Genomic DNA, 56,437 nt, shown 5'->3' with positions numbered 1-56,437 from the left:
GAAGTTATAACAACAAGAAAAGGGTAAAAAATGGTGCGTTCAATTGGACTCGAACCAACGACCCCCACCATGTCAAGGTGGTGCTCTAACCAACTGAGCTATGAACGCACTGGAAAGGTTTTTATAAAAATAACGCCTTGATAATTAAGCGATTTACTTATTTATTACCCGCTTAATCTACAGGCTAACGCTGCCGGTGTCAATCAGGGATACGCACAGCGCCCTGGCCCGCAAATAATGCAGGACAGGGGCTGGTGACGCTGGAAGAAAAAAGAGTTAACAGCGCGTGCTGGCTGAGTGTTATTTGCGGCCGAGAAGATAGCCAATAACAATACCGACGGCGCCAGCTATCGCCAGACCGCCGATGGGATTCGATGTAACCTGATCTCTGAGCGTGTCGGTAGCATCCCGGGTGGCGTTGCTCGCCTGCGATGCATATTTTTGCGCCATGCCTTTTACCGTGTCGCCCGGGCTGTTAGTGGTGCGACCGAATACTTCCTGCGCCTTGCCCGCGGCTTCATTGACCTTATCTTCTGCTTTCTCAAACATTTCAAACTCCTTTGACGCGAATGTAATCGTAAGTATAGACAAGATGCGCAGCGTGGTTAAAAACCTGTCACGACCGCTATCAGGTCGCCTTGCCGCCTACTTTGAATCTGGCCCTGCCGATAACCCGTGTAAGGCTTTAACATCAATTTCTGTATCAGCTTTTGCCAGGCGCTGCGTTAATGAAAGCAGTTCGTTGAACTGGGCCAGCAGGAGTTCCGTATCGCTTTTTAAAAGATTATCTGAGGCTTCAAGCGCGGTATTAATGGCTTTTTTAACGCTTTCAACAATCTGTTCCAGGCCGCCTTCTTTCCCCACCGCGAGCAACATGGCGCTCAGCAGCAGCGACTGAGCCTCTACCTGGGCGGTCAGCAATTTTGATTCTGCATCCATCTTCGAAATCTTGGCAATCATACTGATGATGATGTTTTTCATACTTGTCCCTCGCTTTAAATCCAGCCGTTACTGTACCCAAATCAGCCATATTTATTTTCAGGCGAAGTCGCACATTTCAATAATTCATACCCGGTTACAACCAGCCGCCACGAAGAGATAGCGACCGCAGCGAGGCTTTATCCATTTTGAACGGGTCGGAGCCGTAAAAAGCCGCTTGCTACACTGATAAATAAGCACACCCTGAGCGGAGATTTTTATGCCAGATAAGAAGACAGCCACCCTTTATCGTATGGTCATGAAAGAGCATATCTGCCCATATGGCCTGAAAGCCCGTTATTTATTAAAGCGTCAGGGTTTTGCCGTTGACGATCGCTGGCTGACCAGCCGGGAGGAAACCGATCGCTTTCAGGCCGAGCACCAGGTAAAAACGACGCCGCAGATTTTCATCGAAGGTAAACGCATCGGTGGTTACGACGAGCTTCGAAAATATTTTGGCAAGGCAGTGCCGGGGAGCAAACAAACCTCTTATCAGCCAGTGTTAGTGGTCTTTGCTATCGCGGCGCTGATGGCCATTGCAGCGGGCTATATTGCGTTCGGCAATCCCTTAACATTGCGGGTTCTGGCATGGTTTATTGCCTTCAGTATGTGCCTGTTGGCGATGCTGAAGCTCCGCGACGTTGAGCAGTTTTCAACTATGTTCCTGGGCTACGATTTACTGGCGCGACGCTGGGTGCCCTATAGCTACCTTTATCCCTTTGGCGAGGCGCTGGCGGGCATCTTAATGATTGCTTCCGTCTTAACCTTTATCTCGGCGCCGGTTGCGTTATTTATTGGTACGGTCGGTGCGGTCTCGGTGATTAAAGCCGTCTACATTGACAAGCGTGAGCTGAAATGCGCCTGCGTAGGCGGAGACAGCAACGTCCCGCTTGGATTTATATCGCTTACGGAAAATCTGTTAATGGTGGCGATGGGGATTGCCATGGCGGCGAAGGCGCTATTTTAAACTCATGTTCCGCATCCTGTAACGGTGACATCAAGCCCGTTACAGAATGCGGTGAACCAGAGCCTTCAGGCAGGCTATTGCCGGGGCAAAGCGTAGGCGAGCAGGGCATCGCCTGACTTAGTCCCCAGGCCGCCATGCCCGCCTGCGGCAATCAACACAAACTGCCTGCCGTCAGTTCCCATATAGGTTATCGGCGTTGCCTGCCCGCCAGCCGGCAGACGCGCGCGCCAGAGTTCTTTGCCGTTCATTTCATCAAAGGCCCGCAGGTAGTTATCAGCGGTAGCGCCCATAAAAATCAAACCGCTGCGCGTCACGATATTACCCCCGATCATGAAAATACCTGTAGGCAATGGCGCGTTGGTATGCGTCCCGAAGATATTCATATTCCGCGTCGTACCTGCCGGGCGTTCCCAGGCGATTTTGCGCGTTGTCAGGTCTATGGCAACCAGTTTGCCCCACGGCGGCGCGCTGCATGGTGCGCCTAAAGCCGTCAGCCAGGGTTTCACTACCGCAGCCCATGGCGTGCCGTATTGCGGCCCGACAGCAAATTCTTTAGGCTTTGGATAAGCCTCTTTGCTTCCCCATCCCGCCCAGTTTTTCATTAAACCCTGTTTAATCGCTTCACCAGATTTAAGGATCTGCATGGTGAAGGGAATATAGCTGATGTTGGCAATGAGCACGTGGCGGAGCGGATCGACAGAAGCGCCGTACCAGTCCATCACGCCATCAAACGCCGGATAGGCAATCGACGTGCCTTCAGCCGGCGGCGTAAATCGGCCCTGATAGCGGAAACGGTGGAACTGAATCCGGCACCAGAGCTGATCGACGGGAGTGGCGCCCCACATATCCGTCTCTTTAAGATCCGGTGGAGCAAGATTGGGCATACCGACAGAATCCGGCTGGGTGGCAGAAAGATGCTCGCCGGGCAGAGAAGGAGACGTGGGAACGGGTTTTTCTTCAACCTGTGCAAGAGGTTTGCCCGTGCGCCTGTCCAGCATAAAAAGTTGCCCCATTTTGGTCGTCTGAATCAATGCCGGAACGGACTCGCCTTGCCCGTCAGGCAAATCCACAAGCGTCGGGCCAATGGGAAGATCGTAGTCCCAGACATCATGATGCACGGTCTGGAAATGCCAGCGTTCAAGCCCGGTATGGATATCCAGCGCCACCAGCGCGCTGGAGTATTTATCGTCATAGGGACGCCTTTTTGCGCCGTAATAATCCGGTGTGGCATTACCCAGCGGAATATAAACCAGGCCCAGCTCGGGGTCAGCAGTATAGGTTCCCCAGCCGTTAGGCGTTCCACGCGTGTATTCTTCGCCTGGTTTTAGCGGCGCGTTTTGCGGATTTCGTCCCATGTCCCAACTCCATGCGAGCTTGCCCGTGTCGACATCATAGGCCCGCACCACGCCAGAAGGTTCTCCGGTCGCCTGGTTATCGTATATCCAGCCGCCGAGCACAATTTTGTTGTCCATGACCAGAGGCTGCGAGGTGATGAAATGGAAACCTGGCGGAACCTCTCCCATATGATCGGTCAGGCTGACAAAACCCCGATCGCCGAATGAGGCGCAGGGCTTACCCGTTTGCGCATTAAGCGCGACCATTCGCGCATTGCTGGTGGTGGTAATGATTTTTTCCGGACAGCTTTTGTCGTCAATCGCCTTGCTGTATGCCACACCGCGGCAGGCGAGATATTCATTTGCCGCCGTGTCGGGATGAGGATCAAACCGCCAGCGTTGCTTGCCGGTGGTGGCGTCAAGCGCAATCACCTGGCGGTGCGGCGTGCAAATATAAAGCACGTTTCCGACCTTAACAGGCGTCACCTCAAAGTTAAATTCCCGTCCGGCCTTGTCCTCTCCTTTACGCTGGGTATCTCCCGTATGGTATTCCCAGGCAGGCTTTAACTGGCTGACATTGCCGGGGGTTAACTGTTCCAGCGGTGAAAATCGCTGGCCGGCGGCGGTGCGGCCGTAAAAATGCCAGTCGTTAGCGTCTGTTTCCCGGGCAGGCGCAGCGCCAGCTTTGGCCTCCGGGAGCGGCTGGTGTTGTACAAAGCGTGAATCAGTGACCTGCCAGCCCGCATAGAATATGCCCGCAATGGCTGCGAGATAGAGACAGCCCGGCAGTAAACCGCTGAACCAGGGCTTTCTTTGCGGCGTCAGGGGCCGGGTAATCCAGGGCATGCTCACCCAGATGCCGAGTACGGCGAGACCAAATAAACGCGGCATAAGCTGCCAGCCATCAAGTCCCACCTCGCTTACCGCCCATACAGCACAGGCGATAAAAGTAAGCAGGTAAAGTCCGAGCCCCGCGCTCCGGTAACGCGCAAGCCAGATGCCGCTCAATAAAAATCCGACGCCAAAAAGTATATACCAGGGCGTACCGCCCAGCGCAGCCAGCCAGCCTCCTAACGCAAGCCAGGTTACGCCAAGCAGGACAATAAATATCCCTGTCAACGAAACTAAGGAAAACCAGGATTTTTTCATTATGTCACTTCACTGGTGAAGGAAAGAATAATAAAGCATATAAAGGAAATGGGGAGAAAGAGCCGAAAAAGAGAAGCGAGACGTATAGATTTATAAAATTCCTTGTGAATCAAGGCGCAAAATCAGGGAAAAGATTGTCTCTAAATTTTACAAAATATATTTTTTAGTTACTTTTTTAAAGCGCTGGTTTTAAACGGGGTGAGAGTTCGAATAAGCAAAAAATCTATAATGCGGATGTGGGAAAATATTCGGCAGCGGTAAAAATTAGCCCGGCATTATAAGCCGGGCATAGTCTCATTTTTTTTGTTTCGCGTTTTGATTAATTCCTGATTCGGCGAGGGTGGTTAATTTATTGTCGGCTGATTTTTCCTCTTCGAGAGTTTGCCCAAGCAGCGTTTTTGCTTGTGTGTATCCCAGCATTTCCGCCAGAGTACATAGCGTGCCGTAAGAAGCTATCTCATAGTGCTCAACTTTCTGTGCCGCAGCAATTAAACCTGCGTCACGCACCGCACCTTTATCAACGCTATCAATCACTTCCTGGCCTTCTTCAATTAACCCTTCCATCGCAACGCATTTCATACGTTTTAAACGGAACTCAGGAATACTGTCTACCACCTGATCGATGCGCTCCACATGGCCCCGGGTCTCTTCCAGGTGGCTGGTGAAAGCGTCGCTAAGCTTAGGGTTTTCAGAGGCTCGGGCAAGTTTGGGCAGGGCCCGCGTTAATTGCTTTTCAGCACTGTATGTGTCTGATAAAAGGTGAACAAAAAGGTCTTCAATGGTTTTGATCTGCATGATCGCTCCAGAATTCGCTCTTTATTTCATATCAAGGAGCATGAGCAGATTTGTCCATGCAAATCCGCCCACACTGATGAGGTTTCAGTCTGCGCCGGTCAGCTTACGACTCGGATTTACGTCCGCCCCCGTGGCTATTTTCACCACCTTTGCGACCTGCTTCTGAGGCGCGTTGGGGATCGTTTTTAAAATTCCCGCCGCTATGTTGGCCGCCTTTCTTACCGGCTTCAGATGCTTTATCTTTGTCTTCGGCAAAATTACCTGAACCGCCTCGATGTTGAGTCATAAATTACTCCTCACTTAGGGATGAATGGTAATACTTTACGAGACATTATTGTCGCGTAACTAAAAATTGTAGTAGAGGGCTTACCTATTGCAAGTAAAAAACGGCCGTGCTGCGGTATAAAATGCTTCACTAAGAATAATCTTAAAGCGTTAAATTTATTTTGTCATCATCCGGTAACTCATTATATTTACTTTTGGATGTGCCTTAAAAATCAGGAGATAATTATGGTGTGGTATAGACATTCGCAAGGAAATGTTAAAGGTGTATTTATGCCATTTTTATTCAAAAATACCGTTTGTTTATTGTTGAAAAACGGCGGGGCACTTTACCGTCCACGTGACTGGTTAAAAATCGAACATAAGTATTTAAAAGTAGTGCAGAAACCACAGTAAATGTAACCGAGGCCGACAGCGAAACCTTCTTCACTATGCTGTTGATTTACCGGCCTCCCAGGCCAGACCAGAGAGTGACGTCGCTGGTACTTTTAAGCTGGCTAAATGAAGTCCCGACTGGAGAATATTATGCATTTTATTGAAAAAGACGATCCGAGCGAAGCGCCAGAGTCCGGGGATAAACAACCGAAACCCGATCAAAAATAATACTTTAAAGGCCGCAGAAGCGGCCTTTTTGCTTTTTTAACGGTTTCTTAAAGCGATACGTTCTTATCGGCAGTCATATTATATACGGGAGGACATTATGGCTGTAGTTGTCGTTACAGGGGGAACTGCCGGCGTTGGCAGAGCCACTGCGGTGCACTTTGCGAAAGAGGGTTACGACGTTGCGGTGATCGCCCGTGGTGAAGAGGGCCTCAGCGAAACGCTGGCAGAGTTACAGGGAGTGGGCGTTCGTGCGGCCGCTTTCAGTGCCGATGTGGCCGACGCGGTACAAATGACGCGAACCGCGGATAGCATAGAAGCTGAATTTGGCCCGGTTAGCGTCTGGATCAATTCAGCTATGTGTACCATTATGTCGCCCTTCGAAGAAGTCGACGCCAGTGAATATAAACGCGTTACGGATGTGACTTATCTGGGAGCCGTTAACGGTACAAGAGAAGCGCTGCGTATCATGAAGGCTCGTAATGAGGGCACCATCGTGCAGATAGGCTCCGCCCTGGCTTACCGCTCCATTCCTTTACAGTCTGCCTATTGCGGCGCGAAAGCGGCTATCAGAGGCTTTACGGATGCCCTGCGTTGCGAGCTTATCCATCAGCGTAGCGCGATACGTCTGACCATGGTTCATCTCCCGGGGACCAACACCCCGCAATTTAGCTGGGCCCGCAATAAGCTGGGCCATCCTGCACGCCCGGTAGCGCCTGTTTATCAGCCGGAAGCGATAGCAAAAGCCATTTTTAATGCCGCCTGCAAGGCACCCCGGGAGATGTGGGTTGGGAAAGCCACCGTGCAGTCGATTCTGGGGAATTATATTTTTCCACAATGGCTCGACAGCATGCTGGCTAAAAAAGCCTGGTCCGGGCAAATGGAACGCTCGGCATATCTCACTCCCCATTCGGACAATCTTTTTATGCCCGTTGAAGGTCTGCATCAGAGCAGGGGGCGCTTCAGTGAAGAAGCAAAGGAGAGCGTGATGAGCCTTAATTCTGCCACGCCGGTGAGGATCGCTTGCGCCGTGGCGAGTTTAGGCGCGCTAATTTTATTTAAAAAGTATCAACGCCGCCGTAAAAGGAATTAAGTCTCCGCAGACCCGCAAAGCCGCTGCTATTTTAGCCGCGGGCTTTGATAATGGAAAACCAACGATAGCCATACCCGTTCAGCGTGATAGAAAGAGGGGCCATTAATGTTCCGGATGGCTTGTATTCTTTATCAGCCAGGCATTCGGTTAACCCGGCTATATCAGCCTCGGTGATTTCCGCTGTCACTTTCTGGCTGCAAAAGTTAGCCAGCAGCAGCAGGCCTGTGTTGACATAGTTATACCTCAGGGCAAATATTGCCGGATTCCGGGTATCAATAACGTGATAGTCCCCTGAACCAATTTCATTAAGACCCAGCCGTGCCCTGGCTATTTTACTCACGCGATGCAATAAAGAGTTATCGTTTATTAGCGAGGCATTAACATTAACTTTTTGATAGCGATACGGCCCCGTATCAATGACCGGGACAATAAGTTTTTCTGGCTCGGCCTCAGAAAAGCCGGCACAGGCTAAATCTGACCACTGCATCGGTGTCCTGACGGCGTTGCGTTCTTCAAGCTGTAAATCGTCGCCCATGCCTATTTCATCGCCATAACGTAATACCGGTGTGCCGGGTAAAGAAAAAAGAACCGCGTGCGCCATTGCCAGGCGTTTTATATTGCCTTTCAGCATCGGGGCGAGCCTGCGTCTCAGGCCGCGTTGATAAACATGCATATTTTTATCAGGGCCAAAGCTTTTCATAACGTCTCGCTTTTCAGCTTGCGACAGACCGTCCAGATCAAGCTCATCATGGTTGCGCAGCCAGTTAGCAAAGCAGGCTCTGAAAGGCGGGGCAGGTAACTCTTCCAGGGCCTGCAATAAAGCGGTGGCATTCTTTCTGGCCAGGGAGACGTAAAATTTTTTATTCAGATTAAAACTTAGCAACATTGAAAGACGATTGTTATCGCCGAAATAATGGCGGTATTGTTCAGCCGGAACATCCACTTCGCCTAATAGCAAAATTTCAGGTCGGCGGCGAGAAATAAAATCACGCAGATGGGTTAGCAAATCATATCCTTTTTCCTCGCTACCCTTGCCCGCTTGCTTGACCATATGTGAAGCCGCATCAAAACGAAAGCCTGAGATGCCCATTCTTAACCAGAAAACGATCACACGTTCTATTTCTTTAATGACTTGCGGACAGGAAAGATTTAAATCCGGCTCGTGGTGATAAAACATATGGCGGTAATACTGTTGTGCTTCCTCATCCCAGCTCCAGACGCTTTTTTCCACGCCTGGAAACATCGGCGCATCGTCTTTTTCTGGCGGAGTATCGGCCCAGATATAATAGTCGCGATAAGGTGACTTTCTGTCACGCTTCGCCTGCTGAAACCATAAGTGTTCGCTGGAGGTGTGCTGAAGAACCAGTTCGATAATAACGTGCAGGCCAAGCTCCTCCGCCCGTTCGACCAGCATAACCATATCCGCTACGTCGCCGAAGCGAGAGTCGACACGCAGATGATCGCTAATATCGTAACCCCCGTCGCGAAAAGGAGTGAGGTAAAAAGGGGTAAGCCAGACGCATGTGGCGCCGATGCCGCGGATATAATCGAGTCGTTGAGTGATGCCCTGCAAATCGCCCCAGCCATCGCCGTTGGCATCAAAAAAAAGTGCCGTATCAATTTGATAAATTATCGCATTTTTATACCAGTCGCTTTTCATCTAAGTCCCTCATTGAACATCTTATTTTGGTTCTTATTATGACGAGCTAATACTTGTAGCAATGTCGCAAGCCAGCCTGTGCTGATGATTTATAGCCATAATATCTTAGCGGTAAGTTTTTCTTTCTGCTCGCTTAACCCCGTACTTCGGCTACTTTTAATAAAAAACATAAGCGGAAAAACAGCGCGGTTTAGCTTTAAGATGCACTGGCGTCTGCTCTGGATGATATCGCGACGGATAATTGTAATAACCTGATATTACGCATTGAATAGTAAAGGTTATTCGCTATGGGGATTCGTAATGACCGATGCTGAATGGGTCCTGCTTCTTTCTCGCGGGCAATTTTCACTGACGATGGGAATGCACATCACGCTTGCCGCCCTGACGCTCGGGCTGGCTCCCTTTCTGGTCTGGTTTGAGGCTCGCTGGCTGTGGGGGCAGCGGAATGCGGCGCGGGAAGCGCTACATTTTTGGATAAAAATTTTCGCGCTCACCGTGGCGATTGGCGCCGTGACGGGCGTGGTGATGGAGTTTCAGTTCGGTACTAACTGGACGCCATTTTCAAAAAAGGTTGGCGGATTTATCGGACCGCTGCTCTTTTTTGAAGTGCTGGTGGCCTTTTTCCTGGAATCGGCATTAACCGGCGTCATGCTGTTTGGCATGGGTAAGATTCGGCCAGGCCTACATTTTGCCGTGACGTGCCTGGTGGCAATCGGCGCGTTGATCAGCGCTTTCTGGATTCTGGCGGCAAATTCATGGATGCAAACGCCGGTAAATTATAGTCTTGACGACAACGGCATCTTTTCCCCGGTTAACTGGCAGGCGCTCATTTCGGCCCCTTCGTTTCCCTTACGTTTTGCTCATATGGTACTGGCTGCCTATATTGCGGTAGCGGTAATGATTGCGGGCGTCGCCGCCTGGCGTATTCTGCATCGCCCTGGCGAAAGCGCCGCCCGCTGCATGGCCGTTTGTGCAATATGGTTTGCCGTTGTGGCGCTGCCGGTACAATTTGTAGTGGGCGATCGGCACGGCGAAAAAACGCTGCGGTATCAGCCCGCAAAGATCGCGGCCATAGAAGCGACATGGCACCCGCCTGCGCCCGGTGAAGGAGAGCCGCTGCGGCTCTTTGCTATACCCGACCGGCACGCCCAGCGTAATCATTTTGAACTGGCCATTCCCGACATCGGCTCGCTCTATTTGCGGCATAATTTGACGGGACATATAAAAAGCCTGAGTGAATTTCCTGCCGACGAGCGTCCTCCTGTCCTGCCCGTCTTCTTCGCTTTTCGCATCATGGTCGGGTTGGGTCTGCTGATGTTTATTACGCAGCTCGCTGCCGTTATTCAGCATCTTCGCGGCAGGCTTTACACGTCCCGTCGTTTGCTCTGGCTGCTGGTTATTCTTTCGCCGGCAGGATTTATCGCGATGCTTTCAGGTTGGGTGGTCACCGAGATGGGAAGACAGCCCTGGATCGTGCAGGGTCTGTTACGCACGGCTAAAAACGTTTCAGCCTTGCCCCTGAGCTGGCTGATCATCTCCTGTTGCAGCGTGCTGGTGGTGTATGCGTTTGTCTTCAGCTACGGCATGCGTCACTTCCTGCGCTATGTTGCCGCACCGCTACCAGCGGGAGAAGAAGTGGTTAGTACAAAAATTGTCACCAGACCGGGAGGAAAATCGTCATGGAAGGATTAGCGAGTTTATCGGCCGCGACGCTGCTCTTTTCCCTGCTGATGTATCTGATGCTGGATGGCACGGACCTTGGTGTCGGCATGCTTTTCTTATGCATTAAAGGCGAAGAACCCAGGCGACGTATGGCGCACTCTATGTTGCCCATCTGGGATGCGAATGAAACCTGGCTGGTCCTGCTGGCCGGGGGAACGCTGGCGTTATTTCCGGCCGTTTATGCCGGAGCGCTAAGCCTGCTTTATATTCCCGTTTTTCTGCTGCTGTTAAGCCTTATTTTACGGGCGATGGCGCTTGAATATCGCGATAAAGCCAGCAAGCGCGTGCGCGCTTTTCTCGACCTTGTTTTGCCGCTGGCATCTTGCCTGGCGGCGTTCAGTCAGGGCTTCTGTGCGGGCACGCTGGTCAGCCGTTTTCTGTCAAACGACGCCGTGCAGGGGTTCAGTATTTTTCCCGTTCTGTGTGGTCTGGGCTTAACGTCGGGTTATCTGTTACTCGGCTGTGGCTGGATACGCTGGCGCATCGGTCAGCCAGTTGAAAAGCAGGCAGCTCGTCTTAGCGGTTATTTTTTTCTACTTTGCTGTGGGTTATGCATTGCCGTCATGCTTCTTGAACCGCTTCCCTGGCGCCAGGCATGGCAATACGCGGCAGGAAAAACGCTGTCGGTGATAATTTTACTGCTGTTATTTGCGATGATAATCGTGCTTAAACGTGGACAAGGCCTGCTACAACTGATTGTCACGCTGGCCTTAATGACCACAATAGTGCTGTTGCTTGCGGCAGGATTTTATTGGTTGTCGGCTAATAACCTGATAAGCCTCACCGCTGCGGCCTCATCAAAAACGACGCAGCTGGTGATTCTTGTCGGCAGCGCGGTGGTGATTCCTCTCACGCTTGCTTACCACTCGTGGGTCTTCTGGCTTTTTCGCGGAAAGGTGTTGTAAGGCGATAACTAAAGCAGCAGGAAAATATTCTGCGAAGAGGAAATTTAACCTCTCCATTAAACGATGGTATTAATGCCCCGGTTACTTTAACCCGATCGCTGTGCGATCGGGTTATGCAGAACGAACCGGGAAACTAGCCTGTAGCCGAACAACCATAATTCGCTCGGACCGTTTGCTGGACGGTCCGACATTTTCGTTTTGACAGCCGTTCTCTCACAGGCTTATTGCTGCAACACTTCGGCAAATTTCGCCAGCCATTGCGGATGCGCAGGCCAGGCAGGTGCGGTGATCAGATTGCCGTCAACGTGCGCCCGATCGATGCTGATATCGGCATAATGCCCGCCGCTGAGCCGTACTTCCGGTGCACAGGCCGGGTAGGCGCTACAGGTGCGGCCTTTCAGCACTCCGGCGGCGGCCAGCAGTTGCGGGCCGTGGCAAACGGCGGCAATAGGTTTACGTGCGGCGTCAAACGCCTGTACCAGTTTGATCACCTCGTCATTCAATCGCAGATATTCAGGCGCCCGTCCGCCGGGGATCAACAAGGCGTCATAATCCTGTTCTTTCGCCGAGGCGAAATCGGCATTGAGAATAAAACGGTGACCGGGTTTCTCGCTGTAGGTCTGGGCGCCGTCAAAATCATGGATCGCCGTCATGATGTAGTCGCCCTTGACCTTATCGGGACAGACCGCGTCAACCTGATGGCCAATCATCTGCAGCGCCTGAAACGGCACCATGGTTTCGTAATCTTCGGCGTAATCGCCGACCAGCATCAGAATCTTCTTGCCCATTATGATCCCTCCCGTGTGAATGAATATGCCTAAGGTATAGCCCAGCGGTAGGGGGAATGCGAACTGCACAACCCCATCCGGGAGGTCTGTCTGGCATCAAAAAGAAAGGGTGATTCATCGGGGAGGTTTTAGCAGGAGGAACCGCTTTTAAATCAATGACAGGGTTCGTGTCGATACCATCCGTTTTCACCATAGCATCGCGAAAAAATCTGGTAAGCCAGCGTTTTCTGAAGCCGAATTTTTCCCTGTTACAGCGGCATTAACATGGACTTAACTATTGCGGATAACGGTGGGATTCTATGAATCTTAGCGGAAAGAAAACTGTGTAATTTTAATATCTTTCAAGGGCCTACAGGCATTAGCCAATGTCTGTGGATTAAGAAATGGTGCGTCCGAGTGGACTCGAACCACCGACCCCCACCATGTCAAGGTGGTGCTCTAACCAACTGAGCTACGGACGCACTGGGTGAAGCGAAAAATGGTGCGTTCAATTGGACTCGAACCAACGACCCCCACCATGTCAAGGTGGTGCTCTAACCAACTGAGCTATGAACGCATCAGGCTGTCTGGCGACAACGGGGACGAATATTAGCGGCAGCCCGTGAGCCTTGCAAGCGGAAAACCGCAATTTTCTCTAAGATTTCACGCAATTGCTGAGCATCTGCGCAGTACGTTGAAAAAGTAGCCGCCGCGAAGGCGGCTATTGATGGTTTATCGCGCAGCACGTTGCAAAATAGCCATTGAGGGCTGGCGTTGCAGCCAGCGCATACGGAGCATCATCATGATAGCCGCGGAGGTCAGGCCGATGATAAAGCCCATCCAGAACCCGGCAGGCCCCATGCGGTCAACCACCAGATCGGTAAGCGCCAGCACGTAACCGCTCGGCAATCCCAACACCCAATAGGCAATAAAGGTGATAAAGAAAATTGAGCGCGTGTCTTTATAACCGCGCAGCACACCGCTGCCAATAACCTGCACGGAGTCAGAAATCTGGTATACCGCGGCCAGCAACATCAGGTGCGCGGCAAGCGCCACCACCGCCGGGTTATCATTATAGAGCAGGGCAATATGCTCGCGGAGCATGACGGTAAACAGGGCGGTGCACATCGCCATGCAAATACCAACCATGATACCGGTGCGGGCGGCGATCTGCGCATCGAGCGTGGAACCCTGTCCCAGACGGAACCCAACGCGGATGGTAACCGCTGCGGCCACGGACAGTGGGATCACGAACATCAGCGAGCTGAAGTTCAGGGCAATCTGGTGACCGGCCACATCAACGATACCCAGCGGCGAGACGAGCAGGGCGACGACGGCAAACAGCGTCACTTCAAAGAACAGCGCCAGCGCAATCGGCAGGCCGAGCTGAATTAATCGCGTTACCACCTTCCAGTCCGGCGCGTTAAAACCGGCAGGGCTGCGGATATCGCGCATTGAGCGTGCTTTGCGTACGTATGAAATCATGCACAGGAACATCACCCAAAACACCGCCGCGGTTGCCACGCCGCAGCCTACGCCACCCAGCTCCGGCATGCCAAAATGACCGTAGATAAAAATGTAGTTCACCGGAATATTCACCAGCAGGCCGATGAAGCCCATCACCATACCCGGCTTGGTTTTTGCCAGGCCTTCACACTGGTTACGCGCCACCTGGAAGAACAGGTAACCCGGCGCGCCCCACAGCAGCGCGCGCAGGTAGCCCACCGCTTTCTCGGCCAGCAGCGGGTCGATGTTATCCATTGAGCTAATGATATAACCCGCGTTCCACAGGACGACCATGATCAGCACCGACACCGTTCCCGCCAGCCAGAAACCCTGGCGAATTTGATGGGCGATGCGTTCGCGTCGCCCTGAGCCGTTTAGCTGCGCTACCACCGGCGTTAACGCCAGCAGCAGGCCGTGACCAAATAAAATGGCAGGCAGCCAGATGGAGGTGCCGATAGCCACCGCCGCCATATCCGTGGCGCTGTAACCACCGGCCATCACGGTGTCAACAAAACCCATGGCGGTTTGGGCGACCTGGGCCAGAATCACGGGTATCGCCAGCGCCAGCAACTGGCGGGCCTCGATAAAGTACTTCTGCATACGTACACCTGATTATTATGAGTTATAAGCAATACAAAGACGCCGCCGTGTATGGCAGCAAGAAGAAATTACAGGGGAATGAGCCAGACTATTGTAGCGAGAGTTAATTAAATCGCCAGCCAAATAATAGCGGGGCAGTGATGATGACTGGCAAGCTTTTTTTCCAACTGTTAAAGTGCCGCACACAGATGCAGGCATGCCCCAGCGGGGATGCTATTGCCACTTATTAAATCGTCAGGAGTTTTAGGATGTTTACAGGTATTGTGCAGGGCACCGCGACCCTGGTCTCCATTGATGAAAAACCCAATTTCCGCACCCACGTTATCGAGATGCCAGCGGCCATGCTGCCCGGCCTTGAAACGGGCGCGTCCGTGGCGCACAACGGCTGCTGCCTTACGGTCACGGAAATCGATGGCAATCGCGTTAGCTTTGATCTTATGAAAGAGACGCTGCGCATCACCAACCTTGGGACATTAATTGTTGGTGATAGCGTGAACGTGGAACGCGCTGCGAAATTTAATGACGAAATCGGCGGACATTTAATGTCGGGCCATATTATGACTACCGCCGAAGTGGCGAAGATTCTTACTTCGGAAAATAACCGCCAGATCTGGTTTAAAATCCGGGATAAATCCCTGATGAAATATATTCTGCACAAGGGCTATGTCGGCATCGACGGTATTAGTCTGACGGTAGGCGAAGTGACGGCGAGCCGTTTTTGCGTGCATTTAATTCCCGAAACGTTGCAGCGCACTACCCTTGGCAGCAAAAAGCTGGGGAGCCGCATCAATATCGAGATTGACCCGCAAACCCAGGCGATAGTGGATACCGTTGAACGCGTGCTGGCGCAACGCGAAGCGACGCTGGCAGCAGCGTTGCCGAAGGAATAACCTGAAGGGGTGGATATCGCACGCGCTTATCCACCCTGTAAATCAGGCAATCAACAAACTGCCACGCACTACATCGCTGTTATGGCGTTCGCCTAACAATAACTCCACCGCGCGACGGGCAATGTTTTCCAGCGGATATTCAATGGCTGGAATAGTGCTGGCGCCGGGCAGGCGGGTGGAACCATCCAGACTGAACACCATTACTTTTTCCGGCACCGATAGCTGATACTGATTCAGCATCATCACCGCCTCCTGCGCCTGGCTGTCGTTGGTTACCAGCAGGGCCGTGAACTTCACGCCGCTGTTAATCAGCTTTTGCAATGCAATGCGCAGCGATGGCTCGTTTTCAACGACCAGTTGCCGATTAAACGGCACCACGTAGTTGTGCAGCGCCTGGCGATAGCCGTCCATGGTCAGCGTTGCTGCCTCACCGCCCGGGAAATTAACCAGCGCGATGTTCCTGCGCTGCTGCGAGCACAGATAATGCACGGCGGTTTCTGCGGCAAAGATGCGGTCGCACTGTACGCTGTTGCCGCTCGATGGGTTCAGGCAGTCAATCAGCACAATCTCTTCGGGAAGTTCAGGCAACGGGAAGCGTGCGCCGACCACCACAAGCGCGTCGCACATACCGTTAGAGAGCTCCTCAACGGCGTGCATGAGGCTTTTATCATCGTTGGCAAAGCGCAGCAGCAAATGCTTCCGGTGTCGACTGAGCTGTTTTTCCAGCGCCTGCAGGTAACCGGTGGATTGCTGAATGTGTTCCGTGGCGCAGATTACCCCGATACAGTTTGTAGACTGGCTGCTGAGCGACTGGGCGATGGCGTTGGGCTTGTAGTTAAGGATTTCAGCGGCGCGCAGCACGGCCTGGCGGCTTTCCTCCTTTACGCCGCGACTACCGCTCAGCACCCGGGATACGGTGGCTTTCGAGACCTGCGCAAGTCGCGCAACATCATTGATATTCGACATAGTGATTTCCTGCACTACCAAATGCGGGCCGTAATGGCCCGCATGATTCTGTTGACAAAGCTCTCAGGTGTTAAAGTTGCTTTGCCGGGGTTTTCAAACGCAAAGAATTAACTCTTCTGGTCTACCCCAAACACCCGAAAAGCACGCATTTCGGGTGTTTGTCATCAATCTTAAACGGGCCTTAATGGCCCGCATGATTTTTCTAACGCTGGTCATCAAAACCGTTTTTTGCTGCCGTTTCACGGAACCATTCTCCGCTTTTCTTGATGGTACGTTTTTGCGTTGCTAAATCCAGCGAAACGAAACCATAGCGGTTTTTATAGGCGTTGCACCACGACCAGTTATCGATAAATGTCCACATATGGTAGCCGAGGCAGTTGCTGCCTTCGCTGATGCCTTTATGCAGCCATTTCAGATGATCGCTGACGAAATCAATACGATATTCGTCCTGGATCTGTCCGTTTTCATCGAAACGCCGTTCGTTTTCCACGCCCATGCCGTTCTCAGAAATATAACACCGAGGGTTGTTATAGTTCTCCCGCAGGTTGGTGAGGATATCGTAAATACCCTGCTCATAAATTTCCCAGCCGCGGTACGGGTTCATTTTACGACCCGGCATGTCGTAGGCTTCAAAGAACCATTCCGGCATAAACGGGCTGTCCGGGTTTACCTGTGAGTCGCGACATTTGATACGACGCGGTTGATAGTAATTGATGCCGAGCAAGTCCACCACGCCTGAGGCGAGCAGGGCTTTATCTTCTGGCTGGCACGCCGGCAGCTGATCATATTCCCGCAGCAGCGCCACCAGTTCTTTCGGGTATTCGCCGCGCAACGCCGGGTCAAGGAAGCTGCGGTTGAACAGCAGGTCCGCAATATTCGCAGCTTTCACATCGGCCGGGTTTTGCGAGCGAGGGTAAGATGGCGTTAAGTTGAGGATAATCCCGATTTCGCCGCCGTCATGACGCTCATGGTAAGCCTTCACCGCCAGCGAGTGCGCAAGCATAGTGTGATAAGCCACGGTTGCCGCACGCCTGAAGTCCACCACGTTTGGATAGTGGAAGTCATACAGATAGCCGCCTTCTACCGGCACCACCGGCTCGTTGAAGGTAAACCAGTGCTTTACGCGGTCGCCAAACAGCTCGAAACAGGTTTGTGCATATTCCGCATAGGCGGTGACAACGTCACGGCTTTCCCAGCCGCCACGTTCCTGCATCACCATCGGCATATCAAAATGGAAGAGGTTGATAAATGGCGTAATGCCCTGGGCGTGCAGCTCGTCAAACACCTGGTTATAGAACTTCACCGCCTCCTGATTAACTTCGCCGCGGCCCTGCGGAATTAAACGCGCCCAGGAAATGGAGGTGCGGAAGGTATTGTGATTCAGCTCCTTGAGTAGCGCGATATCCTGCTTCCAGTGCTGATAAAAGGTGGAGGTATGCTGCGGGCCGACGCCGTGATGGAAACGCGTTGGCTGCTCTGCAAACCACCTGTCCCAGATGGTAGCTGATTTGCCAAAAGCCAGCGTTTCGCCTTCGGTTTGCGGTGCGGAACTGGCGCTGCCCCACCAAAAATTATCAGGAAATGCGTATTTCATTCTTTTTCCTTGGTTGACGTGCCTGCCATGCAGGCAGGCAATAAATATTCAATTCACGGTAACCGGATTTTCGTTTTCCTGCGCGCTGCGCTCTTCGTCCTGTTTGAGTAACGTCCGCTCGTAAGCCTTCAGGAAGGGATAATACATCACAGCCGACATCGCCATACAAATCACGCACATGATGACGGGACTTACCGCCCAGTTTGCGGCCCAGGAGGCGCCGACAGGCGCAGGCGTGGTCCACGGAGTCAGCGACACGACCTGCGCAACCCAGCCGAGTTTGGTGGCGATATAGGCGAGCGTGGCGTTAATCATTGGCACCAGCGTGAACGGCAGGAAAAACACCGGATTCATGATAATCGGCGTGCCGAACAGAATCGGTTCGTTGATGTTGAAGAAGCTCGGCACCACGCCCATTTTGCCAATGGTGCGTAAATGCACGGCCCGGCTGCGCAGCAACAGGAAGGCCAGTGGCAGGGTGGAACCCACGCCGCCAATCAGCAGATAGTGATCCCAGAAGCCCTGCAAATAAATATGTGGCAGCTCAGCGCCTGCGGCCAGAGCGGTCTGGTTGGCGGAAAGGTTCGCCATCCAGAACGGGTTCATGATGCCGGTCACGATTAGCGCCCCATGAATACCGGCGAACCATAAAATCTGGCAGATAAAGACGGAAATGAGGATGGCCGGCAACGAATCTGAGGCGGAAACCAGCGGCGCCAGTAAATGCATGATTGCTTCAGGCAGAATCATCCCCGTTGTGGACTCAATCAGCAGGTTAAGCGGATGAAGCGTCAAAACAATCACCACTACCGGAATCAGGATCTCAAAAGAACGGGCAACGCCGGTGGGGACTTCTTTGGGCAAGCGAATGGTTATGTTGCGGCGTTGCAGAAACGCGTACATTTCGCTGGCGTAAATAGCCGTGATCAGCGCGGTGAAAATGCCCTGGCCGGAGAAGTACTGCGTTGAGATTTGCCCGTCTTTATAAGGGGCGGCCACCAGCAGAAAGGCCATAAAGGCCAGCAGCCCGGTCATAATTGGGTCGAGCTTGTAATGCTTGCCAAGGCTTGCCCCAATGCCGACCGAGATAAAGAACGTCATCACGCCCATGCTGAGGTTAAACGGCAGCATCAGCTGTTCGCGCCAGGTCTGGGAAAAGCTGAGCCACGCGCGGGCAAAACCCCAGCTGCTGTCCGGTGAAAACGGTGGGAAAATAAAAACCAGCATGAAAGAACCGATAATCATAAACGGCAGGGCGGCGATAAACCCGTCACGGATGGCGATAACATGGCGCTGAGAACCCATCGTGCCCGCTATTGGCGTTACTTTTTGCTCAATCACATTGACCATTTTTTGGTACATGCTCATGGCGATATCCTTGCTGTTGTTCCGAAATGTAAGCTAATTATGAAACAATATGGAAACCGGTTTCCAGAGCAAAAGTAAAAACTGTTAACGAGATCAAAATCGTGACGTGAAGTCAGCCTGAAACGTGAAGGAGATCGCCTTTTTTTCAGCGGGCACGAAAAAAGAGAAGGCGTTGTTATCCCGGCTTAGCCGGGATAACAACATTAGCGAGGAACGCGCAGGCCGTTTTCAACGCCGCGGCTAAAGACAACCTGCCAGAGCTGAATATCGCGAGCGCGAAACGCCCCGGCACAGGCATTGAGATAATAACTGAACATGCGTCTGAAACGCTCGGAGTAGTTGTCGGCAATCTCCGGCCAGCAGGCGAGGAAACGTTCGTGCCAGGCCATCAGCGTTTTGTCGTAATCGGCACCAAAATTGTGCCAGTCCTCCATCACGAAATGGCTCTCACTGGCGTCGGCAATCTGCCGAATGGAAGGCAGGCAACCGTTGGGGAAGATGTACTTATCTATCCACGGGTCCACGTTGTTATCGGTTTTATTCGAGCCGATGGTATGCAGGAGGAAAATACCGTCCGGCTTCAGGTTGCGGTCGGCCACGTCAAAATAGGTGGCGTAGTTTTTCGGGCCGACGTGTTCGAACATGCCAACCGAAACGATGCGGTCAAACTGCATATCTAAATCGCGGTAATCCTGTAGCAGAATGGTGGCATCCAGCCCCGTGCAGCGTTCCTGGGCCATTTTCTGCTGCTCGGCAGATATAGTGACGCCGTGCACGGAGACGCCATAATTACGCGCGGCGTAGGCAGCAAGCCCGCCCCAGCCGCAGCCGATATCAAGCAGGGTCATGCCCGGCTCCATATGCAGCTTATCGCAGATCATCCTGAGCTTTGCTTCCTGCGCTTCGCCGAGCGTGGTCGCGTCTTTCCAGTAACCGCAGGAGTACTGCATATGCTCGTCCAGCATACGGCTGAACAGATCGTTACCGAGGTCGTAATGTTCTTTACCCACAATCCAGGCGCGTTTTTTGCTTTGCAGATTAACGAGCCGGGCGGCCGCGATACGAAGTGTGTCTTTTAAATGATGCGGGAGCTGTTTTTCCAGCCCGGCACGAATAACTTTGTTGAAAAAGATATCCAGACGTTCGCAATCCCACCACCCGTCCATAAAGCTTTCGCCGAGACCCAGCGAGCCTTCCTGCAGAACGCGTTTAAAAAAATCGGGGTGCTTCACCTGAATATCAAAAGGGTGAGGGCCGTTAACGGTAATCCCCGCCCGGGTGAGCATTTCGTTCGCGATACGATACCATTCATTATCTCGTATGCTGACTTCTTCTATACACGATGAACTCATAGCTTCTCCATCACTGAGTGACCAGAACCTTAAAACAGCGTAGACGCTATTTTGCGGTATGTGAGAAATCACACGGAAAAATCCGCATGCCTGATATCCGGCGCAGAACAGAGGAAAGGGCTAACGCCCGCAAAAATGACGATCCAGATAAAAACGGGAGCGCAGAGGCTCCCGGTAACACATTCATTATAGTGATATTAATCGAGCCGCTGACGAGTATATGCCTGTGAATCTGATGATTCAATGCTTTATTGTTAGCAGACTAATTACGTTTTTTTAACATTATCGACAGATTTAGGGTAGTGACGAAGAAGACGTTTCCCCCGTTTGCCCTGCCTGCGTGCCGTTGCGACGCTGAAGCCGATACCCCAGCATTGCCAGTACAACGGTGGCTAACATTACGCTGGTGGTGGTGAGCAGCGGTGTGGCGACAAGCCATGAAACCAGCAGGCTTGCAAAGAAGCACAGACCAAGCTGCAGCGTGTTTTGCAGCGCAGCGGCTTTACCGGTCGCCTGCGGGAAGGGCAGCAGAGCAGCGGCAACCACAATCGGGTAAATTGCGCCGTTCGCCATCGCCATCAGGCAGAAAGGAATAAGCAGCAGCGTCAGGTTTGCATGTCCGCTGATTGCCACAGCCCAGGTACCGAAAATGCTTAGCGTGTAGAGCGCCAGCAGCCAGGGCAGCATCTGTTTACCCTGCCATTTTTGCAGCGCGCTGCGGCAACCATAGCCACCAATCAGGAAGGCGATGGTTTGTGGCATATAGCTCAGGCCAATGGCGGCTGGGCTGTAGCCCATTGCATTGAGGATAAACGGCGAACCGGTAAGCCAGGCGAAGAAGCTTGCCGAGCAGGCGGCATAAATCAGTACGTTGCCGCTATAAACGCGTGAGCGCAGCAGAGACAGGAAGCTGACCCGGTTATCATCAGCTTGTGGGTAATGCTGAGTGCGTGGTTTCAGGCGCAGCGTTGGCACCATCAGAAGCAGGGTAATGAGGAAAAGCGTGACGAAAATAGCCTGCCAGTCGAAATGGCTGAGGATCCAGCTACCCAGCAGGGGAGCCAGCGCCGGGGAAAGCCCCACCAGCGGCATAATCGTCGCAAAGATTCGGTTTGCACGACTTGCCGGATAGTAATCCGTAACCAGAGCCTGCCAGCTTACCGCCGCAGAACAGACGCCCACCGCCTGAATGAAACGCAGCACGAGCAGCGCCGTCGCGCTTTCAACCCATAGCATACCGATGCAGCTTACCGCGAAAATGCTTAATCCAGCCAACAGCACCGGTTTACGTCCAAAACGATCGGACATCGGCCCCCACATCAGCTGTGCAAAGGCGAAACCGGCGAGGAACAGGCTAAGGCTTGCGCTGACGGCGGAGGCCTCGGTGTTTAAATCCTGCTGAATAGCAGCGAAAGCCGGCAAATACATATCGGTGGCGAGGAAACCCAGCACGCTAAGGCCGGCCAGCCAGATAAGGAATCCTTTTGATGGTTGCATAGTTATCTCTTGATTTATTTGCAGGTTTACAGCGGCGAGAGTGTACGGAGTGCAAAATGGCTTGTGAAACGCTAATATTTGTAGATTGCATTCAAAATTTTTGCAGGCAGAAATATGTGGTCCGAATATTCGCTGGAAGTCATAGATGCGGTGGCGCGCAACGGGAGTTTCAGCGGCGCGGCTCAGGAGCTGCACCGGGTTCCTTCCGCCATCAGCTATACGGTGCGGCAGCTTGAAGACTGGCTGGCGGTTCCGCTGTTTGAACGCCGCCACAGAGACGTAGAGTTAACGCCAGCCGGAGCCCTCTTTTTAAAAGAGGGCCGTTCTGTTATCAAAAAAATGATGACGACACGGCAACGGTGCCAGCAGATAGCAAACGGGTGGCGCGGGCATCTGGCGATCGCCGTCGATAACATCGTTAAGCCTGAGCGAACCCGGCAGCTGGTGCTGGACTTCTATCGTCATTTCCCGGATATCGAACTGCACATTTTTCAGGAAGTTTTTAATGGCGTGTGGGATGCGCTGGCGGATGGACGAGTGGAGGTGGCGATTGGGGCCACGCAGGCCATTCCCGTTGGCGGGCGCTATGCGTTTCGCGATATGGGCGTGCTGAGCTGGCGTTGTGTTGTCACCGCCGCGCACCCGCTTGCGCAACGTGCGGAGGCGCTTAGCGATGACGAGTTACGCGCCTGGCCTTCGCTGGTGCTGGAAGATACGTCCCGCTCGCTGCCTAAACGTATTACCTGGCTGCTGGATAATCAGCATCGCGTGGTGGTGCCGGACTGGCGGTCAGCCGCGGATTGCCTGAGTGCGGGATTGTGCATAGGCATGGTGCCTTCGCACATTGCCAGACCCTGGCTTGAGCGCGGCGCATGGCATGAACTGACGCTGGAAAACCCGTTCCCGGACGCGGCCTGCTGCCTGACGTGGCGGCAAAACGATGCTTCACCGGCGTTAAGCTGGCTGCTGGAATATCTGGGGGATAGCGAGACGATGAATCAGGAGTGGTTAAGAGAGCCTGAAAATGAACTTCAGGCTCGGGATAACCATTAGCGGCGGTAGTCGCGGAACGGACCGTCAGCCACTGAACGACGCTCAATCAGGCGCGGATGCACTTCAATGGTCTGCGACTCTTCACGCTTATTGACGATGCGGTCGAGCAGCATGCTAAACGCGGTTTCACCCAGCGAGTCTTTCGGCTGGTGAATGGTGGTCAGCGCAGGCGAGAAGTAGCGGGCGTTGCGCACGTTGTCATAGCCGATAATAGAGATATCCTGCGGCACCCGCAGGCCCATCTCATCCGCTGCGCAAATCGCGCCCATCGCCATGATATCCCCGCCGCAGAAGACCGCGGTTGGGCGGTGCGGCTGGTTCAGAATCTGTTGCATGGCGCGGTAGCCGGATTCCGGCTCGAAATCACCCTGCACAATCCAGTTTTCCGCGATGGTAATCTTCGCTTCTTCCAGCGCCTGCATAAAGCCTGCGTGGCGACCACCACCGGTATTGCGTTCCATTTGCCCGGGAATTGCGCCGATTTCGCGATGCCCGCGTTCAATCAGATAGCGCCCGGCGAGGTATCCGCCGCGAAAAGCGTTATCTATCACTGAATCGGTGAAGTCCGCTCGTGCCTCGCCCCAGTCCATCACCACCATCGGAATATGACGATATTCTTCCAGCATGGCCAGCAGCGTGTCCGGGTATTCGGAACACATAACCAGCAGCCCGTCGACGCGCTTTTGCGCCATCATCGACAAATAGGCCCGCTGCTTCTCAAGGTTGTTATGCGCGTTGGCAAGAATAAGGGTATAGCCCTTTTCAAAGCAGCTGTTTTCTACCGCTTCGATAATTTCGGCGAAATAGGGCGCTTCGCTGGAAGTGGCAAGCAGGCCAATCGTTTTGGTGTGATTAACTTTCAGGCTGCGCGCAACGGCGCTTGGCGAATAGTGTAATTCTTTGATCGCCGCCCAGACCGCGTTACGGGTTTCTTCTGCCACAAAGCGGGTTTTGTTAATAACATGTGACACGGTTGTAGTGGAAACGTTTGCGCGCTTCGCCACGTCCTTGATTGTTGCCATTAGATGTCACTCCAGGCCATATTGTAAGCTCCTGATAATTCGTCTGTTAAACGTTTGCGTTCGCTAACTCCTGGGGCAACTCTTGGGCTGCTGCATGTCGGGAATGCGACATAAAACGGGAGGAGGGCGTTGAATTGATGATACGCAGTAAATTAGCGAGGGATTTTGGCTTATCTTTTCGCAAAGTGGAAGAGGGAAAACCAATATCATCATAAATCCAGGAGGATTTTTGCTTCCGATTGTGGGAAAATCACCCGCACATACTCTTTGTAAGGTAATTTTAAGGAGATTTGCGATGAGTACCGATCTGAAATTTTCCGTTGTTACAACAATCGTTGTTCTGAGCCTGATTGTCGCAGGTGCTTTAACAGCAGTAATGCACTGATTAAAAGGGGCGCAATCGCGGCCCTTTTAGTTTGCTGACACAGAAAGAAAAAGCGTGGTTTAACCTTCTTTGTGTTGATTAGCCGAAAATCAATCTGTTGGTTTTGCTTATTTTTTATCCGGTGGTAGACGTTCAACCCGTGTTGGTTGAGAGTTTGCCATCGGTCTGAAGGGGCCGCAATTGCGGCCCCTTTCTCTTATATTACCGGAACAGACTTAACGAATGGTCTTCGGCGTCATCACGCGTTTAGCACCCACATAATGACGCTGCCAGTAATCTTCGCTCAGCGAGGTAATCTGGATATCGCGACCGCTGCGCGGAGACTGGATGAACTTGCCGTTACCTATGTAAACGCCAACGTGGTCAGCGGCGCCGCGCCCGCGGGTGCGGAAGAAGACCAGATCGCCGTTTTCCAGTTCACCACGACCGACAGAAGCGGCATCACGCAGGTGATACATTTCATTCGCCGTGCGTGGAATACGGAACTTAACCAGGTCCTTATAGGCATAATAAACCAGGCCGCTGCAATCAAAACCGGTGCGCGGCGAAGTACCGCCCCAGCGATACGGTTTGCCAATCTGCCCCATGAGCTTATTCATCGCCGTGGTCTGCGCTTTTTGCACGCGAATTTTGTGCGCCTGGGCAATAGTCAGATTTTTGTCCGCTTTTACCGCAACACATTTCGCTTTACGGCCTTTGCGCGTTTTAGCGCATTGCTGAGGAGAAGCGGCGTTTTGAACTGCAGAAACCTGGCTGGCTTTTAATGAAGAGTTTTTGCTGGTGTTTTTTGCGAGGGTTTTACTTTTAACGGCTGGCGTTGTTTTCTCTTTAACTGGAGCCGTTGTTTTCCCGCTGGAACGCTTTGTAGAGAGGGAGCTGGTCTTTTCTTTACGCTTGCTGGTTTTTACCGTGCTTTTCGTTGGGCTTTTCGCCGCCTGGGCTTTAAGCGTGGCAACAGGATGCGCGTGCCCGGAAGCCTGCGTCAAGGGGGTATAAGGCAAGGTAAAAAGCAGAGCACAGAGCGTGATAGAGATTTTTGTTATCCGCGCCACTCGACAATCCCCTGATAAAATGAAAACACGGAAGTACATCATGCCCGCGTGTGATTTTTCAAAACCAGCCGATTCTAATCTATAAGAAGCAATAAAGTTAATAGCCTTTTTCTTCCGAAGATAAGGTTTCGTTATCGGACGCTAAAAAATTGACCTTTTATCAGCTTATAAGACGATTTATTGATCGAGCCTGGGGTATTTTGCAGATTGGCGATACTCTGAAAAGTGTTATCCTTAAAGCATGTTTAGCGTTCCCCGCGCGGTGCAGGGATAACCCTGCAAAAATTGGTGTTTTCTGCCGGGGGCGCAACTCGCTACAATGGCAGGCTACTGCCGTAAAAAGGTTTGAGGAAGCAAGACAATGAGCACAATCGAAAAAATCCAACGCCAGATCTCAGAGAACCCGATCCTTCTCTATATGAAAGGTTCCCCGAAACTGCCAAGCTGCGGTTTCTCAGCTCAGGCGGTACAGGCGCTGTCCGCATGCGGCGAGCGTTTTGCCTATGTGGACATCCTGCAGAACCCGGATATTCGTGCGGAACTGCCAAAATACGCAAACTGGCCAACCTTCCCGCAGCTGTGGGTTGATGGTGAACTGGTTGGCGGCTGTGACATTATTATTGAAATGTACCAGCGTGGCGAACTGCAGACGCTTATCAAAGAAACCGCCGAGAAATACAAGTCAGAAACGCCTGACGCCGAATAAGTCTCGCGAGTTGATTAAAAACCAGTCCATAACGCGGGCTGGTTTTTTTATGCGCTTTTCCCCTCCTTGCCACTGCTGGCATCAAGTGTTAAAAGATGCCCCCTCGATAGTAAGACACAGGAGAAGGGCGTGACTAACACGTCAACTGCGGCCGGGACACAAAGTCCGGACGCCGCGCCGGAAAGCGAAGAAGCGTTAAAACGGGGTTTACAAAACCGACATATCCAACTCATCGCCCTGGGCGGCGCGATTGGCACCGGGTTATTTCTGGGAATCGGTCCGGCAATTCAGATGGCCGGACCTGCGGTATTATTGGGCTACGGTATTGCCGGAGTCGTCGCCTTTCTGATTATGCGCCAGCTTGGCGAGATGGTAGTGGAGGAGCCGGTATCCGGTTCATTTGCCCACTTTGCCTATAAATACTGGGGACCGTTCGCCGGTTTTCTCTCAGGCTGGAATTACTGGGTGATGTTTGTGCTGGTTGGTATGGCGGAACTCACCGCCGCCGGTATTTATATGCAGTACTGGTTTCCGGATATTCCCGGATGGACATGGGTGGCGCTGTTCTTCGTTATTATTAACGCCGTGAATCTTGTTAATGTGCGCCTGTACGGTGAAATGGAATTCTGGTTTGCGCTCGTTAAGGTGCTGGCGATCGTCGGGATGATTGGCTTTGGCGTGTGGCTGCTGGCTACGGGCAACGGCGGCGAGCGCGCCACTATTAATAATCTCTGGCAGCACGGCGGATTTCTGGCAACCGGCTGGCACGGGCTTATTTTATCGCTGGCGGTGATTATGTTCTCCTTTGGCGGCCTTGAGCTTATTGGCATCACCGCGGCGGAAGCCAGTTCGCCGCAGACAACTATTCCCAAAGCCATCAATCAGGTTGTGTACCGCATCCTGCTGTTCTATATCGGCTCGCTGATTGTGCTGCTGTCACTTTATCCGTGGCTGGAAATCAACGCCAGCAGCAGCCCTTTTGTGATGATTTTCCACGAGCTGGACAGCACCCTGGTCGCCTCGGCGCTTAACGTCGTTATTCTGGTTGCCTCGCTGTCGGTCTATAACAGCGGTGTCTATTCCAACAGCCGCATGTTGTTTGGGCTTTCCCTTCAGCGCAACGCGCCAGCTTTCCTTGCCAGAGTTAACCGCGGCGGAGTGCCGGTTAATTCTCTGATCCTCTCCGGGGCCGTCACTTCCCTGGTGGTGCTGCTCAACTATCTATTGCCGCACGAAGCTTTCGGCCTGCTGATGGCGCTGGTGGTGGCGACCCTGCTGCTGAACTGGATCATGATTTCACTGGCGCATCTGAAGTTTCGCGCGGCGATGCGACGAGACGGGCGCGTTACCCGGTTTAAAGCGCTGCTGTATCCGTTTGCCAACTATCTGTGCATCGCCTTTATGCTGATGATTCTGGGGCTAATGGGCAGCATTGACGATATGCGGCTTTCGGCGATGTTATTACCCGTATGGATTGTCTTTCTTTTCTGCGCATTCAAGTGGCTGCGACGCAAAGCGGTATAAGGTTTTTGCCGTCAGGCCTTCATTTCCAAGCGTACCGTACTGGCCGGTACGCTGTTTATTCTAGCTTCAGATCCTGATTTCGCTGGATTGCATGGGAAACTTCACGCCAGCTAGTTTTTGCACACAAGAAAGGCCGCTTAAAGCGGCCTTTCTTTTGAAACTTTTCGTTATATATCAGAAGCGGGGACTTCCGGCATCGGCAATGGCCAGCCGCCAAATCGCTTCCAGCGGTTGACGATTTCACAGAACAAAAGCGCGGTTTGCTCGGTGTCGTACAATGCCGAGTGCGCCTGGCTGCTGTCAAAAGATAAACCCGCTGCGATACAGGCCTTCGCCAGCACGGTTTGGCCTAACGCCAGGCCGCTAAGCGCCGCGGTATCAAAGGTTACAAACGGGTGGAACGGGTTGCGTTTTAACGATGCGCGCTCGGCTGCGGCCATCATAAAGCTGTGATCGAACGTGGCATTGTGCGCCACCATTATCGCCCGGTTACATCCGCTGTCTTTAATGCCTTTGCGCACCATTTTAAAAATGGCGTGCAGGGCGTCATACTCACTGACGGCGCCACGCAATGGATTGTGCGGGTCGATACCATTGAAGGCCAACGCTTCCGGTTCGAGGACTGCGCCCTCAAAAGGTTCGACATGGAAATGCAGGGTTTCATCAGGCGTCAACCAGCCGTCTGCATCCATCTTCAGCGTAATGGCGGCAACTTCCAGTAAAGCGTCAGTTTTGGCGTTAAAACCTGCGGTTTCAACGTCGATGACTACCGGATAAAAACCGCGAAAACGGTCGCACAGGCCGGGCAATTGCGTGTTGTCAGACATCAGGATCTCTTAATACGGGGAAAATGCAGCGCGCATTATGGCAAATTTCGCCGGGTGTTGCAGTAACGGGCGTTAACGACGCCCGTTAAAAGAAAATCAGTTGCCCAGACCCTTACCCGCGTCTTTGCTTTCGATCAGCTCGATTTTATAACCGTCCGGATCTTCAACAAAAGCGATAACGGTGCTGCCGCCTTTTACCGGACCGGCCTCACGCGTTACGTTGCCGCCGTTATTGCGGATGCGTTCGCAGGCTTCAGCTGCGTTATCCACGCTCAGAGCGATATGGCCATAGGCACTGCCTAAGTCGTAGCTGTCCACGCCCCAGTTCCAGGTCAGTTCGATAACCGCTTCTTCGGTTTCCGGGCCGTAGCCAACGAAGGCCAGGGAGTATTTGTATTCGGGGTTTTCGCTGGTGCGCAGCAGGGTCATGCCCAGCACTTTCGTATAAAATTCGATGGAGCGTTGCAGATCGCCAACACGCAACATGGTGTGAAGTAAGCGCATAAAATCTTCCTGGAATTAAAGGGTTAACGGCAAAAACGTCTTTAAAAGATGAGGTAAGTATAGCGGCGATTACGCGCCGCTATCAATGGAAGGGGTTATAAAGTTGGATAATCGGTATAACCTTCCGCGCCGCCGCCGTAGAAAGAGTCAGGACGCTGTGGATTAAGCTCTGCGTTGCGATGCAGGCGTTCCACCAGATCCGGATTCGCGATGTAATCGCGGCCAAACGCGACCGCGTCGATTAGCTCTTTATTGATCAAATCTTCCGCTTTCTCAGGCGTATAAGCGCCCGCCCCGATAATAACGCCGCTGAAGCGCTCGCGCACTTTCTGGCGGAATTCTTCGCTATAAGGCTTGCCGCCGGCCCAGTCAGGTTCGGACATGTGCAGATAAGCGATGCCGCGCTTGCTTAACTCCTCAATGAGGTAAAGCGCATCGGCTTCTTCATCCGGGCCGTTGTCGACGTTCTGGAAAGTCCCGACTGGCGACACGCGAATACCAATGCGATCGGCGCTCCATTCTTTGCTTACAGCATCAATGACCTCCAGCACCAGACGAGCGCGGTTTTCGCGGCTGCCGCCATATTGATCGTTACGGTGGTTAGAAGACGGAGAAAGGAACTGGTGCAGCAGGTAGCCGTGCGCGGAGTGTAATTCGACCAGATCAAAACCCGCGTCGCGAGCATTGCCTACGGCCTGACGGAAATCGTTCACGATGCCCGGGATTTCTTCCAGCTCCAGCGCGCGCGGCATGGAAGTATCGACACGGATCGCGTTACCATTTTCGTCACGCAGCGAGGTGCGGGTGCCCGCGGAAATGGCGGAAGGCGCTACAGGTGGCTGGCCATCAGGCTGAATGCTGGCGTGAGAAATACGCCCGGTGTGCCAAAGCTGCACGGCGATGCGGCCATTCTCAGCGTGTACGCCCGCGGTGATTTTCTTCCACGCGTCGATTTGTTCAGCGCTGTGCAGGCCCGGCGCGCCTTCGTAGCCTTTAGCCTGGGCAGAAATCTGGGTCGCTTCGCTGATGATAAGCCCGGAGCTTGCGCGTTGGCGGTAGTACTCGGCCATCAGCGCGGTCGGGATGTCGCCTGGTACGATGCTGCGCAGGCGCGTCAGCGGAGCCATGAAAACACGGTTTGGCGTGGTTATCGCCCCCACTTTCAGGGGAGTAAATAATTTATCTGCTGGCATGGCGTATCCTTGAGTAGACCGGTCGTCTAGTAATAAGTTAAATAAAAAGCCAGGCTGCTGATAAAGCCCGGCGGTGTTAAATTCAGATGCTGCGCGCCTTTCAGAAGGCAGGCTGCACGATTAAACGATTCACATAGATAAGCGCGCTTTCCAGCGGCACCGCACTACGGGAAATCTTCGCCTGCAGGCTGGCACCCAGCCACAGAGCATAAATAGTTTGTGCAAGGCTCAGCGCATCGCCTTCAATCACCAGGCTTTTTTCCGCCTGGCCTTTTTCCAGCGCGTTTGCCAGTTGACTGATTATCTGCGCCGCGCCTTTGTCCAGCGCGCCACGCATATCTTCGGAAAGGTCGCAGACCTCCGCCGACAGCTTTACCGTCAGACAGCTAATCAAACGGCTGTGCTGGCAGAAGTACGTAAGCGCTTCCTGATACCAGTTCAACAGCTTTTCACGATAGTTGCCGCTGCCCTGACAGAAATGCTGTTGCAGCCGCTGATTATAGGCTTCGTAATAGCGCTCCAGCATCACCACGCCAAAGGCCTCTTTCGAGCGGAAGTAGTGATAAAAAGAGCCTTTCGGCACTTCGGCGGTGCGCAACAGTTCGCTTAATCCCATGCCGATAAAGCCGCGCTGCAGGCAAAGCTGCTCGCCGGTGGCAAGGAGATGTTCACGCGTATCATGGGCAGGGTTTCTGTTCATGGCGACAACTGTAATAGACCAGTCAGTCTAGCGCAAGCAACCGGCGAACGATTTTCACCGGGAGCCTGCTAATCATGCGTTGCGGCACCCGGCGAGAATATCCATATGCGGTTGATAGACAGAGCTTTTAATATCCATCATCCCAAGCAGGGTGGAAAAAATATTATCCTGGGATACCGCGCTGCTGGCTGCTTTCTGCTTCAGGCAGCCGGAATCGATCGCGTAATTTTGCTGATAATCCTTCGACAGCCAGAACAGGAAAGGGATATGCGTCTGCTGGGAAGGCGCCAGCATATACGGCGTGCCGTGCAGATAAATGCCGCTTTCGCCGAGTGATTCCCCGTGATCCGAAAGATAAACCAGAGCGGTATTAAATTTATCCGCATGCGTTTTAAGCATATCGATGGTGCGGCTAACCACATCGTCGGTATACAGGATCGTGTTGTCGTAGGTATTTATCAGCGACTGGCGATCGCAATCCTGAATCTGATTGCTGTCACAGGTGGGCGTGAAATGGCGGAATTTGTCCGGATAACGCTGATAATAGGCGGGGCCGTGGCTGCCCATCAGGTGCAGCACAATCACCGAATCCCGTTGTACTCCGTTCAGCACGTTATCCAGACGGTACAGCACCGCATCATCAATGCAGGATTTATTGCACAGGCTGCTCAGCTTCCACTGGGTCATATCGGTGTGCGGAATGCGGCTGCATGCGCCTTTACAGCCGCCGTCGTTATCGCGCCACAGCAGGTTTATCCCGGCATGCGCCATCACATCCAGCAGGCCTTCCTGATGGCGAGCGAGATCGGCATCGTATTGTTTTCTGGGCATTCCTGAGAACATGCAGGGCACGGACACGGCGGTTTCCGTGCCGCAGGAAGAGGCGTGGGGGAAGTAAATCACGCTGTGTTTCTTCATTTCCGGATTCGTTTCGCGCGTATAGCCGCCAAGGGAATAGTTTTCCGCGCGGGAGGCTTCTCCAACGATCAGCACCACGAGCGTTTTCTTTTTCTGCTGGCTGATGACCGGGCCTTTTCTGGCATCTTCGCCAATGCGAATCAGCGTTCGATCGCCCGCAAACCAGTGGTCTTTGCTGTAACGGCTGATGGCGCTGATGTAATTGGCTGGCGTCACCATTTTTACCACGCCTTTGTTGTTGCGAAACAGCGAGGCGTAATCCTGATAAAAGACAGCGGCGAGCAAAAAAATTACCAGCAGCCCGACCAGAATGCCTGCCAGCCGGTTCAGAAACAGGCGCCACCAGCGCGCAGGCTTAATTTTTATCGTCGCGAGAATAAGCGCGGGAATTAAACCGGCCAGGGACAACCACATCAACATCTGCGGCGTGATGAGCGCTGCGGCCTCCTGCGAATTCGTTTCAAATACGTTGACCATCATGTTCTGGTCGATAACGGCACCGTAGGTATACATAAAATAATTGCTTGCCGCGCAGCCGAGGAGAAGCAGCGACAGCATCGGTTTGCGCAGCCAAGGAATATTGATTGCGCTGAAAATAGTCAGCCAGGCGCAGAAAAGCACGACGGGCACGGATGCCGCAAACAACCAGGCGTGCAGTGAATGGGGAGTGATGATTTGCCAGCTGCGATGAATAAACAGCGCGTTGATAACCGTGAAGAAAAGTGCGCAGCAAAGATTGAAGCCCGTATCGTTACACTGTAACTTTTGAATGTGTGCCATAGTCGTTATTAATCGTTCTGGAGATTGCGCATAGCTTAATGAGCAAAGATTAGGGGAACCTTAATCTGAACGGGCGGCGCGAATGTTTCTGCGCGGCGCACGGAGCTGCAATTATCCTGCTTGCCCGCTTGCAACCCTGCGATTGTCGGGCTTCAATTGTAGGAAGGTTGATAACGGGGGACGTGAGTGCCAGAGCAGCTTGAGTTTTTTCCTATCCAGAGTCCTTGTCGTGGCATCTGCCAGTCGGACGAGCGCGGCTTTTGTCGCGGCTGTATGCGCAGCCGGGACGAGAGATTTAACTGGCAAAAAATGAGCGATGCCCAGAAACAGGACGTGTTACGTCTTTGTCGCCAGCGCTTTTTGCGCAAGTTACGCGCAAATAACCACGCCGAACCCGATGAACCGCAGCAACCCTCACTTTTTTAACCGCTTAATCCCGCTATACTCCGTCGCAGAATTTATCCATCATTGAGGTCATGCTTTTATGGTACAGCGCATTACGATTTCCCCGCAGGGTCCAACTTTTTCACGTCTGGTGATGGGGTACTGGCGTTTGATGGAGTGGAATATGTCGCCACGCCAGCTCGCCAGCTTTATTGAAGAGCATGTTGGCCTTGGGATCACCACCGCCGATCATGCAGATATTTATGGCGGCTATCAGTGTGAAGCGGCCTTTGGCGACGCGATGCGCCTGGTGCCTCATTTGCGTGAGAAAATGGAGATCGTGACGAAATGCGGTATTGCGACCACGGCCAATCCGGATCATGCCCTGGGTCACTACATTACTGACCGCAGCCATATCATCAGCAGCGCCGAATCCTCGCTGCAAAAGCTGGCGACGGATTATCTGGATCTGCTGTTAATCCATCGTCCGGACCCGCTAATGGACGCTGACGAAGTGGCCGAGGCTTTCACCGCGCTGCACCAGAGCGGAAAAGTGCGTCACTTTGGCGTGTCCAACTTTACGCCCGCTCAGTTCGCGCTGTTGCAGTCACGCCTGCCGTTTACGCTGGCAACAAACCAGGTCGAGATTTCGCCGGTACATCAGCCAGCGATTCTGGACGGCACTCTGGATCAGTGCCAGCAGCTGCGCATCCGTCCGATGGCCTGGTCTTGCCTGGGCGGCGGTAGCCTGTTTAGCGATGAAGCTTTCCAGCCGCTGCGTGACGAACTGCAGGCCGTGGCGGATGAAATCGGCGCGCAAACTATCGAGCAGGTGGTGTATGCGTGGGTGATGCGTCTGCCATCGCAGCCGCTGCCGATTATCGGCTCCGGCAAAATTGAACGCGTGCGTTCGGCTATTCACGCGCTTTCGCTGGATATGAGCCGTCAGCAGTGGTTCCGCATTCGTAAAGCGGCGCTGGGTTACGACGTACCTTAATCCTGAGAAACCCTCGCCTCCCGGTGGAAACTGCGCTTGTGGCCTATGCTTAACAGGAGAAAAGATAACCCGGGAGGTAACATGAAGCGTTTTAGTCTGGCTCTGTTAGCATTTCTCACCTGCGCTGCGGCGCAGGCGGCAAGCGAAAAAGTAGAAATGAACCTCGTCACTCCGCAGGGTGTTGGCGACTCCGTTGGCGAGGTTACCATCAACGAAACTGACAAAGGCCTGGAATTTGTTCCTGACCTGCGTACTCTCCCGCCTGGGGAACATGGATTTCATGTTCACGCCAACGGCACCTGTGAACCTGCATTAAAAGAGGGCAAACCTTCTGCCGCAGAAGCGGCTGGCGGGCACCTCGATCCTGAACATACCGGTAAACATCTGGGGCCAGAAGGCATGGGGCATCTTGGGGATTTACCTGTGCTGCAGGTCAACAACGACGGCAAAGCAACGTTGCCGGTCACCGCGCCGCGTCTGAAAAAACTTGATGAAGTGAAGGGCAAGGCGCTTATGGTGCATGTCGGCGGCGATAACATGTCCGATCGGCCAAAACCGCTGGGTGGCGGGGGCGAGCGCTATGCATGCGGGGTGATCAAATAAATCAGTGGCCGCCTGTCAGCGTACCGGCAGGCGGCGCCTGTTCCAGCTGCGATAGCGAGCAGTAAAGTCGCCAGATGATACCGGCCAGATCGCGTGCCGCCGGATGGTGATGATGGGACAGGCTGTCGCTTATTCTTTGTAATTCACGCAGCGCCTCTCCAAGCGGACGTTGCTGCACGCCTCGTTCGCTCATCACATCACACAAGGTATGTATGCAAACATCCCGCACGTTCGCAAGCGGGTCCGAACGTGATTGCCAGCCGCGTAGCTGCCACACCACGTGTGAGCAGTTCAACAGCACCACGCCCCAGCGTAACAGCCAGCGCCGCGCCGTCTCATCCTTGCTGTTACTCAGTTGACTAATGTGATGGTAAACCAGCGATTCAAACTGATTTTCGTTGCGCTGAGGACTGCCGCTTAGCTGGTCGACAAAACCGCGTCGCAAAGCGCGAATATGACGGCGGCTTTTGCGCTTGTCGGAGCTTGGGCGCAGAACGGAAAAGGCGACCCACGATAAACCCACGCCGATGACCTTCGCCAGGTTATCGTTCAGGAATTCTGCAAAGTCATAAACCGGCGGATTGGTTACGGCAATAAACGAGCCCATAAACACAATCAGCTGTCCCCACAGCCCGGCAAGCTTCGGCTGCTGAAGTTTCATAAGCTGCAAGGTGGCGAGTAAAGGGAATAAGAAGAGCAGAAATTGCCATAGCTCCGTTATCTGCACCATCAGGCCGAATTTGACCAGCAAGCTGAACAGCGACAGCCAAAGCAGAGTGCGCATCAGCAGGGTCAAAGAGCCAAGCGGCGAAGCCACAGAAGAGTAAAGCACGCAGCTAATAGCCGCCAGTGAAAGGGCGCCGCCTGCCGATTCCCACTGGGTGCTGACTCCCCAGGCCCCGGTTACCGTAATCACGCAGAAGGTGCGCAATGCGCTCCACGTTGCTTCGGCGTTATCGGTATGGCGCGCCAGCGAAGGCGTTTTAGGCGGCGTTAAAACGGAAACCGGCGTGGCGTTCTCCAGCTCCCGCAGCCAGCGGCTGCTATTGAGGTACAGCCAGCAGAAGTAGCGCAAACGGTGCCAGAAAGCCTGATGGCGGTAATCGTTTCGATCGACGGGCGCAAGCTGCTGCAAAAGGCGTGCAATATCGTATTTGTGCGTATCAGGGCGTGCCAGCTCTTTTAGCAGCGTTTCAAGCAGCGGCCAGAGGTGTCCCGGCGGATCGGGCCAGTTTAACAACATGCGGCGCAGACCAGAAATAACGCTGGTCAGGCGCAGCTGCTGGTGGAGGAGATAATTGAGTAAATTATTCTGGCGGCGAAAGCGGTAGTGGCTCCAGAACGCCTGAATACGCAGCAGGTTCATCGTCAGAATCTGACTGATTACGCCTTCATGGGCGGTGCGAATCGCCTCCGTAGTTTCCGGCTTCCATAGCAGGCTGGCGTGCTCCAGCAGCCGGGCGTGCATGTTTTTAAGGGCCGTCAGCAGCGCGGTACCATCGGAGGTGCTGGGCAACACCATCATCATAAACCCGCCGCACAGTATTCCGACCACCACTTCGCAAACGCGCGCCTGGGCTATATCCCACAGCTCGCTGGATTCAACGGTATTGATCATCGGGAAGGCAATGATTGCGGCAGTATAGCCCGCCAGCATAAAGGCGTAGGCGGCGTTATTCTGGAAATGGCTGGAAACCCAGGTACACAGCGCAAGCCAGGCCGCCATTGCAAAGATGAAAAGCCAGGGATCGTTTAACGTATTGCCGGCAATAATTAGCGCTGCCGTTGCGCCAATAAAGCTGCCGGCAATGCGTCCCAGGCTTTTGCTGACCACGCCGCCGACGGTCGGAAAACTGACCACGGCGGCGGAGGTCATGGCCCAGTAAGGCTCATCCAGGTTCAGGCCGTAGGCGATAGTTAACGCCAGGCACATCGCAATAGTGTTACGTAGCGCATAGCGCCACTGCCCGCCGGTTGCCTTTCCCCACGGCGTGGTGTGCCATTCAGGCCAGCTGAGTTTCATTGCCCGCTCAGTACGAAATGGTCACGGTGCAGGTGGTGCCGGAAACCAGCGTCACACCCTGTGGAATATCATCGAGCTTGATACGTACCGGCACGCGCTGGGCCAGACGTACCCAGGGCACGTTAGGCTTTATATCCGGCACGAGATCGCTTTCACTCTCAATGCTCTGGTCGTATATAGCGCGGCCGATGCTTGCCACCTTTCCGGACAGCGGCTGATGCCCGCTATAAAGGATAATATTTGCCGCCTTGCCGGGCTGAATATGCCGCAGCTTGGTTTCTTCGAAATACCCCACCACGTAAAACGAGTGGCTGTCCACGAGAGCGAAAACTGGCTGCCCGGTAGTAGCGTAGTTGCCGGTGCGGGTTGAGAGATTGGTGACCCAGCCATCCACCGGCGCCCTGACCGTGGTCTGGCTGATTTGCCACTGCGCCTGTTCAAGCGTGGCCTGAGCGGCTTTTACCGCTGCCTGCGCAGCTTTGACGTTGATATTCGCGGTATCCATATCTTCCGCAGAGATGTAATTACGCGGCAGATTATGACGACGGCGAGCTTCATTACTGTTTTTTGCCAGTTCTGACTGCGCCTGCGCGAGCTGGGCCTGGGCGTTCAGTTCGGCAATATGATACGGAGTGGCATCAATAGTGAACAAAACGGTGCCCGCTTTGACGAACTGATTATCAGCCACGTTGAGCTTAGTGATGGTCCCGGAGACCTGCGGCGTGATGCTGACCTGCTCGGCGCGAACCTTGCCGTCTCGCGTCCAGGGAGATTGCATGTAATAATTCCACAGTAGCCAGCCAACAATCAGCGCTACGGCGAAAACCAGCAGGGTGGAAAAATACTTTAAGCTTTTAAAGTTCATCTTGTTACCATGCAATCAGAATGACAAGAGCGGCGCTCACCGACAGGGCAAAAAGCGAAAGATCCATCAGCGTGGGATGCCATATCTCCCCCGAATACATCCAGTCACGTAACAGTCGGTGTAAAAAGAGCCAGATGAAAAAGCCCAGCATCACCGCTTTAAACAGAGGGGGAAAGTAAATGGATGCGCCTACTATTAAATCCTGCACGCCCTGGCCTGATGCGGTAAATGTAAAGCTCACGTCGAATAATCCTTTAAATAGCGGGGAGGGCTGTCGTTTCCCCTGACTGCAATATATACAAGTGTAGCTGGCAGCATAACTTCAGCAAAAGTAAGGGATTTGTTTTTAGATATTAATGCCTGCACAATAGTCTAAAATCAGTATAATAAGTTAGCAAGCTAATTATAAGGAGATGAAATTGGAAACGCCATTAGGATCGGATCTGGCCCGCCTGGTACGTATCTGGCGTGCGCTGATTGACCATCGCCTGAAACCTCTGGAATTGACGCAGACGCACTGGGTAACGCTGCATAATATTCATCAGCTGCCGCCCGAACAGTCACAGATTCAGTTGGCCAAAGCGATTGGCATCGAGCAGCCCTCGCTGGTCAGAACGCTCGATCAGCTTGAAGCGAAAGGGTTAATATCACGGCAAACCTGCGCAAACGACCGCCGGGCAAAACGGATCAGGCTTACCGAACGCGCCACGCCGATCATTAGCGAGATGGAACATGTTATCGATGAAACGCGTGGGGAAATTTTAGCCGGCATCAGCGCGGATGAGCTAAGCCTGTTGGTTAATCTTATTAGTCGCCTTGAGCAGAATATTATCGATCTTCAGACGCGCGATTAAGCGCATCAAAAAAGGCCTGCTTATTTATTTAGCAGGCCTTTCAGACTGACGATAAACTCTTAACCAGCACAGGTTGAACCTATACAGCCGAATAAAAAACAAGGAAAATCAACGGATTGATTTTCGGCTGATAACCACAAAGAAGGAAAAACCACGCTTTCTCCTTCTTTGTCAGCAATTTAAAAGGCCTGCTTATTTAGCAGGCCTTTTTATAAAACGTTCTTAACGTGGGGAAACGGTTAATTGGTTACCGCTACCGGCAATCGCTACGCGCTGGCCCGCGGAGAATCGGCTGCTGCCCTGTTTTTGCACCACCATGATGCTGTTACCGTCATCCTTACGGATTTCAAGCTCAACGCCCTGGCTTTTGTTTACCGCACCCTGGACGCCCTGACCTGCAACGCCACCCGCAACGGCACCCGCCGCTGTTGCCAGTGAACGACCGGTGCCGCCACCTACGGTATTGCCCAGGAAGCCGCCCAACACCGCACCACCAATGGCGCCAATCACGTTGGAGTCATCGCCCCCCTGAATCTGCACCGGACGAACGTTGACCACGGTGCCGTAGGTAACGCTCTGCACCTGTTTTGCATCAGAAGCTTTATAGACATCACCAGAAAGTGAGTTGTCATTGACACAACCAGCTAACGATAAGCCAACTAACGAAACAATCAATACACGTGAAATCATTTATGAATCTCCTGTTCATCTGGAAACGCCCAAGCGAGCATCCTTCATGGGTAAATTATATGGTATTTAGGTGCGAAGTTTCAGTTTAGTTCAGCACGAGACCGCTAAAAAGGTAAATGCGCGCTTCTCAACCGCAGGTAAACGGCGCTCTCATCGGGCTTTAGCAGAAAATAAATATACATAATGTCGCGCAAAGATTAAAAATTTTAATAAATCATCGTATTGAGTGCTACTTTATGGTGGAGTATTTCCCCTAATCGGCGCGCTTTACAGGAGTAACAGATGAAATCTGGTCGTTATATCGGCGTGATGTCGGGCACCAGTCTCGATGGCATAGATGTGGTTTTAGCGGCCATTGATGAACATCTGGTAGTGCAGCTTGCCAGTTACAGCCATCCCATTCCGCTGGATATAAAAAACGCCGTTCTGGCCATCTGCCAGGGACAGCAGCTTACGCTTTCACAGCTCGGCCAGCTGGATAATCGCCTTGGTAAACTCTTTGCGCAGGCCGTACAAATCCTTATGGATCGGCAAAGCCTCACCCGTGAGGATGTGACCGCTATTGGCTGCCATGGGCAGACGGTCTGGCACGAACCGCACGGAGAGGCGGCGCACACGCTGCAAATTGGCGACAACAATCAGATAGTCGCGCTAACGGGTGTGACCGTAGTGGGCGATTTCCGTCGCCGGGATATGGCCCTTGGCGGGCAAGGCGCGCCGCTGGTTCCCGCTTTCCACCACGCGCTGCTCGCACATCCAACAGAACGCCGCATGGTGCTGAATATTGGCGGTATAGCGAACCTTTCTCTCTTGATTCCTGGCCATGCGGTGAAGGGCTACGATACCGGTCCTGGCAATATGCTGATGGACGCCTGGATTTGGCGCCAGAAAGGCAAGCCGTACGATAAAGATGCCCGGTGGGCTGCCAGCGGTAAAATTATTCTGCCGCTGCTCCAGCAAATGCTGAGCGATCCTTATTTTGCCGCCCCGGCGCCAAAAAGCACCGGACGTGAGTATTTCAACTTTGGCTGGCTTGAGCGTCAGCTTACCGCCTTCCCGGGGCTTGCCGGTGAAGATGTCCAGGCGACGCTTGCCGAACTTACCGCCGTCACGATATCCGAACAGGTATTGTTGAGCGGCGGATGTGAACGTCTGATGGTGTGTGGCGGCGGAAGCCGTAACCCGCTTTTGATGGCGCGTCTGGCAGCTTTATTACCGGGTACAGAAGTCGGCACCACCGACGATGCGGGCATCAGCGGCGACGATATGGAAGCGCTGGCGTTTGCGTGGCTTGCCTGCCGTACCATGTCCGGTTTGCCGGGTAATTTACCGTCCGTAACAGGCGCATCTGAGGCGAGCGTGTTGGGCGCGATTTTTCCCGCCAATCCCCTGCATAATCAGAGTTAACTGAAATTATCTTCATCTCATACTCTCTACACTGAAGTCGAAAAGGGAGGGCCTGGCCCTTCCAGGGATAAGAAGATCTTCAGGATACGCAGATGAAAAAATTACTTGTTGCCACGATTCCGATGCTGCTTGCCGGCTGTAGCTACTACAACTCCTTCGTTGAACGGATGCAAACCGACACGCTGCAATACCAGTGCGACGAAAAGCCTCTCACCGTAAAGCTTAATAACCAAAAGCAGACGGTTAACTTTGTCTACGACCACGACTACCTGTCTCTGACGCAAGGACTGTCAGCCTCGGGCACGCGTTATACCGATGGCGTTTATGTCTTCTGGTCCAAAGGCGACAGCGCTACCGTTTATCGCAAAGACAGCGTTGTGCTTAATAATTGCCAGTTACAAAATTCCCAGCGTTGAGATTTATCAAGGTGAAGCGCACAATAGTTCCACCCAATCCTGGTCTGACGTAACGCCATGTCTGATAACGACTCTTTGCAACAGATTGCGCATCTGCGCCGCGAATATACCAAAGGTGGCCTGCGCCGCCACGATCTTACCGATAAGCCTCTCGATCTCTTTGAACGCTGGCTCGGCCAGGCCTGTGAAGCAAAGCTTGCCGATCCTACAGCGATGGTAGTGGCGACGGTCGATGAGCATGGACAGCCGTATCAGCGTATTGTGCTGCTCAAACATTTCGACGAACGCGGCCTGGTGTTTTACACCAACCTTGGCTCGCGCAAAGCACAGCATCTGGAAAACAATCCGCGCATCAGCCTGCATTTCCCCTGGCATATGCTGGACCGCCAGGTGATGGTGCAGGGTACGGCAGAGCGGTTATCAACGATTGATGTGATGAAATACTTCCACAGCCGCCCGCGCGACAGCCAGATTGGCGCATGGGTCTCCAGGCAATCCAGCCGTATTTCCGCGCGCGGAATACTCGAAAGCAAGTTCCTCGAACTGAAGCAAAAATTCCAGCAGGGCGATATTCCGCTGCCGAGTTTCTGGGGCGGCTATCGGGTTTCCATTGCGCAGATGGAATTCTGGCAGGGCGGCGAACATCGCCTGCACGATCGCTTTTTATACCAGCGTGAAGGGGATGCCTGGAAAATTGACCGTCTCGCCCCATAACGCCCCGGATTTATTGCGTTAAGCGCTGGCACTCCGTGGGCTGGCGCTTTATTCTATGTCCCCTCAAGAATAACTTCTTTCGCCACAAGGCGAAAAGCCGTGTACCGGCAAAGGTGCAGTCGTAAATACATGGAGAATTTGATGGCAAGCATCAATCTGATAAAACAATTGCAGGAGCGGGGCCTGGTGGCTCAGGTAACGGACGAGGACGCGTTAGCGCAGCGCCTGGCGCAAGGGCCAATCGCGCTCTATTGCGGCTTCGATCCTACCGCTGACAGCTTGCACTTGGGCCATCTGGTTCCACTGCTGTGTCTGAAACGTTTCCAGGAAGCCGGCCACAAGCCTGTGGCTCTGGTGGGTGGCGCAACGGGTCTGATCGGCGATCCAAGTTTTAAAGCCGTTGAGCGCAAACTCAATACGGAAGACACGGTTCACGAATGGGTAGAAAAAATTCGCCGCCAGGTCGCACCTTTCCTCGATTTTGACTGCGGTGAAAACTCGGCCATAGCGGCCAACAACTACGACTGGTTTGGCGGCATGAACGTGCTGACTTTCCTGCGTGATATCGGCAAACACTTCTCTGTTAACCAGATGATTAACAAAGAAGCGGTCAAACAGCGTCTGAACCGCGACGACGTGGGCATCTCTTTTACCGAGTTCTCCTACAATCTGCTGCAGGGCTACGACTTTGCGTGCCTGAACAAACTGCACGGCGTGGTGCTGCAAATCGGCGGCTCTGACCAGTGGGGCAACATCACCTCCGGTATCGACCTGACTCGCCGTCTGCACCAGCAGCAGGCGTTTGGCCTGACCGTTCCGCTGATCACCAAATCTGACGGCACCAAATTCGGCAAAACCGAAGGCGGCGCGGTGTGGCTCGATCCGAAGAAAACCAGCCCGTACAAGTTCTACCAGTTCTGGATTAACACCGCCGATGCGGACGTGTACCGCTTCCTGAAGTTCTTCACCTTTATGAGCCTTGAGGAAATCAACGCGCTGGAAGAAGAAGACAAAAACAGCGGCTCCGCCCCTCGCGCCCAGTACGTGCTGGCTGAGCAGGTGACTCGTCTGGTACACGGCGAAGAAGGCCTCGTTGCCGCTAAACGTATTACCAGCAGCCTGTTTAACGGCAACCTGAGCGACCTGACAGAGGCCGACTTTGCGCAACTGGCGCAGGATGGCGTGCCGATGGTTGAACTGGAGCGCGGTGCAGATCTGCAACAGGCGCTGGTCGATTCCGAACTGCAGCCGTCACGCGGGCAGGCGCGTAAAACCATCGCGCAGAATGCTATTACCATCAACGGTGAAAAGCAGGCCGACCCGGAATACACCTTTGCCGACAGCGATATGCTGTTCGGCCGCTACACCCTGCTGCGTCGGGGTAAGAAAAATTACTGCCTCGTTTGCTGGAAGTAATTAAGAAAGACCAGAAGGGCGTCGGATTACCATCCACGCCCTTTATTTTTGCCAAAACACAACAGCTGCCGATCCGGATTAGAAATGAAAAATATCCTTGCTATCCAGTCACATGTGGTCTTCGGCCACGCGGGCAACGGTGCCGCCGAATTCCCGATGCGCCGGCTGGGCGCCAACGTCTGGCCGTTGAATACGGTTCAGTTTTCCAACCATACCCAATACGGGAAATGGACCGGCAGCGTTATGCCTGCCAGCCACCTCAGCGATATCGTGCAGGGCATTGCGGATATCGGCCAGCTTCAGCGCTGTGACGCGGTGCTGAGCGGCTATCTGGGCTCAGCCGAGCAGGGAGAGCATATTCTTTCTATTGTTCGTCAGGTGAAAGCGGCAAATCCGCATGCGAAGTACTTCTGCGATCCCGTAATGGGGCACCCGGAAAAAGGCTGTATCGTGGCGCCGGGCGTGGCAGAGTTCCATACGCGCTGCGCATTGCCTGCAAGCGACATTATCGCGCCTAACCTGCTGGAGCTTGAGATTCTGAGCGGCCATGCCGTGAACTCGGTTGAAGAAGCGGTGAGCACCGCGCGCGAACTCATCGCCCAGGGGCCGCAAATTGTGCTGGTGAAACATCTGGCGCGGGCGGGCTATCAGCAGGACCGTTTTGAAATGCTGCTGGTGACGGCGGAAGAGGCCTGGCATATTCATCGTCCGCTGGTGGATTTTGGCGAGCGTCAGCCGGTCGGCGTGGGCGATGTCACCAGCGGCCTGCTGCTGGTTAAGCTGCTACAAGGCGCCACGCTGCGTGAAGCGCTGGAGCACGTCACCGCCGCGGTTTACGACGTAATGGTCGTAACTAAAAAAATGGCAGAGTACGAACTGCAACTGGTCGCCGCCCAGGACGGTATTGCTAAGCCTGAGCACTATTTTACCGCCGTTCAGCTATAAAAATGACGCCCTCACAACGAGGGCGTTTTCAGTTTAAATTCCTTCAGCAGCAAGCGCTGCCGCCACGGCAGGACGCGCCTTCATGCGCTCCATAAACGCTTCAATATTGCTCAGGTCACTCATTTCAAGCTTCACGGCATACGCCCAGCGCAGAACGGTAAACAGATAGGCATCCGCCACGCTAAAACGCAGCCCCATCAGCCACTGTTTATCATTCAGCTCTTCGTTTACGTACCGCAGTTTTTTCTCCAGCACTTTGCGGGTAAGCGTCTTGAATTCATCCGGCGTCGCCGGGTTGAACAGTGGACTAAAGCCCTTATGCAGCTCAGTGGCGATGTAATTCAGCCATTCCAGCGTGTGGTAGCGCGTCATGCTGCCGGCGGGTGCAAGGAGCTGGCGATCGGGAACTTTGTCTGCCAGGAATTGTACGATGGCGACGCCTTCCGTCAGCAGCGAACCATCATCAAGCACCAGTGCCGGGACCTGGCCCTTGGCATTCACCTCAAGGTAATCATCCCCCGCTTCAGTTTTTTTGCTCGCTAAATCGACTTTGACCAGCGAGAAGTCAATGCCGGTTTCGCGCAGAATAATATGAGGGGAGAGAGAGCAGGCACCAGCTTTATAATACAGTTTCATTACTAAACTCCTGTGGGCGCTAAGGTATCTTATGTTAGTCCGCATGCAGGCAAAAAAAAAGCCGTTGAGCATAAAGCTAACGGCTGAAAATTAAATGTTTCCCGCTACATCATGCGGTGGCGGTTTCCGTGACGGTTTCGGTTTCGTCACTGAGCGTCATACGGTTCAGTTTTGGTGCGACGGCAAACATCAGCACGGCGATAACTGCGGTAGCGATACCAATCTGCATGAAGACGTGTCCGTAGACCACCAGAGACTGCAGCGGATCGGTGACATCCTCTGGCACGGCCATCAGGTTCGCCACTTTACCGGCGATGATAGCGGCTCCAGCGGTAGTCAGGAACCAGCTGCCCATGATAAAGCCCATCAGACGCTGTGGCACCAGCTGAGCAACCATTGCCAGACCCAGACCGGAAATCATCAGCTCGCCGATACTCTGTAACGCGTAGCTCAGGATCAACCAGCTTACGGAGACGATACCCGCATCAGAGGCAAATTTCGCGCCCACAGGCAGCACGAGGAACGCAAAAGAGCACAGCGCCATGCCGATAGCGAACTTGTGCGGCATCGGCAGGCGGTCGCCCATCTTGTTATAGATAGCAGCCAGAATCGGGCTACCAATCATTATCCAGAACGGGTTCAGCGCCTGGAACTGCTCCGGCTGGAACGTGATGCCCAGGATCGCATGCTCAACGTTACGGATAGCGAAGAAGTTCAGGGAAGTCGGCATCTGGCTGTAGAGCACGAAGAACACGATAGCCTGCACCATCAGAACGAAAGCCACGATCATCTTACGACGCGCCGCTCCTTTCATCGCCACGGCTTCTTTAGCGAAGATAATCACGATACCCAACGCAACCAGACCCAGGACCATGCGTGCAATGCCCTGGTTATGCAGCAGCCAGGTGGCGATAACGGCCAGCACCACAATGCCCGCGATAGTCGCAATCAGCTTGCCAAAGTGAACCGGTTCGAAGTCAGGTTTGGAACCGTAATCCTTAACCCACTTTTTGCAGAACATGAAGTTCACCAGCGTAATCAGCATGCCCACAAAGCTCAGGGAGAAAGCCACGCTCCAGCCAAACTTCGCGGCAAGCCACGGCGTGGCCAGCATGGAGAAGAAAGAGCCGATGTTGATGGACATGTAGTACATAGTAAATGCGCCATCAAGACGCGGGTCATTTTTCTCATAGCAGGTAGAAAGCAGGGCAGACGGGTTAGCCTTAAACAGGCCGTTACCGACGGCGATAGTCGCCATGCCCATATAAACAAGAGCAGCATCGTGTCCGGAGTACGCGACAAGCGCATAGCCGATAGCCAGTACGATAGTCCCGAGCATAATGACACGTTTGGTGCCGAGCACTTTATCACCCAGCCAGCCGCCGATAGCGACAAGGCCATATACCAGGGCGCTGAATGATGAGAACAGCGTGATGGAATCCGCTTCGGACATGCCAAGCATTTTGACCAGGTAGACGGCCATAATGCCTTGCAGGCCGTAGTAACCAAAACGCTCCCACAGTTCGATAGAGAAGATCAGATAGAACGATTTCGGTTGTTTGAAAGCGTTCAGGCTGACGCTTTCTGCTGGTTTATTGTTTGCAGTCGACACATATACCTCTTTTTTTACATCCCACTTTAACAGGAGTTTTATAAGCGTGATGCCCGATGACATTCACTTTATTTTTATTAACGGAGGGGGAAACGGCGGGTAATGTTCACTATCTGGCAGCATGAGGCAAGGGGTTTGCAATAATCTGTTACATATATCCTCAGCGGAATAATGCGCCTGAGAATGAATTGTTATTCAGCGTTAAATTTCAATAATCCATCCTTTACCGAGCAAATGTTTTTTACAGCAGGCAAAATCATCCTCTTCAGAGATATGTCCTGCTGTTAAGGTGATATTGCAGTGATATGGACCAGTCGTTGATAAACATCCAGTCTAATGTATTGGTGCAGATCTCGTATAAATAACAATCGCCATGCATTATCGCCGCTAAAAAGACCAAAATTTAACAGCGTGTTATCAGAGTGATCAAGATCACAAATTTATAGAAAATTCTTATCGTAAAAAAATGATTAACCTGGTGAGACGGTTAATCACCACAGGATGCAGCGGTTGCTGGCGTGTTTAGCGGAACAATCCTTTGTTATCAGGCCTGTTTGCGGCGGTGCAGTAAACATAAGGCTATAAGCCGTCAATTTCCTGACGCAGAGGCAGGGATCAAAATTCGGTCTTATCTTTGTATTCGCACAGATCTTCAATGATACATGAGCCACAGCGCGGCTTGCGGGCTACACAAGTATAACGGCCATGCAAAATCAACCAGTGGTGGCAGTCAACTTTAAATGCTGCGGGAACGACGCTGAGCAGTTTTTCTTCCACCAGCTCAACGTTTTTGCCTGGGGCAAAGTTCGTGCGGTTACAGACGCGGAAAATATGGGTATCCACGGCGATAGTCGGCCAACCGAAAGCGGTATTTAGCACCACGTTGGCGGTTTTGCGGCCTACGCCCGGAAGGGCTTCCAGCGCCGCACGATCTTCCGGCACTTCACCATGGTGAAGCTCCAGCAGCATGCGGCAGGTTTTAATCACGTTTTCCGCTTTGCTGTTAAACAGGCCGATGGTTTTGATGTGAGCCTTCACGCCTTCCACCCCTAAATCGAGCATCGCCTGCGGCGTGTTAGCCAGCGGATAAAGCTTTGCAGTAGCCTTATTAACGCTGACATCCGTTGCCTGCGCGGAAAGCAGTACGGCAATCAACAGCTCGAAAGGAGAGCTGAACTGTAATTCAGTGGTGGGATGAGGATTGGCATCACGCAGACGCGTGAGGATTTCCAGCCGCTTAGCTTTATTCATTGTGCTTCCTTATGCTTGCTCTGCATTTCCTTTCACCGCCACGTTCTTAGCGGCGCGACGAGCCTTCATCTTTTCATCAATGAGGTATTTTACCGCCAGCATTAGACCGAGGCCAATAAAGGCGCCCGGCGGCAACATAGCCAGCAGGAAAGGAGTGTCCGTGTGAAAAACCTCGATGCGCAGCACTTTTGCCCAGCTGCCGAGCAGACTATCCGCGCCATCAAACAGCGTGCCGTTACCGATAATTTCACGCAACGAGCCCAGCACGAACATCGCACTGGTAGCGCCCAGGCCAATGGCAAAGCCGTCCAGGGCGGCCAGCGGCACGCTACTTTTTGCGGCAAAAGCTTCCGCGCGCCCGATCACGATGCAGTTGGTGACAATCAGCGGGATAAAGATGCCAAGCGACTGATACAGCCCAAACGCGTACGCGTTAATAAGCATCTGTACGGTGCTGACCACCGAGGCGATAATCATCACGTAAACAGGGATACGGATCTCAGAGGGCACCCAACGGCGCAGGGCGGAAACGGCGGCGTTAGTTAAGGTGAGCACCAGCGTTGTTGCCAGCCCCAGACCCAGCGCATTGGTCGCCGTAGAGGTAACGGCAAGCAGTGGGCAAAGCCCCAGCAGCTGAACGAGGGCCGAGTTATTCTTCCACAGGCCCTGCACCAGAATATCTTTTACATCACTCATGGCTGCGCTCCACAGGAGGATAGTTGTGCCAGACGCGGCGGTAGCGTTTGGGCGAAAAGCCCCGCGCGTTTGACCGCGTTGACTACCGCACGCGGCGTAATGGTTGCGCCGGTAAACTGATCGAACTGCCCGCCGTCTTTCTTCACCGCCCAGGTTGCGTCATCTTTACCCTGAATGGTTTTACCAGAGAAGTGGGTTATCCAGTCGCTCAGGCGGAGCTCAATTTTATCGCCAAGGCCCGGCGTCTCATGATGTTCAGTAACGCGGGTGCCCAGCACTTTTCCTTTGAAATCTGCGCCGACCAGCAGCTGGATAGCCCCGGAATAGCCGTCGGGAGCGGTTGCTTCCATCACCACGGCCACCGGTTCATCGCCCTTGCGTGCAACGTACACACGGCGGTCGCCCGCGCCGAGCTGCGGATCGCTGACAAGAACACAGCTCTGCTGGATGTCGTTGTCATACATGTCGGCAGGCAAAACCTGATCGAACAATAATTTTTGCTGCAGCGCAGCCTGGCGAGCGATAGTCGGTTTCGTCAGCTCGTTGACTACCGCCGTCAGTCCGGTGGCCAGAGCGGCGAAAATAGCCAGCGTAACGCCATGTTTTTGCATTGTTTTTAGCATGACGATTCCTTAACGATGGCCGTAGACGCGTGGGCGGGTGTAATAATCAATCAGTGGCACGGTGATATTCGCCAGCAGCACCGCGAAAGCTACCCCATCGGGATAACCGCCCCAGGTCCGAATCAGCCACACCAGCAGGCCTGCCAGCGCGCCAAAGAGCAAACGTCCACGGTTGGTTGTCGAGGCGGTAACCGGATCGGTAAGAATAAAGAAGGCGCCAAACATCGTCGCGCCCGAGAAAAGGTGAATAACAGGCGAAACGCATTTCTCCGGTGAGAATACCCAGCCGAGAGTCGCACAGACAGTCAGCGTCAGCAGGAAACTGACCGGAATATGCCAGCGAATAGTGCCGCGCCACAGCAGGAACAAGCCGCCCGCCATAAACGCCACGTTAATCCACTGCCAGCCAGGCCCGGCCAGTACGCCGCTATAAATGGGGCTATTGAGCAAATCCGCAGCCGAACGACCCGCGCGAATACCCGTTTTGAAGGTATCGAGCGGCGTAGCCTGGCTTATACCGTCCACCCCGATGCGCAGTTGCGTCATGGTATCGCCTGCCGCCGTGCTGCCGGTGAAGATAACATGCAGGACATCAGCGAGGCCCGGGATCGTCGCGGCAATAGACTGCGGCGGCAGCCACGAGGTCATTTGCACCGGAAAGGCAATCAGCAGAACAACATAGCCAATCATCGCCGGGTTAAACGGGTTATGCCCCAGTCCGCCATAAAGTTGTTTTGCGATAATCACCGCAAAAACTGTCCCGAGAATCACCATCCACCACGGGGCGAGAGGGGGAATACTGATCCCCAACAACAGGCCGGTCAGCGCGGCTGAATTATCACCAAGCGTCAGACGCAGCGACTGTTTGCGCAGCGTTACCACCAGCGCTTCGGCAGCAACCGCGCTAAGAATGCCAAGCATAATCTGAATCAGGCTGCCCCAGCCAAACCAGAAGCACAGCGCCGCGATACCCGGCAAGGCGGCACAGCATACCAGCAGCATGATCCTTGCGGTGCTGCGCTGGTTATGGGTATAGGGAGAGCTTGCGATTTTAAAAACCATTTAATCCTCTGGCACCATTTGCTGAGCGGCTTTACGTGCCTGTACGCGGGCGATGGCCGCAGCGACAGCCGCTTTTCTTGGGTCTTGTTCTTCTGTGGAATCTGCCTCGCTGGCTTTTTCCTGTTGAGCAGCCTTACGCGCCTTAGCGCGGGCGATAGCGGCTTCGACGGCGGCTTTACGCGGGTCAACCGGCTCGGCGGGCACAGCTTCTTTCGCTGGCGTACCGTTTGCCTGAGCAGCCTTACGCGCCTTAGCGCGGGCGATAGCGGCCTCGACGGCGGCCTTGCGCGGGTCAACCGGCTCGGCGGGCACAGCTTCTTCGGCTGGCGCACCGTTTGCCTGAGCAGCCTTACGTGCCTTAGCACGGGCGATAGCGGCTTCGACGGCGGCCTTGCGCGGGTCAACCGGCTCGGCGGGCACAGCTTCTTCGGCTGGCGCATCGTTTGCCTGAGCAGCCTTACGCGCCTTAGCGCGGGCGATAGCGGCCTCGACGGCGGCTTTGCGCGGATCGGCAGTTACCGTTTCAGCGGCTTGCGCCTGCTGCGCTTTTTCAGCCTGTTTCGCGCGCGCCTGGGCTTTACGGGCTTCGCGTGCGGCGATCGTCTCGCTGTTATCCGGCTTGCTTCCGGCTTGTACAATAATCGGTTCGCTGCTGTCGGCTTTCTTGCTTTTCACGCGGGCAAGCGCGGCCTGAATCGCATCGTTATCTTTGGCCGTGGGCTGAACCGCCGCCTGCTTATGGCGCTCAAGGCGCGCAGCTTTTTCACGTTCAAGACGGGCCTGGCGCGCTTCGAAGCGTACTTTGGCTTCTGCTGTACGTTTCGCTTCCAGCGTAATCTCGCGGATCTCCGCTTTTTCCTGACGGAAATATTGCACCAGCGGAATGTTACTTGGACACACGTAAGCGCAGGCCCCGCACTCTATACAGTCTTTAAGATTGTGCGCGGTGGCCTTGTCGTGCTGCTGACCTTTACTGAACCAGTACAGCTGCTGCGGAAGCAGATCCGCCGGGCAGGCGTCCGCACAGGCGCTACAGCGAATGCAGCTCTGTTCTTCCTGTGCTTCGCCCATTTCGTTTGCCGAAGGGGCCAGCAGGCAGTTGGTGATTTTCACCACCGGCACGTCAAGCCAGGGCAGGCTAAAGCCCATCAGCGGGCCGCCCATAATCACCTGCTGGTCGTGGGCTGGTCGAAAACCGGCGAAATCTAACAGATGGCGAACCGGCGTACCCAGACGCGCCCAGACGTTACCCGGCTGAGCAACGGCTTCACCCGTTAAGGTCACCACGCGCTCGGTCAGCGGCTCGCCGTCAATAATCGCGCGTTTTACCGCATAAGCCGTACCGACGTTCTGCATCAGCACGCCGATATCTGAAGAGCGCCCGCCGTGTGGAACCTGTTTCCCCGTGAGGATTTGCGTAAGCTGCTTCGCGCCGCCTGACGGATATTTGGTTGGCACCACGCGTAGCTGAATATCGTGGGTATCGGCCAGCACCGCGCGCAGCATAGAAATTGCCTGCGGCTTATTATCTTCAATACCGATTAACACACGCTGCGGTTGCAGAATGTGGGCAAGAATGCGAATGCCTTCGACAACCTGCGCGGCGCAGTCCTGCATCAGACGATCGTCCGCTGTGATGTATGGCTCGCACTCGGCGGCGTTAATAATCAGCGTATCGATTTTATCGCCGCCGCCCAGCAGCTTATTGCCGGTCGGGAAACCTGCGCCGCCCAGACCCGCAACGCCGAACTGATGAATACGTTCGATTAAGTCTCCACGGCTGCGGCAGCGGTAGTCAGCCCAGCCGTCCCGGTCAATCCAGGCGTCTTCACCGTCGGCGTCGATAATGACGCTCAGCTCAGCAAGCGCAGAAGGGTGCGCCGTACTGTGCGGGGCTATCGCCGTAACGGTACCTGAGGTTGGCGCATGAACCGGCAGCATTCTGCCACGTCCTTTGGTCAGCGGCTGGCCACGCAATACAACGTCGCCCGCTTTCACGCACAGCTCACCCTCAGCGCCGATATGCTGTTTGAGAGGAAGCACAAGCTGTTTAGGTAAGGGAACCTGGCGCAACGGTGTGCCGTTGGACTGGCTTTTCATCTCCGGTGGATGAATGCCGCCGCCGAAGTCCCAGATTCTGTTTTTATTAAACCGTTTTAAGAAATTAAGCATGTTGCTCCACCGGAATATTACGTACCGGAATGGTCTGGAGATCCCATTTCCAGCTTTCAGTGGTGGTGGCGACCGGGACAAGATCGATACAGCTTGTCGGGCAAGGGTCCACACACAGATTGCAGCCGGTGCAAAGGTCGCTCATTACGGTATGCATGGCACGCGTTGCGCCCACGATGGCATCGACCGGGCAGGCCTGGATGCATTTCGTGCAGCCGATGCAGTTGGCTTCGTCAATCACCGCCAGCATGCGCACGGGAGCGAGCGCCGCCTCATCGCCTTCGATAGGCTGTGGATCGACGTTCAGCAGGGTAGCTATTTTTTGCATCACCGCCTCGCCGCCGGGGGCGCAGAGATTTATATTTGCGCCGTTATTTCCCACCGCCTCGGCATACGGACGGCAGCCGGGATAACCACATTGCCCGCACTGGCTCTGCGGCAGCAATTCTTCGATTTTCTCGACAATGGGGTCTTCTTCAACGGCGAACCGGCGCGAGGCATACCCCAGGATCAGACCAAAGGCCAGGCCCATCAGGGTAATCGCAATAACAGCAATCAATACGGTACTCATCAGAACTTCACCAGCCCGCTAAAGCCCATAAAGGCCAGAGACATTAAACCGGCGGTAATCAGGGCAATAGCATTACCTTTAAACGGGGCCGGCACGTCGGAGACGGCGAGACGTTCACGAATTGCCGCGAACAGCACCATCACCAGCGAAAACCCAATCGCTGCGGAGAAACCATACAACGCAGACTGTAGAAAATTATGGCCGAGATTGACGTTTAACAGCGCCACGCCCAGCACCGCGCAGTTGGTGGTGATAAGCGGTAAAAATATCCCTAGTAAGCGATAGAGCGCCGGGCTGGTTTTTCTGACCACCATTTCGGTGAACTGCACCACGACGGCGATAACCAGAATAAAAGCAAGGGTGCGCAGATAGACCAAATCCAGCGGGATCAGGATCAGGTCATTAATAATCCAGGCGCAAATGGAGGCCAGCGTTAATACGAAGGTGGTCGCAAGCCCCATGCCGATAGCCGTCTCCAGTTTTTTGGAAACGCCCATAAACGGACACAGCCCCAGAAACTTCACCAATACGAAGTTATTGACCAGCACCGTACCAACAAAGAGCAGCAAATAATCTGTCATTTTCTAACCTGAAACAAAAAAGCCGTCCATTATCGGCGAAAAAATAAGCGACGACAACAGGATATTTAAGAATGATTACGGATTAACAAAAGTTTGCTTCACGCGCTGCGAACGCCTGAGGTAAGGCACCAGTAAGGAAGCTGCAAGCAGTGGGAACAAAAGCTGGCGCAGGGCAAGCTCGTCGCTGACCGGGGAGAAAGCAAAGGCTTTAAGGGCCAGCAGCACCGAAATCAGGAGCCAGAGAATATAATGACGCACGGCTTTTTTGCGGCGTTTGAAAAAAGCCAGGGTCAGCCAGACGGTATAGCCCCACATGGCAATGGCGCAGGCTATCGAGAAGTACCAGAACAGCACCATATTGTGCCCCTGCGCATGCATTAAGCGCTGGCTTTCAGGAGAGATAAGCATCATCAAATAGATGACCAGCGCGATGGAACTGCTGAACAAGGTCAACAGAAGCCAGGCGAGAGGAGCGATAAGCCAGCCTGCAATACGCGGTGCTTGCGTGATAGTCATACAGCCTCCCGGATGCAAAATAACGAAGTGCGTTTCTTATGTGTGACATAAGGCGGGAGGATTATAAGACTTTTTACGCGTAATGCTACCCGTAAGCGGTTACACAACGTAACGCCATATGGACTTCGGCACGCAGCCGAGGTCAAAGAGACGGCCACCTGACACCAGTTCGGCGCGGCGATGATCGGCTGCGCGATACATATTTATGATGTCGTGGTTATCGGTGAGGCTGTAATTGAGGTGATCGAACAGTTTTTCCAGACTTTCCAGAGTGGCAATTTTTCTGAACTTAATTAAATAGTCTTGCGCTGTCATTGGGGTAAGTGTCCCTGCTTAAAAGAGTTTCTGGTTTACAAACTATGCCGTTTGCTTTGACCAAATAATAAACGCAGGGCGGGCATTTTCTTTAGCGTATTTAACGCTCGTGCGCTTATTTAGGACTTTTCGTCGCGCGGAACGGAAAAATAAATCAGGCGATGTTAAACCGCCTGACTTAACCGGTTAGTTATTATCTCTTTTCACCGCGGCTGGCTATCAGCGCCTGATACCAGAAGAAACTTTTCTTACGTTTGCGCGCAAGGCCGTTTTGATGGTCAACGTAAACAAAGCCGTACTGCTTCTGGTAACCGTTGAGCCAGCTTAGCAAATCGATAAACGACCAGGGATAGTAGCCCCGCACGTCGGCGCCTTGCTGCATGGCGGCTTCAATAGCGTCGATGTGTATTTTTAAATAGTCGATGCGCGGGTCGTCAACAACTTCGCCGTCGATAACGGGGTCTTTAGCGCCAAGACCATTTTCGGTGATATACAGCGGAATATCGCCATAGCGCGCTTTGATCTGCAAAATACCTTCGGTTAATCCCTGCGGGTAAATTTCCCAGTCCCAGTCGGTATATACGCCGGTGGGATTACGGACAAATTTAAATAAATCCTTAAAGCCAAATTCATGGCCGCTATTACGCTCGCCGCTGTGATTGGCCTGCAAATGCGTTTGCCGATCGTTGGCAGCCACGGTTTCGCGTTTGTAATAGTTAAGCCCGATAAAGTCGCAGATATTTTCTTTAAGCAGCGCCTCATCGCCTGTGGCAAATTGCGGCACGTTCCAGAGCGCCTGCGTTTTAGCTAACAGCTCAGCAGGGTATTCGCCTTTTAATACCGGATCGTACAGCCAGTGGGTCCAGATCCCGTCGGCCAGCGCTGCGGCCTGCTTATCTGCCGGGGAATGGGTTAACGGCGTATGGGTTTGTAAGACATTCACAAAGCCAATTGTCCCGGCAACCTGACTTGCGCGAAACGCTTTAACCGCCGCGGCATGGGCAACAAACACATGGTGACAGGCCTGAATAGCGCGGGCGGGATCGCGCACCGAAGGCGGGTGGCTGCCGGTGATATAGCCGTGTCCAATGAATACCACGGTTTCGTTAAACGTTGACCAGAGCTTCACGCGGTCGCCAAAACGGGCATAGCACAGGCGGGCATAGTCAACGAAGGCCTCTGCGGTGGCTCTGTTTTCCCAGCCGCCTTCATCCTGTAAAGCCTGCGGCAGATCCCAGTGATAAAGGGTGATCATCGGTTCAATATTGTTTTCGACCAGGCAATCTATTAAATCGCTGTAGAACTTCACTCCGGCTTCGTTGATTTCACCGCGCCCCTGTGGGAACAGGCGTGGCCAGGAAAGAGAAAATCGGTAGCTCTGTAATCCCTGTTCGGCCATTAAAGCTACGTCTTCACGGAAGCGGTGATAGTGATCGACGGCGACATCGCCGTTGGTGCCCTGGTAAGTGGTGCCGGGCTGATGGGCAAAGACATCCCAGATTGACGGGCCTTTGCCATCGACATCGTGACCGCCCTCAACCTGATACGCCGCGGTTGCGGCACCCCAAAGAAAGTGTTGCGGAAAAGCTGACATGACTACGCTCCTTGAGTTGACTCGACCCTGGCAGTGTAGGCAAGCCCGGCGAAAGGCTGCAACCGGTTTCCGAAACCGGTTTCATATTTGCGAAGCGAATCACTTTTGCTTTCTCGTCCGCAGCGCCTGGCAAGTATCCCACCAGCAGGCAACAATTAAACAACCTGTTGTTACACGCAAATGGATGGTATCAAATGGGAGCGCCCATAAAAGTGAGGAATATAAATGAGTGATAATATTCGTGTCGGACTAATCGGCTACGGTTATGCCAGTAAGACTTTCCATGCGCCACTCATCGTTGGCACGCCGGGGATGGAGCTTGCGGCGGTATCCAGCAGCGACGAATCTAAAGTCCATGCGGACTGGCCGGCCATGCCTGTTGTTTCCGACCCGCATCATCTGTTTAACGATCCTGATATCGATCTCATTGTGGTTCCTACCCCCAACGATACCCACTTCCCGCTGGCGAAGGCGGCGCTGCTGGCGGGCAAGCATGTGGTGGTCGATAAGCCGTTCACCGTGACGTTGTCACAGGCGCGCGAACTGGATGCGCTGGCGAAAAGCCGCGGCCTGCTGCTGTCCGTCTTCCATAACCGCCGCTGGGACAGCGATTTTCTGACGCTGAAGGCCCTGCTTGCTGACGGCACGCTGGGCGAAGTCGCCTTGTTCGAATCGCATTACGACCGCTTCCGTCCGCAGGTGCGTAACCGCTGGCGCGAGCAGGCGGGCGTCGGCAGCGGTATCTGGTACGATCTGGGGCCGCATCTTATCGACCAGGCCCTTAATCTCTTCGGCCTGCCGGTGA

The 56,437-nt window shown here is 53.5% G+C and carries 56 protein-coding genes and 3 tRNA genes (1 of these 59 running past the window's edge); 20 read left to right on the top strand and 39 right to left on the bottom strand.

Annotation, left to right across the window (positions count from 1 at the left end):
* Window positions 1–31: 31 nt before the first annotated feature.
* The 3 genes from E2L00_RS03890 to iraP form a co-directional block, all read right to left on the bottom strand.
* Window positions 32–108, bottom strand: a tRNA-Val gene (locus E2L00_RS03890).
* Window positions 109–300: 192 nt separating this feature from the next.
* Entirely contained in the window at window positions 301–549 is a 249-nt protein-coding gene (locus E2L00_RS03885; protein ID WP_167607235.1) for an ElaB/YgaM/YqjD family protein, read from the bottom strand.
* 96 nt (window positions 550–645) lie between these two features.
* Window positions 646–981 carry an anti-adapter protein IraP gene (iraP, locus tag E2L00_RS03880; protein ID WP_167607232.1) on the bottom strand — a complete coding sequence of 112 codons (336 nt, stop codon included), beginning with the start codon at window positions 979–981 and terminating at the stop codon, window positions 646–648.
* Window positions 982–1,198: 217 nt separating this feature from the next.
* On the opposite strand from iraP, the gene E2L00_RS03875 reads away from it, so the two are divergent.
* On the top strand, window positions 1,199–1,945 hold the full coding sequence (locus tag E2L00_RS03875) for a glutaredoxin family protein (protein WP_167607229.1): 747 nt from the start codon (window positions 1,199–1,201) through the stop codon (window positions 1,943–1,945).
* A 74-nt stretch (window positions 1,946–2,019) separates the two neighbouring features.
* Here the strand turns inward: E2L00_RS03875 and E2L00_RS03870 are convergent, their stop codons facing one another.
* The 3 genes from E2L00_RS03870 to E2L00_RS03860 form a co-directional block, all read right to left on the bottom strand.
* Window positions 2,020–4,428 carry a membrane-bound PQQ-dependent dehydrogenase, glucose/quinate/shikimate family gene (locus E2L00_RS03870; RefSeq protein ID WP_167607226.1) on the bottom strand — a complete coding sequence of 803 codons (2,409 nt, stop codon included), beginning with the start codon at window positions 4,426–4,428 and terminating at the stop codon, window positions 2,020–2,022.
* A gap of 294 nt (window positions 4,429–4,722) precedes the next feature.
* A complete protein-coding gene (locus E2L00_RS03865; RefSeq protein ID WP_167607223.1) occupies window positions 4,723–5,223 on the bottom strand; it encodes a YciE/YciF ferroxidase family protein in 501 nt (166 codons plus the stop codon).
* Window positions 5,224–5,326: 103 nt separating this feature from the next.
* Window positions 5,327–5,509, bottom strand: a complete 183-nt coding sequence (locus E2L00_RS03860) for a con-10 family general stress protein (protein WP_167607221.1) — start codon at window positions 5,507–5,509, stop codon at window positions 5,327–5,329.
* A 224-nt stretch (window positions 5,510–5,733) separates the two neighbouring features.
* Between E2L00_RS03860 and E2L00_RS03855 the strand changes: the two genes are divergently transcribed.
* Complete coding sequence (locus E2L00_RS03855) at window positions 5,734–5,901, top strand: hypothetical protein (protein WP_167607219.1); 168 nt, start codon at window positions 5,734–5,736, stop codon at window positions 5,899–5,901.
* A gap of 304 nt (window positions 5,902–6,205) precedes the next feature.
* On the top strand, window positions 6,206–7,198 hold the full coding sequence (locus tag E2L00_RS03850; protein ID WP_167607216.1) for an SDR family oxidoreductase: 993 nt from the start codon (window positions 6,206–6,208) through the stop codon (window positions 7,196–7,198).
* Window positions 7,199–7,229: 31 nt separating this feature from the next.
* Here E2L00_RS03850 and E2L00_RS03845 read toward each other — a convergent pair whose 3' ends face one another.
* Window positions 7,230–8,858, bottom strand: coding sequence for an alpha-amylase family protein (locus tag E2L00_RS03845; RefSeq protein WP_167607214.1), 1,629 nt, complete (start codon window positions 8,856–8,858; stop codon window positions 7,230–7,232).
* 300 nt (window positions 8,859–9,158) lie between these two features.
* Between E2L00_RS03845 and E2L00_RS03840 the strand changes: the two genes are divergently transcribed.
* Window positions 9,159–10,550, top strand: a complete 1,392-nt coding sequence (locus tag E2L00_RS03840) for a cytochrome ubiquinol oxidase subunit I (protein ID WP_167607211.1) — start codon at window positions 9,159–9,161, stop codon at window positions 10,548–10,550.
* Entirely contained in the window at window positions 10,538–11,485 is a 948-nt protein-coding gene (locus tag E2L00_RS03835) for a cytochrome d ubiquinol oxidase subunit II (RefSeq protein ID WP_167607208.1), read from the top strand. Before E2L00_RS03840 ends, E2L00_RS03835 begins: the two co-directional genes overlap by 13 nt.
* A 221-nt stretch (window positions 11,486–11,706) precedes the next feature.
* Here the strand turns inward: E2L00_RS03835 and E2L00_RS03830 are convergent, their stop codons facing one another.
* From E2L00_RS03830 to mdtK, 4 genes are all read right to left on the bottom strand, one after another.
* On the bottom strand, window positions 11,707–12,273 hold the full coding sequence (locus E2L00_RS03830) for a DJ-1/PfpI family protein (RefSeq protein ID WP_167607204.1): 567 nt from the start codon (window positions 12,271–12,273) through the stop codon (window positions 11,707–11,709).
* 384 nt (window positions 12,274–12,657) lie between these two features.
* Window positions 12,658–12,734 (bottom strand) — tRNA-Val (locus E2L00_RS03825).
* An 18-nt stretch (window positions 12,735–12,752) separates the two neighbouring features.
* A tRNA-Val gene (locus E2L00_RS03820) sits at window positions 12,753–12,829 on the bottom strand.
* A gap of 155 nt (window positions 12,830–12,984) precedes the next feature.
* On the bottom strand, window positions 12,985–14,358 hold the full coding sequence (gene mdtK, locus E2L00_RS03815; protein ID WP_167607201.1) for an MdtK family multidrug efflux MATE transporter: 1,374 nt from the start codon (window positions 14,356–14,358) through the stop codon (window positions 12,985–12,987).
* Between the two features lie 248 nt (window positions 14,359–14,606).
* Here mdtK and E2L00_RS03810 point away from each other — a divergent pair, with 248 nt between their 5' ends.
* Window positions 14,607–15,248 (top strand): riboflavin synthase subunit alpha, encoded by a 642-nt coding sequence (locus E2L00_RS03810; RefSeq protein ID WP_167607198.1) that lies wholly within the window; start codon window positions 14,607–14,609, stop codon window positions 15,246–15,248.
* A gap of 42 nt (window positions 15,249–15,290) precedes the next feature.
* On the opposite strand, the gene E2L00_RS03805 is transcribed toward E2L00_RS03810, so the two are convergent.
* The 5 genes from E2L00_RS03805 to punC form a co-directional block, all read right to left on the bottom strand.
* Window positions 15,291–16,214 carry a LacI family DNA-binding transcriptional regulator gene (locus E2L00_RS03805; protein WP_167607195.1) on the bottom strand — a complete coding sequence of 308 codons (924 nt, stop codon included), beginning with the start codon at window positions 16,212–16,214 and terminating at the stop codon, window positions 15,291–15,293.
* Window positions 16,215–16,416: 202 nt separating this feature from the next.
* A complete protein-coding gene (locus E2L00_RS03800) occupies window positions 16,417–17,808 on the bottom strand; it encodes a glycoside hydrolase family 1 protein (protein WP_167607192.1) in 1,392 nt (463 codons plus the stop codon).
* Window positions 17,809–17,856: 48 nt separating this feature from the next.
* Window positions 17,857–19,176, bottom strand: a complete 1,320-nt coding sequence (locus E2L00_RS03795; RefSeq protein ID WP_167607189.1) for a PTS sugar transporter subunit IIC — start codon at window positions 19,174–19,176, stop codon at window positions 17,857–17,859.
* 203 nt (window positions 19,177–19,379) lie between these two features.
* On the bottom strand, window positions 19,380–20,528 hold the full coding sequence (cfa, locus tag E2L00_RS03790; RefSeq protein WP_167607187.1) for a cyclopropane fatty acyl phospholipid synthase: 1,149 nt from the start codon (window positions 20,526–20,528) through the stop codon (window positions 19,380–19,382).
* Window positions 20,529–20,822: 294 nt separating this feature from the next.
* Window positions 20,823–22,025 (bottom strand): purine nucleoside transporter PunC, encoded by a 1,203-nt coding sequence (punC, locus tag E2L00_RS03785; protein ID WP_167607185.1) that lies wholly within the window; start codon window positions 22,023–22,025, stop codon window positions 20,823–20,825.
* Window positions 22,026–22,139: 114 nt separating this feature from the next.
* On the opposite strand from punC, the gene punR reads away from it, so the two are divergent.
* The gene (gene punR, locus E2L00_RS03780; protein WP_167607183.1) at window positions 22,140–23,078 is read left to right on the top strand and encodes a DNA-binding transcriptional activator PunR; all 939 of its coding nucleotides are present in this window, start codon (window positions 22,140–22,142) and stop codon (window positions 23,076–23,078) included.
* Here the strand turns inward: punR and purR are convergent.
* Complete coding sequence (purR, locus tag E2L00_RS03775) at window positions 23,075–24,100, bottom strand: HTH-type transcriptional repressor PurR (RefSeq protein WP_167607180.1); 1,026 nt, start codon at window positions 24,098–24,100, stop codon at window positions 23,075–23,077. The two genes, punR and purR, sit on opposite strands and share 4 nt — an antisense overlap.
* A gap of 295 nt (window positions 24,101–24,395) precedes the next feature.
* Between purR and cydH the strand changes: the two genes are divergently transcribed.
* Window positions 24,396–24,485, top strand: a complete 90-nt coding sequence (gene cydH / locus E2L00_RS03770) for a cytochrome bd-I oxidase subunit CydH (RefSeq protein WP_167607177.1) — start codon at window positions 24,396–24,398, stop codon at window positions 24,483–24,485.
* A gap of 215 nt (window positions 24,486–24,700) precedes the next feature.
* Here cydH and E2L00_RS03765 read toward each other — a convergent pair whose 3' ends face one another.
* Window positions 24,701–25,537, bottom strand: a complete 837-nt coding sequence (locus E2L00_RS03765; protein ID WP_167607175.1) for an NlpC/P60 family protein — start codon at window positions 25,535–25,537, stop codon at window positions 24,701–24,703.
* Between the two features lie 361 nt (window positions 25,538–25,898).
* On the opposite strand from E2L00_RS03765, the gene E2L00_RS03760 reads away from it, so the two are divergent.
* Together E2L00_RS03760 and pheP are read left to right on the top strand one after the other, a co-directional pair.
* Window positions 25,899–26,243 carry a Grx4 family monothiol glutaredoxin gene (locus E2L00_RS03760; RefSeq protein ID WP_121268754.1) on the top strand — a complete coding sequence of 115 codons (345 nt, stop codon included), beginning with the start codon at window positions 25,899–25,901 and terminating at the stop codon, window positions 26,241–26,243.
* Between the two features lie 129 nt (window positions 26,244–26,372).
* Entirely contained in the window at window positions 26,373–27,767 is a 1,395-nt protein-coding gene (pheP, locus tag E2L00_RS03755; protein ID WP_167607172.1) for a phenylalanine transporter, read from the top strand.
* Window positions 27,768–27,934: 167 nt separating this feature from the next.
* Here the strand turns inward: pheP and rnt are convergent, their stop codons facing one another.
* The 5 genes from rnt to eptA all read right to left on the bottom strand — a co-directional run bounded on the left by rnt (window position 27,935) and on the right by eptA (window position 32,689).
* Complete coding sequence (rnt, locus tag E2L00_RS03750; RefSeq protein ID WP_167607170.1) at window positions 27,935–28,594, bottom strand: ribonuclease T; 660 nt, start codon at window positions 28,592–28,594, stop codon at window positions 27,935–27,937.
* A 96-nt stretch (window positions 28,595–28,690) separates the two neighbouring features.
* Window positions 28,691–29,098, bottom strand: a complete 408-nt coding sequence (gloA, locus tag E2L00_RS03745; protein ID WP_167607167.1) for a lactoylglutathione lyase — start codon at window positions 29,096–29,098, stop codon at window positions 28,691–28,693.
* Window positions 29,099–29,193: 95 nt separating this feature from the next.
* Window positions 29,194–30,291, bottom strand: coding sequence for an alkene reductase (nemA, locus tag E2L00_RS03740; protein ID WP_167607165.1), 1,098 nt, complete (start codon window positions 30,289–30,291; stop codon window positions 29,194–29,196).
* Window positions 30,292–30,391: 100 nt separating this feature from the next.
* Complete coding sequence (locus E2L00_RS03735) at window positions 30,392–30,991, bottom strand: TetR/AcrR family transcriptional regulator (RefSeq protein WP_167607163.1); 600 nt, start codon at window positions 30,989–30,991, stop codon at window positions 30,392–30,394.
* 72 nt (window positions 30,992–31,063) lie between these two features.
* Window positions 31,064–32,689, bottom strand: coding sequence for a phosphoethanolamine transferase EptA (eptA, locus tag E2L00_RS03730; protein WP_167607161.1), 1,626 nt, complete (start codon window positions 32,687–32,689; stop codon window positions 31,064–31,066).
* Window positions 32,690–32,875: 186 nt separating this feature from the next.
* On the opposite strand from eptA, the gene E2L00_RS03725 reads away from it, so the two are divergent.
* The 3 genes from E2L00_RS03725 to sodC all read left to right on the top strand — a co-directional run bounded on the left by E2L00_RS03725 (window position 32,876) and on the right by sodC (window position 34,673).
* Window positions 32,876–33,115, top strand: a complete 240-nt coding sequence (locus tag E2L00_RS03725) for a DUF1289 domain-containing protein (RefSeq protein WP_167607159.1) — start codon at window positions 32,876–32,878, stop codon at window positions 33,113–33,115.
* 58 nt (window positions 33,116–33,173) lie between these two features.
* Window positions 33,174–34,070 (top strand): aldo/keto reductase, encoded by an 897-nt coding sequence (locus E2L00_RS03720; RefSeq protein WP_167607157.1) that lies wholly within the window; start codon window positions 33,174–33,176, stop codon window positions 34,068–34,070.
* 81 nt (window positions 34,071–34,151) lie between these two features.
* Complete coding sequence (sodC, locus tag E2L00_RS03715) at window positions 34,152–34,673, top strand: superoxide dismutase [Cu-Zn] SodC (protein WP_167607155.1); 522 nt, start codon at window positions 34,152–34,154, stop codon at window positions 34,671–34,673.
* Window position 34,674: 1 nt separating this feature from the next.
* On the opposite strand, the gene E2L00_RS03710 is transcribed toward sodC, so the two are convergent.
* Genes E2L00_RS03710 through E2L00_RS21395 form a run of 3 tightly spaced genes read right to left on the bottom strand, consistent with a single transcriptional unit; the run spans window position 34,675 to window position 37,802 of the window.
* Window positions 34,675–36,696 carry an FUSC family protein gene (locus E2L00_RS03710; protein WP_167607153.1) on the bottom strand — a complete coding sequence of 674 codons (2,022 nt, stop codon included), beginning with the start codon at window positions 36,694–36,696 and terminating at the stop codon, window positions 34,675–34,677.
* Between the two features lie 7 nt (window positions 36,697–36,703).
* A complete protein-coding gene (locus tag E2L00_RS03705; RefSeq protein WP_167607150.1) occupies window positions 36,704–37,561 on the bottom strand; it encodes an efflux RND transporter periplasmic adaptor subunit in 858 nt (285 codons plus the stop codon).
* Between the two features lie 4 nt (window positions 37,562–37,565).
* Window positions 37,566–37,802, bottom strand: a complete 237-nt coding sequence (locus E2L00_RS21395; protein ID WP_167607148.1) for a DUF1656 domain-containing protein — start codon at window positions 37,800–37,802, stop codon at window positions 37,566–37,568.
* Window positions 37,803–37,974: 172 nt separating this feature from the next.
* Here E2L00_RS21395 and slyA point away from each other — a divergent pair, with 172 nt between their 5' ends.
* On the top strand, window positions 37,975–38,415 hold the full coding sequence (slyA, locus tag E2L00_RS03695) for a transcriptional regulator SlyA (RefSeq protein WP_167607145.1): 441 nt from the start codon (window positions 37,975–37,977) through the stop codon (window positions 38,413–38,415).
* Between the two features lie 222 nt (window positions 38,416–38,637).
* Here slyA and slyB read toward each other — a convergent pair whose 3' ends face one another.
* Window positions 38,638–39,105, bottom strand: coding sequence for an outer membrane lipoprotein SlyB (gene slyB / locus E2L00_RS03690; RefSeq protein ID WP_167607142.1), 468 nt, complete (start codon window positions 39,103–39,105; stop codon window positions 38,638–38,640).
* Window positions 39,106–39,387: 282 nt separating this feature from the next.
* On the opposite strand from slyB, the gene anmK reads away from it, so the two are divergent.
* The 5 genes from anmK (at window position 39,388) to pdxY (ending at window position 44,003) form a co-directional block, all read left to right on the top strand.
* On the top strand, window positions 39,388–40,512 hold the full coding sequence (gene anmK / locus E2L00_RS03685) for an anhydro-N-acetylmuramic acid kinase (RefSeq protein WP_167607140.1): 1,125 nt from the start codon (window positions 39,388–39,390) through the stop codon (window positions 40,510–40,512).
* Between the two features lie 92 nt (window positions 40,513–40,604).
* Window positions 40,605–40,928, top strand: a complete 324-nt coding sequence (gene mliC, locus E2L00_RS03680; protein WP_167607138.1) for a C-type lysozyme inhibitor — start codon at window positions 40,605–40,607, stop codon at window positions 40,926–40,928.
* Window positions 40,929–40,985: 57 nt separating this feature from the next.
* Window positions 40,986–41,642, top strand: a complete 657-nt coding sequence (pdxH, locus tag E2L00_RS03675) for a pyridoxamine 5'-phosphate oxidase (protein ID WP_167607137.1) — start codon at window positions 40,986–40,988, stop codon at window positions 41,640–41,642.
* 141 nt (window positions 41,643–41,783) lie between these two features.
* Window positions 41,784–43,058 (top strand): tyrosine--tRNA ligase, encoded by a 1,275-nt coding sequence (gene tyrS, locus E2L00_RS03670; RefSeq protein WP_167607134.1) that lies wholly within the window; start codon window positions 41,784–41,786, stop codon window positions 43,056–43,058.
* Between the two features lie 84 nt (window positions 43,059–43,142).
* A complete protein-coding gene (pdxY, locus tag E2L00_RS03665; RefSeq protein ID WP_167607132.1) occupies window positions 43,143–44,003 on the top strand; it encodes a pyridoxal kinase PdxY in 861 nt (286 codons plus the stop codon).
* A gap of 33 nt (window positions 44,004–44,036) precedes the next feature.
* Here pdxY and gstA read toward each other — a convergent pair whose 3' ends face one another.
* From gstA to E2L00_RS03605, 12 genes are all read right to left on the bottom strand, one after another.
* A complete protein-coding gene (gene gstA, locus E2L00_RS03660; protein WP_167607129.1) occupies window positions 44,037–44,639 on the bottom strand; it encodes a glutathione transferase GstA in 603 nt (200 codons plus the stop codon).
* 109 nt (window positions 44,640–44,748) lie between these two features.
* Window positions 44,749–46,251 carry a dipeptide/tripeptide permease DtpA gene (dtpA, locus tag E2L00_RS03655; protein ID WP_167607126.1) on the bottom strand — a complete coding sequence of 501 codons (1,503 nt, stop codon included), beginning with the start codon at window positions 46,249–46,251 and terminating at the stop codon, window positions 44,749–44,751.
* A gap of 615 nt (window positions 46,252–46,866) precedes the next feature.
* Window positions 46,867–47,502 carry an endonuclease III gene (gene nth / locus E2L00_RS03650; protein ID WP_167607124.1) on the bottom strand — a complete coding sequence of 212 codons (636 nt, stop codon included), beginning with the start codon at window positions 47,500–47,502 and terminating at the stop codon, window positions 46,867–46,869.
* A 9-nt stretch (window positions 47,503–47,511) separates the two neighbouring features.
* Complete coding sequence (locus E2L00_RS03645) at window positions 47,512–48,198, bottom strand: electron transport complex subunit E (protein WP_167607121.1); 687 nt, start codon at window positions 48,196–48,198, stop codon at window positions 47,512–47,514.
* On the bottom strand, window positions 48,195–48,821 hold the full coding sequence (gene rsxG / locus E2L00_RS03640) for an electron transport complex subunit RsxG (protein ID WP_167607117.1): 627 nt from the start codon (window positions 48,819–48,821) through the stop codon (window positions 48,195–48,197). The genes E2L00_RS03645 and rsxG overlap by 4 nt, the downstream gene beginning before the upstream one ends.
* 9 nt (window positions 48,822–48,830) lie before the next feature.
* Window positions 48,831–49,883, bottom strand: a complete 1,053-nt coding sequence (rsxD, locus tag E2L00_RS03635) for an electron transport complex subunit RsxD (RefSeq protein WP_167607114.1) — start codon at window positions 49,881–49,883, stop codon at window positions 48,831–48,833.
* Window positions 49,884–52,055, bottom strand: a complete 2,172-nt coding sequence (gene rsxC / locus E2L00_RS03630; protein ID WP_167607112.1) for an electron transport complex subunit RsxC — start codon at window positions 52,053–52,055, stop codon at window positions 49,884–49,886.
* Window positions 52,048–52,626 carry an electron transport complex subunit RsxB gene (gene rsxB / locus E2L00_RS03625; RefSeq protein ID WP_167607110.1) on the bottom strand — a complete coding sequence of 193 codons (579 nt, stop codon included), beginning with the start codon at window positions 52,624–52,626 and terminating at the stop codon, window positions 52,048–52,050. Before rsxB ends, rsxC begins: the two co-directional genes overlap by 8 nt.
* Window positions 52,626–53,207 (bottom strand): electron transport complex subunit RsxA, encoded by a 582-nt coding sequence (rsxA, locus tag E2L00_RS03620; protein ID WP_167607107.1) that lies wholly within the window; start codon window positions 53,205–53,207, stop codon window positions 52,626–52,628. The genes rsxB and rsxA overlap by 1 nt, the downstream gene beginning before the upstream one ends.
* A gap of 75 nt (window positions 53,208–53,282) precedes the next feature.
* Window positions 53,283–53,723, bottom strand: coding sequence for a DUF2569 domain-containing protein (locus E2L00_RS03615; RefSeq protein ID WP_167607104.1), 441 nt, complete (start codon window positions 53,721–53,723; stop codon window positions 53,283–53,285).
* 99 nt (window positions 53,724–53,822) lie between these two features.
* Window positions 53,823–54,038, bottom strand: coding sequence for a transcription modulator YdgT (gene ydgT, locus E2L00_RS03610; protein WP_167607101.1), 216 nt, complete (start codon window positions 54,036–54,038; stop codon window positions 53,823–53,825).
* A 193-nt stretch (window positions 54,039–54,231) separates the two neighbouring features.
* Complete coding sequence (locus tag E2L00_RS03605; RefSeq protein WP_167607098.1) at window positions 54,232–55,632, bottom strand: GH1 family beta-glucosidase; 1,401 nt, start codon at window positions 55,630–55,632, stop codon at window positions 54,232–54,234.
* Window positions 55,633–55,857: 225 nt separating this feature from the next.
* On the opposite strand from E2L00_RS03605, the gene E2L00_RS03600 reads away from it, so the two are divergent.
* Window positions 55,858–56,437: the 5' portion of an oxidoreductase gene (locus E2L00_RS03600; RefSeq protein ID WP_167607095.1), read on the top strand. 461 nt of this gene lie beyond the right edge of the window; 580 of the gene's 1,041 nt are visible here — the first part of the coding sequence; it begins with the start codon at window positions 55,858–55,860; the stop codon falls past the right edge of the window.

The organism is Cedecea colo (genome assembly GCF_011808225.1).
GTDB lineage: Bacteria > Pseudomonadota > Gammaproteobacteria > Enterobacterales > Enterobacteriaceae > Dryocola > Dryocola colo.
The sequence above is the reverse complement of the archived record's forward strand: the minus strand, read 5'-3'. Positions and strand labels throughout refer to the sequence as shown.

Excerpts from the sequence above, each read along its gene's own strand:
- E2L00_RS03885 (WP_167607235.1), bottom strand. The coding sequence starts at position 549 with ATGTTTGAGAAAGCAGAAGATAAGGTCAATGAAGCCGCGGGCAAGGCG.
- iraP (WP_167607232.1), bottom strand. The coding sequence starts at position 981 with ATGAAAAACATCATCATCAGTATGATTGCCAAGATTTCGAAGATGGAT.
- E2L00_RS03875 (WP_167607229.1), top strand. The coding sequence starts at position 1,199 with ATGCCAGATAAGAAGACAGCCACCCTTTATCGTATGGTCATGAAAGAG.
- E2L00_RS03870 (WP_167607226.1), bottom strand. The coding sequence starts at position 4,428 with ATGAAAAAATCCTGGTTTTCCTTAGTTTCGTTGACAGGGATATTTATT.
- E2L00_RS03865 (WP_167607223.1), bottom strand. The coding sequence starts at position 5,223 with ATGCAGATCAAAACCATTGAAGACCTTTTTGTTCACCTTTTATCAGAC.
- E2L00_RS03860 (WP_167607221.1), bottom strand. The coding sequence starts at position 5,509 with ATGACTCAACATCGAGGCGGTTCAGGTAATTTTGCCGAAGACAAAGAT.
- E2L00_RS03855 (WP_167607219.1), top strand. The coding sequence starts at position 5,734 with ATGGTGTGGTATAGACATTCGCAAGGAAATGTTAAAGGTGTATTTATG.
- E2L00_RS03850 (WP_167607216.1), top strand. The coding sequence starts at position 6,206 with ATGGCTGTAGTTGTCGTTACAGGGGGAACTGCCGGCGTTGGCAGAGCC.
- E2L00_RS03845 (WP_167607214.1), bottom strand. The coding sequence starts at position 8,858 with ATGAAAAGCGACTGGTATAAAAATGCGATAATTTATCAAATTGATACG.
- E2L00_RS03840 (WP_167607211.1), top strand. The coding sequence starts at position 9,159 with ATGACCGATGCTGAATGGGTCCTGCTTCTTTCTCGCGGGCAATTTTCA.
- E2L00_RS03835 (WP_167607208.1), top strand. The coding sequence starts at position 10,538 with ATGGAAGGATTAGCGAGTTTATCGGCCGCGACGCTGCTCTTTTCCCTG.
- E2L00_RS03830 (WP_167607204.1), bottom strand. The coding sequence starts at position 12,273 with ATGGGCAAGAAGATTCTGATGCTGGTCGGCGATTACGCCGAAGATTAC.
- mdtK (WP_167607201.1), bottom strand. The coding sequence starts at position 14,358 with ATGCAGAAGTACTTTATCGAGGCCCGCCAGTTGCTGGCGCTGGCGATA.
- E2L00_RS03810 (WP_167607198.1), top strand. The coding sequence starts at position 14,607 with ATGTTTACAGGTATTGTGCAGGGCACCGCGACCCTGGTCTCCATTGAT.
- E2L00_RS03805 (WP_167607195.1), bottom strand. The coding sequence starts at position 16,214 with ATGTCGAATATCAATGATGTTGCGCGACTTGCGCAGGTCTCGAAAGCC.
- E2L00_RS03800 (WP_167607192.1), bottom strand. The coding sequence starts at position 17,808 with ATGAAATACGCATTTCCTGATAATTTTTGGTGGGGCAGCGCCAGTTCC.
- E2L00_RS03795 (WP_167607189.1), bottom strand. The coding sequence starts at position 19,176 with ATGAGCATGTACCAAAAAATGGTCAATGTGATTGAGCAAAAAGTAACG.
- cfa (WP_167607187.1), bottom strand. The coding sequence starts at position 20,528 with ATGAGTTCATCGTGTATAGAAGAAGTCAGCATACGAGATAATGAATGG.
- punC (WP_167607185.1), bottom strand. The coding sequence starts at position 22,025 with ATGCAACCATCAAAAGGATTCCTTATCTGGCTGGCCGGCCTTAGCGTG.
- punR (WP_167607183.1), top strand. The coding sequence starts at position 22,140 with ATGTGGTCCGAATATTCGCTGGAAGTCATAGATGCGGTGGCGCGCAAC.
- purR (WP_167607180.1), bottom strand. The coding sequence starts at position 24,100 with ATGGCAACAATCAAGGACGTGGCGAAGCGCGCAAACGTTTCCACTACA.
- cydH (WP_167607177.1), top strand. The coding sequence starts at position 24,396 with ATGAGTACCGATCTGAAATTTTCCGTTGTTACAACAATCGTTGTTCTG.
- E2L00_RS03760 (WP_121268754.1), top strand. The coding sequence starts at position 25,899 with ATGAGCACAATCGAAAAAATCCAACGCCAGATCTCAGAGAACCCGATC.
- rnt (WP_167607170.1), bottom strand. The coding sequence starts at position 28,594 with ATGTCTGACAACACGCAATTGCCCGGCCTGTGCGACCGTTTTCGCGGT.
- gloA (WP_167607167.1), bottom strand. The coding sequence starts at position 29,098 with ATGCGCTTACTTCACACCATGTTGCGTGTTGGCGATCTGCAACGCTCC.
- nemA (WP_167607165.1), bottom strand. The coding sequence starts at position 30,291 with ATGCCAGCAGATAAATTATTTACTCCCCTGAAAGTGGGGGCGATAACC.
- E2L00_RS03735 (WP_167607163.1), bottom strand. The coding sequence starts at position 30,991 with ATGAACAGAAACCCTGCCCATGATACGCGTGAACATCTCCTTGCCACC.
- eptA (WP_167607161.1), bottom strand. The coding sequence starts at position 32,689 with ATGGCACACATTCAAAAGTTACAGTGTAACGATACGGGCTTCAATCTT.
- E2L00_RS03720 (WP_167607157.1), top strand. The coding sequence starts at position 33,174 with ATGGTACAGCGCATTACGATTTCCCCGCAGGGTCCAACTTTTTCACGT.
- sodC (WP_167607155.1), top strand. The coding sequence starts at position 34,152 with ATGAAGCGTTTTAGTCTGGCTCTGTTAGCATTTCTCACCTGCGCTGCG.
- E2L00_RS03710 (WP_167607153.1), bottom strand. The coding sequence starts at position 36,696 with ATGAAACTCAGCTGGCCTGAATGGCACACCACGCCGTGGGGAAAGGCA.
- E2L00_RS03705 (WP_167607150.1), bottom strand. The coding sequence starts at position 37,561 with ATGAACTTTAAAAGCTTAAAGTATTTTTCCACCCTGCTGGTTTTCGCC.
- slyA (WP_167607145.1), top strand. The coding sequence starts at position 37,975 with ATGAAATTGGAAACGCCATTAGGATCGGATCTGGCCCGCCTGGTACGT.
- slyB (WP_167607142.1), bottom strand. The coding sequence starts at position 39,105 with ATGATTTCACGTGTATTGATTGTTTCGTTAGTTGGCTTATCGTTAGCT.
- anmK (WP_167607140.1), top strand. The coding sequence starts at position 39,388 with ATGAAATCTGGTCGTTATATCGGCGTGATGTCGGGCACCAGTCTCGAT.
- mliC (WP_167607138.1), top strand. The coding sequence starts at position 40,605 with ATGAAAAAATTACTTGTTGCCACGATTCCGATGCTGCTTGCCGGCTGT.
- pdxH (WP_167607137.1), top strand. The coding sequence starts at position 40,986 with ATGTCTGATAACGACTCTTTGCAACAGATTGCGCATCTGCGCCGCGAA.
- tyrS (WP_167607134.1), top strand. The coding sequence starts at position 41,784 with ATGGCAAGCATCAATCTGATAAAACAATTGCAGGAGCGGGGCCTGGTG.
- pdxY (WP_167607132.1), top strand. The coding sequence starts at position 43,143 with ATGAAAAATATCCTTGCTATCCAGTCACATGTGGTCTTCGGCCACGCG.
- gstA (WP_167607129.1), bottom strand. The coding sequence starts at position 44,639 with ATGAAACTGTATTATAAAGCTGGTGCCTGCTCTCTCTCCCCTCATATT.
- nth (WP_167607124.1), bottom strand. The coding sequence starts at position 47,502 with ATGAATAAAGCTAAGCGGCTGGAAATCCTCACGCGTCTGCGTGATGCC.
- E2L00_RS03645 (WP_167607121.1), bottom strand. The coding sequence starts at position 48,198 with ATGAGTGATGTAAAAGATATTCTGGTGCAGGGCCTGTGGAAGAATAAC.
- rsxG (WP_167607117.1), bottom strand. The coding sequence starts at position 48,821 with ATGCTAAAAACAATGCAAAAACATGGCGTTACGCTGGCTATTTTCGCC.
- rsxD (WP_167607114.1), bottom strand. The coding sequence starts at position 49,883 with ATGGTTTTTAAAATCGCAAGCTCTCCCTATACCCATAACCAGCGCAGC.
- rsxC (WP_167607112.1), bottom strand. The coding sequence starts at position 52,055 with ATGCTTAATTTCTTAAAACGGTTTAATAAAAACAGAATCTGGGACTTC.
- rsxB (WP_167607110.1), bottom strand. The coding sequence starts at position 52,626 with ATGAGTACCGTATTGATTGCTGTTATTGCGATTACCCTGATGGGCCTG.
- rsxA (WP_167607107.1), bottom strand. The coding sequence starts at position 53,207 with ATGACAGATTATTTGCTGCTCTTTGTTGGTACGGTGCTGGTCAATAAC.
- E2L00_RS03615 (WP_167607104.1), bottom strand. The coding sequence starts at position 53,723 with ATGACTATCACGCAAGCACCGCGTATTGCAGGCTGGCTTATCGCTCCT.
- ydgT (WP_167607101.1), bottom strand. The coding sequence starts at position 54,038 with ATGACAGCGCAAGACTATTTAATTAAGTTCAGAAAAATTGCCACTCTG.
- E2L00_RS03605 (WP_167607098.1), bottom strand. The coding sequence starts at position 55,632 with ATGTCAGCTTTTCCGCAACACTTTCTTTGGGGTGCCGCAACCGCGGCG.